Annotated in this window: 42 protein-coding genes and 1 pseudogene (2 of these 43 cut by a window edge); 22 read left to right on the forward strand and 21 right to left on the reverse strand. The window is 71.3% G+C overall.

Translation table 11 applies throughout. The annotated features are described in order from the left end of the window. On the reverse strand, positions 1-1,435 hold the 5' portion of the coding sequence (locus BLQ63_RS24450) for a carbohydrate-binding module family 20 domain-containing protein (RefSeq protein ID WP_143015072.1). 356 nt of this gene lie to the left of the window's left edge; only the first 1,435 of its 1,791 coding nucleotides appear in the window; it begins with the start codon at positions 1,433-1,435; the stop codon falls past the left edge of the window. Positions 1,436-1,664: 229 nt separating this feature from the next. Here BLQ63_RS24450 and BLQ63_RS24455 point away from each other — a divergent pair, with 229 nt between their 5' ends. Then, a complete protein-coding gene (locus tag BLQ63_RS24455; protein ID WP_177155089.1) occupies positions 1,665-2,777 on the forward strand; it encodes a zinc-dependent metalloprotease in 1,113 nt (370 codons plus the stop codon). Continuing rightward, a pseudogene (tilS, locus tag BLQ63_RS24460) lies at positions 2,770-3,750 on the forward strand (tRNA lysidine(34) synthetase TilS); the annotation flags it as partial. The gene BLQ63_RS24455 and the pseudogene tilS, both read left to right, overlap by 8 nt. 339 nt (positions 3,751-4,089) lie before the next feature. On the opposite strand, the gene hpt reads toward tilS, so the two are convergent. Beyond that, the gene (gene hpt, locus BLQ63_RS24465; protein WP_091040163.1) at positions 4,090-4,725 is read right to left on the reverse strand and encodes a hypoxanthine phosphoribosyltransferase; all 636 of its coding nucleotides are present in this window, start codon (positions 4,723-4,725) and stop codon (positions 4,090-4,092) included. A 280-nt stretch (positions 4,726-5,005) separates the two neighbouring features. Here hpt and ftsH point away from each other — a divergent pair, with 280 nt between their 5' ends. Both ftsH and folE read left to right on the forward strand, forming a co-directional pair. Beyond that, positions 5,006-6,985 (forward strand): ATP-dependent zinc metalloprotease FtsH, encoded by a 1,980-nt coding sequence (gene ftsH / locus BLQ63_RS24470; RefSeq protein ID WP_091040164.1) that lies wholly within the window; start codon positions 5,006-5,008, stop codon positions 6,983-6,985. A 113-nt stretch (positions 6,986-7,098) separates the two neighbouring features. Then, positions 7,099-7,740, forward strand: a complete 642-nt coding sequence (folE, locus tag BLQ63_RS24475; RefSeq protein ID WP_091040165.1) for a GTP cyclohydrolase I FolE — start codon at positions 7,099-7,101, stop codon at positions 7,738-7,740. 123 nt (positions 7,741-7,863) lie between these two features. On the opposite strand, the gene BLQ63_RS28930 is transcribed toward folE, so the two are convergent. Beyond that, a complete protein-coding gene (locus tag BLQ63_RS28930; RefSeq protein WP_218125481.1) occupies positions 7,864-8,532 on the reverse strand; it encodes a hypothetical protein in 669 nt (222 codons plus the stop codon). 153 nt (positions 8,533-8,685) lie between these two features. Here BLQ63_RS28930 and BLQ63_RS24485 point away from each other — a divergent pair, with 153 nt between their 5' ends. Next, complete coding sequence (locus tag BLQ63_RS24485) at positions 8,686-9,264, forward strand: hypothetical protein (RefSeq protein ID WP_091040166.1); 579 nt, start codon at positions 8,686-8,688, stop codon at positions 9,262-9,264. A gap of 165 nt (positions 9,265-9,429) precedes the next feature. Here the strand turns inward: BLQ63_RS24485 and BLQ63_RS24490 are convergent, their stop codons facing one another. From BLQ63_RS24490 to BLQ63_RS28635, 3 genes are all read right to left on the reverse strand, one after another. Continuing rightward, positions 9,430-10,587, reverse strand: a complete 1,158-nt coding sequence (locus BLQ63_RS24490; RefSeq protein ID WP_218125482.1) for a DNA polymerase III subunit delta' — start codon at positions 10,585-10,587, stop codon at positions 9,430-9,432. Continuing rightward, positions 10,584-12,719, reverse strand: a complete 2,136-nt coding sequence (tmk, locus tag BLQ63_RS24495) for a dTMP kinase (protein WP_218125483.1) — start codon at positions 12,717-12,719, stop codon at positions 10,584-10,586. Before tmk ends, BLQ63_RS24490 begins: the two co-directional genes overlap by 4 nt. A 129-nt stretch (positions 12,720-12,848) precedes the next feature. After that, complete coding sequence (locus BLQ63_RS28635) at positions 12,849-13,520, reverse strand: TetR/AcrR family transcriptional regulator (protein ID WP_177155091.1); 672 nt, start codon at positions 13,518-13,520, stop codon at positions 12,849-12,851. Between the two features lie 355 nt (positions 13,521-13,875). Here BLQ63_RS28635 and mshA point away from each other — a divergent pair, with 355 nt between their 5' ends. The 8 genes from mshA to BLQ63_RS24540 all read left to right on the forward strand — a co-directional run bounded on the left by mshA (position 13,876) and on the right by BLQ63_RS24540 (position 22,061). Beyond that, positions 13,876-15,111 (forward strand): D-inositol-3-phosphate glycosyltransferase, encoded by a 1,236-nt coding sequence (gene mshA / locus BLQ63_RS24505; RefSeq protein ID WP_091040214.1) that lies wholly within the window; start codon positions 13,876-13,878, stop codon positions 15,109-15,111. A gap of 181 nt (positions 15,112-15,292) precedes the next feature. Continuing rightward, complete coding sequence (locus tag BLQ63_RS24510) at positions 15,293-15,769, forward strand: type III secretion system chaperone family protein (protein ID WP_091040168.1); 477 nt, start codon at positions 15,293-15,295, stop codon at positions 15,767-15,769. A gap of 157 nt (positions 15,770-15,926) precedes the next feature. Beyond that, positions 15,927-16,679 carry a phosphoglyceromutase gene (locus BLQ63_RS24515; RefSeq protein WP_091040169.1) on the forward strand — a complete coding sequence of 251 codons (753 nt, stop codon included), beginning with the start codon at positions 15,927-15,929 and terminating at the stop codon, positions 16,677-16,679. A gap of 88 nt (positions 16,680-16,767) precedes the next feature. Then, complete coding sequence (locus BLQ63_RS24520; RefSeq protein WP_091040170.1) at positions 16,768-17,994, forward strand: sensor histidine kinase; 1,227 nt, start codon at positions 16,768-16,770, stop codon at positions 17,992-17,994. A 31-nt stretch (positions 17,995-18,025) separates the two neighbouring features. Continuing rightward, the gene (locus BLQ63_RS24525; RefSeq protein ID WP_030162216.1) at positions 18,026-18,712 is read left to right on the forward strand and encodes a response regulator transcription factor; all 687 of its coding nucleotides are present in this window, start codon (positions 18,026-18,028) and stop codon (positions 18,710-18,712) included. A 93-nt stretch (positions 18,713-18,805) separates the two neighbouring features. Continuing rightward, the gene (gene mgrA, locus BLQ63_RS24530; protein ID WP_091040171.1) at positions 18,806-19,798 is read left to right on the forward strand and encodes an L-glyceraldehyde 3-phosphate reductase; all 993 of its coding nucleotides are present in this window, start codon (positions 18,806-18,808) and stop codon (positions 19,796-19,798) included. A gap of 194 nt (positions 19,799-19,992) precedes the next feature. Beyond that, complete coding sequence (locus BLQ63_RS24535) at positions 19,993-20,490, forward strand: PH domain-containing protein (RefSeq protein WP_091040172.1); 498 nt, start codon at positions 19,993-19,995, stop codon at positions 20,488-20,490. After that, on the forward strand, positions 20,487-22,061 hold the full coding sequence (locus BLQ63_RS24540) for a PH domain-containing protein (RefSeq protein WP_091040173.1): 1,575 nt from the start codon (positions 20,487-20,489) through the stop codon (positions 22,059-22,061). Before BLQ63_RS24535 ends, BLQ63_RS24540 begins: the two co-directional genes overlap by 4 nt. 29 nt (positions 22,062-22,090) lie before the next feature. Here BLQ63_RS24540 and BLQ63_RS24545 read toward each other — a convergent pair whose 3' ends face one another. From BLQ63_RS24545 to BLQ63_RS24565, 5 genes are all read right to left on the reverse strand, one after another. Continuing rightward, on the reverse strand, positions 22,091-23,311 hold the full coding sequence (locus BLQ63_RS24545) for an NAD(P)/FAD-dependent oxidoreductase (protein WP_091040215.1): 1,221 nt from the start codon (positions 23,309-23,311) through the stop codon (positions 22,091-22,093). Positions 23,312-23,492: 181 nt separating this feature from the next. Continuing rightward, a complete protein-coding gene (narI, locus tag BLQ63_RS24550; protein WP_091040174.1) occupies positions 23,493-24,236 on the reverse strand; it encodes a respiratory nitrate reductase subunit gamma in 744 nt (247 codons plus the stop codon). After that, positions 24,236-24,907, reverse strand: coding sequence for a nitrate reductase molybdenum cofactor assembly chaperone (gene narJ, locus BLQ63_RS24555; protein ID WP_091040175.1), 672 nt, complete (start codon positions 24,905-24,907; stop codon positions 24,236-24,238). The genes narI and narJ overlap by 1 nt, the downstream gene beginning before the upstream one ends. After that, complete coding sequence (narH, locus tag BLQ63_RS24560; RefSeq protein ID WP_091040176.1) at positions 24,904-26,715, reverse strand: nitrate reductase subunit beta; 1,812 nt, start codon at positions 26,713-26,715, stop codon at positions 24,904-24,906. The genes narJ and narH overlap by 4 nt, the downstream gene beginning before the upstream one ends. Beyond that, positions 26,715-30,440, reverse strand: coding sequence for a nitrate reductase subunit alpha (locus BLQ63_RS24565; RefSeq protein ID WP_091040177.1), 3,726 nt, complete (start codon positions 30,438-30,440; stop codon positions 26,715-26,717). The genes narH and BLQ63_RS24565 overlap by 1 nt, the downstream gene beginning before the upstream one ends. Before the next feature lie 178 nt (positions 30,441-30,618). Between BLQ63_RS24565 and BLQ63_RS24570 the strand changes: the two genes are divergently transcribed. From BLQ63_RS24570 to BLQ63_RS24580, 3 genes are all read left to right on the forward strand, one after another. Continuing rightward, entirely contained in the window at positions 30,619-31,842 is a 1,224-nt protein-coding gene (locus BLQ63_RS24570; protein ID WP_091040178.1) for a nitrate/nitrite transporter, read from the forward strand. A 149-nt stretch (positions 31,843-31,991) separates the two neighbouring features. Next, positions 31,992-32,864 carry an ABC transporter ATP-binding protein gene (locus BLQ63_RS24575; protein WP_091040179.1) on the forward strand — a complete coding sequence of 291 codons (873 nt, stop codon included), beginning with the start codon at positions 31,992-31,994 and terminating at the stop codon, positions 32,862-32,864. Further along, entirely contained in the window at positions 32,861-34,063 is a 1,203-nt protein-coding gene (locus BLQ63_RS24580) for an ABC transporter permease (RefSeq protein ID WP_091040180.1), read from the forward strand. Before BLQ63_RS24575 ends, BLQ63_RS24580 begins: the two co-directional genes overlap by 4 nt. 58 nt (positions 34,064-34,121) lie before the next feature. Here the strand turns inward: BLQ63_RS24580 and BLQ63_RS24585 are convergent, their stop codons facing one another. From BLQ63_RS24585 to BLQ63_RS24595, 3 genes are all read right to left on the reverse strand, one after another. Continuing rightward, positions 34,122-35,423, reverse strand: coding sequence for a solute carrier family 23 protein (locus BLQ63_RS24585; protein ID WP_091040216.1), 1,302 nt, complete (start codon positions 35,421-35,423; stop codon positions 34,122-34,124). A gap of 597 nt (positions 35,424-36,020) precedes the next feature. Further along, positions 36,021-37,001, reverse strand: coding sequence for an LPXTG cell wall anchor domain-containing protein (locus BLQ63_RS24590; RefSeq protein ID WP_091040181.1), 981 nt, complete (start codon positions 36,999-37,001; stop codon positions 36,021-36,023). Positions 37,002-37,312: 311 nt separating this feature from the next. Next, positions 37,313-37,990: a hypothetical protein gene (locus BLQ63_RS24595; protein ID WP_091040182.1), complete on the reverse strand. Its 678-nt coding sequence runs from the start codon at positions 37,988-37,990 to the stop codon at positions 37,313-37,315. A 160-nt stretch (positions 37,991-38,150) separates the two neighbouring features. Here BLQ63_RS24595 and BLQ63_RS24600 point away from each other — a divergent pair, with 160 nt between their 5' ends. Beyond that, positions 38,151-40,409, forward strand: coding sequence for a glycosyl hydrolase family 95 catalytic domain-containing protein (locus BLQ63_RS24600; protein ID WP_091040183.1), 2,259 nt, complete (start codon positions 38,151-38,153; stop codon positions 40,407-40,409). Positions 40,410-40,557: 148 nt separating this feature from the next. Here BLQ63_RS24600 and BLQ63_RS24605 read toward each other — a convergent pair whose 3' ends face one another. The 5 genes from BLQ63_RS24605 to BLQ63_RS24625 form a co-directional block, all read right to left on the reverse strand. After that, on the reverse strand, positions 40,558-41,064 hold the full coding sequence (locus tag BLQ63_RS24605; RefSeq protein WP_143015073.1) for a hypothetical protein: 507 nt from the start codon (positions 41,062-41,064) through the stop codon (positions 40,558-40,560). Between the two features lie 223 nt (positions 41,065-41,287). Continuing rightward, entirely contained in the window at positions 41,288-41,842 is a 555-nt protein-coding gene (locus BLQ63_RS24610) for a hypothetical protein (RefSeq protein WP_091040185.1), read from the reverse strand. Positions 41,843-41,940: 98 nt separating this feature from the next. Further along, positions 41,941-42,318, reverse strand: a complete 378-nt coding sequence (locus tag BLQ63_RS24615; RefSeq protein ID WP_091040186.1) for a hypothetical protein — start codon at positions 42,316-42,318, stop codon at positions 41,941-41,943. Between the two features lie 136 nt (positions 42,319-42,454). Then, positions 42,455-42,823, reverse strand: coding sequence for a hypothetical protein (locus tag BLQ63_RS24620; RefSeq protein WP_091040187.1), 369 nt, complete (start codon positions 42,821-42,823; stop codon positions 42,455-42,457). Positions 42,824-43,024: 201 nt separating this feature from the next. Beyond that, entirely contained in the window at positions 43,025-44,041 is a 1,017-nt protein-coding gene (locus BLQ63_RS24625; protein WP_143015074.1) for a hypothetical protein, read from the reverse strand. 286 nt (positions 44,042-44,327) lie between these two features. Between BLQ63_RS24625 and glnII the strand changes: the two genes are divergently transcribed. Next, entirely contained in the window at positions 44,328-45,341 is a 1,014-nt protein-coding gene (gene glnII, locus BLQ63_RS24630) for a glutamine synthetase (protein ID WP_091040189.1), read from the forward strand. A 122-nt stretch (positions 45,342-45,463) separates the two neighbouring features. On the opposite strand, the gene BLQ63_RS28090 is transcribed toward glnII, so the two are convergent. After that, on the reverse strand, positions 45,464-46,774 hold the full coding sequence (locus BLQ63_RS28090) for a glycosyltransferase (protein ID WP_143015075.1): 1,311 nt from the start codon (positions 46,772-46,774) through the stop codon (positions 45,464-45,466). After that, the gene (locus tag BLQ63_RS24640) at positions 46,771-49,938 is read right to left on the reverse strand and encodes a glycosyltransferase (RefSeq protein ID WP_091040190.1); all 3,168 of its coding nucleotides are present in this window, start codon (positions 49,936-49,938) and stop codon (positions 46,771-46,773) included. The genes BLQ63_RS28090 and BLQ63_RS24640 overlap by 4 nt, the downstream gene beginning before the upstream one ends. A 405-nt stretch (positions 49,939-50,343) precedes the next feature. Here BLQ63_RS24640 and BLQ63_RS24645 point away from each other — a divergent pair, with 405 nt between their 5' ends. The 4 genes from BLQ63_RS24645 to BLQ63_RS24660 form a co-directional block, all read left to right on the forward strand. Beyond that, the gene (locus BLQ63_RS24645; RefSeq protein ID WP_091040191.1) at positions 50,344-51,843 is read left to right on the forward strand and encodes a glycosyltransferase family 2 protein; all 1,500 of its coding nucleotides are present in this window, start codon (positions 50,344-50,346) and stop codon (positions 51,841-51,843) included. A 444-nt stretch (positions 51,844-52,287) separates the two neighbouring features. Then, positions 52,288-54,369 carry an acyltransferase family protein gene (locus BLQ63_RS24650; protein ID WP_091040192.1) on the forward strand — a complete coding sequence of 694 codons (2,082 nt, stop codon included), beginning with the start codon at positions 52,288-52,290 and terminating at the stop codon, positions 54,367-54,369. 182 nt (positions 54,370-54,551) lie between these two features. Continuing rightward, positions 54,552-56,528 carry a glycosyltransferase family 2 protein gene (locus BLQ63_RS24655; protein ID WP_091040193.1) on the forward strand — a complete coding sequence of 659 codons (1,977 nt, stop codon included), beginning with the start codon at positions 54,552-54,554 and terminating at the stop codon, positions 56,526-56,528. Continuing rightward, on the forward strand, positions 56,525-57,671 hold the 5' portion of the coding sequence (locus tag BLQ63_RS24660; RefSeq protein ID WP_091040194.1) for a glycosyltransferase. 557 nt of this gene lie beyond the right edge of the window; the window shows 1,147 of its 1,704 coding nt (coding positions 1-1,147); it begins with the start codon at positions 56,525-56,527; its stop codon lies off the right edge, out of view. Before BLQ63_RS24655 ends, BLQ63_RS24660 begins: the two co-directional genes overlap by 4 nt.

Below are 57,671 nucleotides of genomic sequence, written 5' to 3' on the forward strand. Positions count from 1 at the left end.
TGGCGGCCACGGTGGCCGAGAAGGTCCCGCCGGAGACGGTCACGGCGGCGCCCGAGATGACGTCGGTGTACGAGCCGTCCGGCAGCGACGTGGTGAAGGTCTGGGTGATCGAGGCGCTGGAGGCGTTGAAGACCGCGTGGCCGGCGTCGCCGCGTCCGAAGGCGAAGGCGTCGCCCGAACCCCAGGTGTCGACGACGGGTTCGCCGGCGGTGGCGGCGCGGAATCCGGCCATGCCGCTCATGTAGGGCGAGCGGTGGATGCACGTGAACGCGTCGGCGCCGCAGTTCACGTCGGCGACGGTGCCGTCGCCGTCGAGCGGCGGGGCGTCGCTGGAGCCGGAGAAGGCGTAGCCGGTGTAGGAGGCGGGGGTGCCGAACGGGTAGGCGAGCATGAACGCCTCGCCGAGCAGGTAGTCCTGGCCGTTCTTGTAGCTCATGGTCTGCGAGCCGCGCTCGGTGTCGTGGTTGGCGGCGAAGACGCCGGCGGGCGAGGTGTAGCCCCAGGAGGTGCCCATGGTGGTCAGGTGGCGTGCCTCCGAGCCGCCGTTGATGTGGTTCTTGAGGTCGTGGGCGTAGCTGAACTCCTGGACGTCGCCGATGCCGGTGTACTCGGCTTCGGTGATGGGTTCGCCGGCGGCGCCGATGACCTCTTGGACGATGTAGGGGTCGCCGTCGACGAGGTTCATGACGGCGGCGAGGTCGGTGGCGGAGATGTGCTTGGCGGCGTCGACGCGGAAGCCGTCGACGCCGAGGCTCGTGAGGTCGTCGAGGTAGGCGGCGATGGTCTCGCGGACGTCGGTCTGGGAGGTGTCGAGGTCGTTGAGGCCGACCAGGTGGCAGTTCTGGACTTCGCCGCGGTCCTGGTAGTCGTCGATCTCGCAGTAGGAGGAGCCGGTGTTGTGGAAGTCGGAGGCGTCGTAGCCGGCGTCGGGGTAGTGGAACTGGCGGTACTCGGAGCCGTTGGAGCCGTATCGGGTCTGGGTGGCGGAGCCGGCGGCCATGTGGTTGATGACGACGTCGGCGATGACGCCGATGCCGTTGGCGTCGCAGGCGTCGACCATGGCGGCGTATTCGGCGCGGGTGCCGAGGCGGGATTCGAGTTCGTAGCTGACGGGCTGGTAGTGGATGTACCAGGCGTGGGCTTCGCCGCTGGAGGCGTCGGTGCCGAGGATGTGCTCTTGCGGGGGCGAGGTCTGGACGTGGGTGTAGCCGGAGTCGGCGAGGGGTCCGGCGCATTCGGCGGCGATGGAGTTCCAGGTCCACTCGAACATGTTGAGGATCGAGTCGCCGCCGGCGAGGGCGGCGGCCGGGGCGGCGTCGAGCGGGGCGGGCTCGGGTTCGGCGGCGGGGGCGGTCAGGCCGGCGAGCAGGGCGGCTGCCGCGAGTGCGGTCCCGCCCGCGGCGGCGAGGAGCCGCCTGGGAATGGTGTGAGGCATCATTGCTCCCTTTGCAAGTCCTGCCCGCAAACCTGCAAGATGTTGCGGGTCTGTGGAGAACCTAACATCAACCGGAGATAGATTTCAAGATGGTCGATATTTAAATCCGTTTGCCGGTTTGCGCACCCCGTCCCGGAACGCGCCGCGCACGCCGTGCCGGACCGTGATGGTGGCGAGACGACTGCGCTGTGGATAGGCTTGGACCATGGCGCCGCCCGCAGGAAACCCGATGCTGCCGTCAGTCGACTGGCAGACCGCCGCCTCCTGCTCACGGGCCTTCAGCCGCGGCGGGCCCCGCATGAGCCCCGAAGGCGCGCTCGACGTCGTCGCCGACCTCCACCGCCACGCCCGCCACGCGATCGAGCTCGTCAGCGACTACACCCTCCTCACCCCCACCGGCGACACCCCCGTGGACGTCGTCGACCGCGTCCGCTGGAGCAACGTCAACATCGCCGGCTTCCGCCGCCTCCTCATCGGGCTCGGCGCCGAGCAGGCCCACCCGGACGCCCCCGCCGGGGCCGCCGCCAGGCTCGCCGGCGTCCAGGCCGGAGCCGTCCTCGCGTTCCTCTCCTCCCGCGTGCTCGGCCAGTTCGAGACCTTCTCCGCCGACTCCGGCCGCCTCCTCTTCGTCGCCCCCAACATCGTCGAGGTCGAACGGCGCCTGCGCCTGCCCTCGCGCGAGTTCCGCCTCTGGATCGCCGTGCACGAGGCCGCCCACCTCACCCAGTTCACCGCCGTCCCCTGGATGCGGGACCACTTCCACGACCTCATCCACACCTTCTTCGACGCCGCCGAACCCGACCGGTCCTCCGCCGCCGGACTCGCCCGCGCCGTGCGCCGCGCGATGGCCGCCGCCCGCGAGGGCGAGGCCCCCGGCGCCGCGAACACCCGCCCCGTCGGCCCGCCCGGACCCGAGCCCGCCGGCCTCGACGTCATGTCCGCGGTCACCAGTCCCGAACAGCGCGAAGCGATCTCGCAGATCCAGGCGCTCATGACCCTCCTGGAGGGCCATGCCGAAGCCGTCATGGACGGCGTCGGACGCACCGCCATCAACCACGTCGCGCTCCTGCGCCGCCGCTTCGACCGCCGCCGCGCCAACCCGACCACGCTCCAGAAGTTCGTGCGCCAGCTCCTGGGCCTGGACGCCAAGATGCGCCAGTACGCGGCCGGCCGCCGCTTCGTCGACCACGTCGTCGCCGCACACGGCGTCACCGGCTTCAACCGCGTCTGGGAGGCCCCGGCGAACCTGCCGACCGAGACCGAGATCGACTACCCCGAACAGTGGATCGCCCGCGTCATCGGAAGGCCGAGCCTCGCCCCGCGAAGCCTCGGCCGTGGCTAGACTGCCGCCTTCGGTGGCGCGGCTGCGCGTCGCCGTCCGCGACGCGCTCGCCGACCTCCCCGCCGACGCGCTCGTGCTCGCCGCCTGCTCGGGCGGGCCGGACTCGCTCGCGCTGGCCGACACGCTCGCGTTCTGCGCCCCGCGCATGGGCCTGCGGGCCGGACTCGTCAGCGTCGACCACGGGCTGCAGGAAGGCTCGGCCGCGCGCGCGGCCGGCGTCGCCGCGTGGGCGCGGACCGTCGGATTCGACCCCGCCGAAGCGGTCACCGTCGAAGTCGGCGAGGCGGGCGGGCCGGAAGGCGCGGCCCGGCAGGCGCGGTACGCGGCCCTCGACGCCGCGGCACGGCGGCACGGCGCGTCCGCGATCCTGTTGGGCCACACCAGGGACGACCAGGCCGAGACCGTGCTGCTCGCGCTCGTTCGCGGGGCCGGGCCGAGGGGCATCGCCGGGATGCGGGCCGTGCGCGGGCCCTACCGCCGGCCGCTGCTGGGCATCGCGCGGTCCGACACGCACGCGGCGTGCGCCGAGCGGGGGCTGCGGCCGTGGGCCGACCCGCACAACTCAGACCCGCGGTACCTGCGGTCGGCGCTGCGCCCGGCGCTCGACGCGCTCGTGGGCGTCCTCGGCGAGGACCTGGTGCCGAACCTCGCGCGGACCGCGGCGCTGGTCGCCGCCGACACCGACCACCTCGACGCGCTCGGCGCGGCCGCGCTCGAGGAGTGCCGCACCGGGCACGGCGCGGCCGCCGATGCGACGGCGCGCCGCGAGACCGCGGGCCTGGACGCGAAGCGGCTCGGCGCCCTGCCGGACCCGGTCCGGCGGCGGGCGCTGCGCGCCTGGGTCCTGGAATCGGGCGTCAACGGCGCCGAGCTGAACCACCGGCACCTGGACGCGCTCGACGCGCTGGTCGCCGACTGGCGCGGGCAGGGCCCGACGTTCCTGCCCGGCGGCATCGCGGTGCGGCGCGCCGATGGCGAACTCACGACTGAGCGGACGATCGCCGGGCAGCCCGAAGGCCTTTCGGCGGCAGGGTTATGGATCCCCGGTTTTCCAGGATGCCCGAAGGGTCCGACAATCCGGGACCGGCGGGCCGCGTTCGGCGGCGCCGGTGGCGTCCAATGGGGCGGGCGGGCGGGCGCGGGCAGGCCAGCACGAAGCCTCAGGCGCCCGCGGGCTCGGCGCCCCCGGTTCCGAAGTGTGCCCCGGGGGTGCGACAGGTGAGCCGTGAGATTCACTTCGTTCCGCTTATAGCGAAAAATAAGGACGGCCCGCGCCGGGCGCGGGCCGTCGGGAACGGTCGGTTCGGAGCCCCTACTTCTGGTAGACCTCGGGTTTGAGGACCCCCACGAACGGGAGCTCCCGGTAGCGCTCGGCGTAGTCCAGGCCGTAGCCCACCACGAACTCGTTGGGGATGTCGAAGCCCACGTACTTCACGGGGACGTCGACGCGCTGCACCCCCGGCTTGCGGAGCATCGAGACCACCGAGACCGAGGCCGGGTGCATCCCCTGCAGGTACTTGAGCAGCCACGACAGGGTGAGCCCCGAGTCGATGATGTCCTCGACGACGATGATGTGCCGACCCGCGATGTCCGAGTCGATGTCCTTGAGGATGCGCACCGTGCCCGACGAGGTGGTCGAGCTCCCGTACGAGGACAGCGCCATGAACTCCATCTTCACCGGCACGGTCAGCGCCCTCGCGAAGTCGGCCATGAACATGACCGCCCCCTTGAACACGCCCACGAGCAGCAGCTCGTCGCCGGTATCCGATGCGCTGTCGGCGAAGTCGGCCGACACGCGGGCGCCGAGTTCGGCGACCTTCGCTCGGATCTCGTCCTCGGTGATGATGGTCCGCTCGATCTCATCGGCGTACCACGAGTCAGGGTCGAACACGGCGTCCTTCGCTGCTGCGGACGGCACCGATGCTGGGCTGGCTAGCTCCGACGTCATGTAACAAGGGTGCCACCCGTTCGCTCGCGCCGCAGGCTTGGGTGGGCGAAGTCAACCTGCCCGTGGTACTAATTACGGACTATCAGCGGGGCGGGTAAGGGCGGTAACCGGCGCGGAGTGCCATGGGCCCCTGACGCTGCGGGACGTCGAACCTCCCCACCGTGTACGTTCGAGTTCTAAGCGCCCTGAAGGCCAGGAAACCCTACAGGACCGCGGCGAAGCACACATAGCCGTGGAGAACGCTCACTCGACAACGCGACGACGCAGCAGGAGGAAACGAGTGGTCGACGCCGGGAGACCCACACCTGAGCGGAAGCGGTTCTTCCGCAGGCCGCTCGTATGGATCGTGCTCATCGCCCTCATCGCGGTCCTCATCGGCAGCTTCTGGTCCGGCGGCTCCGAATACGACGAGGCCACCACCTCCGAAGTCCTCAAGGACATCAACGACGGCAACGTCAAAGAGGCCAACCTGCTCGACAAGGAGCAGATGGTCCAGCTCACCCGCGACGACGACTCCCAGGTCGAGGCCTACGTGCCCGCCGGGATGATGGAGACCGTCGCCACCGAGCTCGAGGAGGCCGGCGTCGACTTCGACACCGAGGTCAACGAGACCTCCGTGTTCGTCTCGTTCCTGCTGAGCCTCCTGCCGATCGTCCTGATCGTGCTCCTGCTGCTGTTCTTCATGTCGCAGATGCAGGGCGGCGGCTCGCGCGTCCTCAACTTCGGCAAGTCCAAGGCCAAGATGGTGTCCAAGGACACCCCCAAGACCACGTTCGACGACGTGGCCGGCGCCGACGAGGCCGTCGAGGAGCTCCGCGAGATCAAGGACTTCCTCGAGGACCCGAAGAAGTACCAGGAGCTGGGCGCGAAGATCCCCAAGGGCGTCCTCCTGTTCGGCCCCCCCGGCACCGGCAAGACCCTCCTCGCGCGCGCCGTCGCCGGCGAGGCCGGGGTCCCGTTCTACTCCATCTCCGGCTCCGACTTCGTCGAGATGTTCGTCGGCGTCGGCGCCAGCCGCGTCCGCGACCTGTTCACCCAGGCCAAGGAGAACGCCCCCGCCATCGTGTTCGTCGACGAGATCGACGCCGTCGGCCGCCACCGCGGCGCCGGCATGGGCGGCGGCCACGACGAGCGCGAGCAGACCCTCAACCAGCTCCTGGTCGAGATGGACGGCTTCGACACCCGCGGCGGGGTCATCCTCATCGCCGCCACGAACCGCCCCGACATCCTCGACCCGGCCCTGCTGCGCCCCGGCCGCTTCGACCGCCAGATCCCCGTCGACGCCCCCGACAAGGAAGGGCGCCAGGCGATCCTGTCCGTCCACGCCAAGGGCAAGCCGTTCGTCCCGAACGTCGAGTTCGACACCATCGCGCGGCGCACCCCCGGCTTCTCCGGCGCGGACCTCGAGAACGTCATCAACGAGGCGGCGCTGCTGACCGCGCGCCACAACGAGAAGGCGATCTCCGCCGACGCCCTCGAAGAGGCCATCGACCGCGTCATCGCCGGACCCGAGCGCAAGGGCCGCGTCATGGGCGACGCCGAGAAGAAGATGACCGCCTACCACGAGGCCGGCCACGCGCTCGTCGCCCACGCGCTGCCCCACGCCGCACCCGTCCACAAGCTCACCATCCTGCCGCGCGGCCGCAGCCTCGGGCACACCCTGGTGCTGCCGGTCGAGGACAAGTACACGCAGACGCGCTCGGAGATGATCGACACGCTCGCCTACGCCCTGGGCGGGCGGGCCGCCGAGGAACTCGTCTACCACGACCCGACCACCGGCGCCTCCGACGACATCTCCAAGGCCACCAAGGTCGCCCGCGCGATGGTCACCGAGTACGGCATGTCCGCCAAACTCGGCGCCATCAAGTACGGCACCAGCGCCTCCGAGCCGTTCCTCGGCAAGGACTACGGCCACCAGAGGGACTACTCCGACGACATCGCCTCGGACATCGACGCCGAAGTGCGCCTCCTCATCGAGATCGCGCACGACGAGGCCTACGCGATCGTCACCGAGTACCGCGACGTGCTCGACCAGATGGTCACCGAACTGCTCGAGAAGGAGACGCTGAACACCGAGGACCTGGCGCGGATCGCGACCCGAGTGGTCAAGCGCCCGCCGATGGCCCCGTTCAACGGCACCGCCTCCCGCAAGCTCGGCAACCCGCCCGTCTCGACCCCGAACGGCTCCAAGCCCGCCGAGGGCCCCGACGAGGGCATCGAGATCGGCCCCGCCACCGAGGGCCAGGGCCCCCAGGCCTGAAGTCCGAACGACGACGCGCGAGCGGCCCCGCCTACCGGGTAGGCGGGGCCGCTCGTTTCCGGGCGGTGACAAACCCCACTGGAGCCCGCGGCAAAAACCCGTAAGCTTGGCCGATGGCTGAACTCGACAACCTGGCCGCCCGCCTGATCGACGGCCGCATCAACGGCAGCCCCGTCGAGGACGCGGTGGACCTGGGGCGGATCGAAGCCGCCGTCAGGGAGATCCTGGCCGCGATCGGCGAGGACCCGGACCGGCCCGGACTCAAGGAGACCCCCCGGCGCGTCGCCCGCGCCTACGCCGAACTCTTCGCCGGACTGCGCGTCGACCCCGCCGCGGTCCTCAAGACCTCGTTCGACGAGAACCACAACGAACTGGTCCTGGTGCGCGACATCGACGTCCAGTCGTTCTGCGAACACCACCTGCTGCCGTTCACCGGCGTCGCCCACGTCGGGTACATCCCCGGCGCGAACGGCCAGATCGTGGGCCTCTCCAAACTCGCGCGCCTCGTCGAGGTCTACTCGCGGCGACCGCAGGTCCAAGAGCGACTCACCAGCCAGATCGCCGACCAGCTCTACAAGTCGCTCGAAGCCAGCGGCGTCATCGTCGTGGTCGAATGCGAGCACACCTGCATGTCCATGCGCGGCATCAGGAAACAGGGCTCCAAGACCATCACCTCGGCCGTGCGCGGCTCCATGCAGTCCGACGCGCGCACCCGCGCCGAGGCCATGTCGCTGCTGCGCGGCACCGCCGGGTGAGCCGCCCGCCGCCGACGACCCGTCCCCGAGCGGGGACGCCGAAAGGCCGGATGCGCTGCGCATCCGGCCTTCGCCGTAAGGATGAATGAGGTCAGGGGTGTCCAGATCTCAAGCTTCCGGTTGTTAGAAGACCTGACCGGTCTGCGACTGGAACGAGTCGCCCTCCGGGGTGGCCTCGGTGTAGGTGGTGTCGAGGAAGCCGTCGCCGTCGTTGTCCGACACGACCGTGTCCGCGACGCCGTCGGCGTCCGAGTCGACCGAGAGCTCGTCGAGCAGGCCGTCCGCGTTGTAGTCGGTGGCCACCACGTCGGCGTAGCCGTCGGCGTTGGTGTCCGTCGCGACGGTGTCGACGTAGCCGTCGGCGTTGGTGTCGGAGGAGACCTGGTCGGTGACGCCGTCGCCGTCGGTGTCCGACTCCCAGGTGTCGATCAGGCCGTCGCCGTCGGTGTCGTAGACGAAGGAGTCCACCGTGCCGTCGCCGTCGGCGTCGACGATGACCTCGTCGGAGATGCCGTCGCCGTCGTAGTCGGTGGCAACGCCCTCGGCGTCGCCGTCGCCGTCGGCGTCGATCAGGGTCACGCCGTCGGTCGTGATGGTCTCGTCGGCGTAGCCGTCGCCGTCGACGTCGAAGGTCTCGGTGACCGTGGAGACCGAGGAGTCCTCGTAGTAGTCCTCTTCGGCGGTGTAGTCCTCGGCGGGGACCTCTTCGGTGTAGGTCGCCTCTTCCTCGGTCGCGTACTCGTCGGTGGTGACGTCTTCTTCGACCGCTGCCGGGTCTTCGTACTCGCTCATCGCTCTTCCATCCTTAGATCTTGAAGTGTTCGGTGCTTGTGAGAAGAACTTTACGACCGCGCTGAGGGCCGTGAATCCCCAGAGTGTGCCAACCCCCTATGCTTTCTCCCGTCCCTCCCGTATGCGGTTGTCCCCGAACGTCAGGAGTGTTCGTTGGGCTTTGACGACAGCGCTTTCGACGTTCCCGAGCCGCCTCCGGCGCTGGTCCCGGTGCCGGCGGTGCGGGCCTTCGACTTCCACTCCGCGCGGGTCGTGTTCGGCGCGGCGGGCTGCGGCTGGCAGTTCGACCTGCGGGCCGACGACCCGGTCACGAGGGACGGGATGCTGCTGGTGCCCTTGATATCCGAGGCGGACTACTACCGGGCGGTGGACGGCGACGGGGACGCCTACGCGAGCCTGGTCCCGGCCGAGGACGTGTACGTGCAGCGGCCCGAGCCCGGCACGGGCGCCCCGCGCCCCGGGTACCTCATCGAGCGGCTCTCCGACCCCGACCGGCCGCCGGTGCGCCGGCCCTACCCGGCCTCGGACGTGCCGAGCCTGGTCGGGCGCCGGGTCTGGTACTGGACGGACGGGGCGTTCAGGGACGACTTCCGCTGCGTCTCCGAGCCGTTCGAGGTCGACGGCGACTTCTGCGTGCGCGTGGTCGAGGAGCGGGCCTGGTACCGCTGGCAGCGCACCGGGATGCTGCCCAAGGCCCAGGACGCGTTCATCCACCACCTGTGGACGCAGTGAGCGAAGCGGGCATCAGCCTTCAAAACGGGCATTCGCTGCGCCCCCGGACTGCAAGGATGCCGCAGGGGTGCGACGTTCGGGGGCTGCCCGCCCCCGGGGTCGGGCGTGTCGGAGTTCGGCGTCCCCCGGTTCAACCATGGCGCGGGGGTGCGACAAGTGGGCCGGTCAGGCCTGCCAGAGCCTGGTCATCATGGCCTCCACCGCGATGCGCGGGCGGACGTTCGCTTCGATCATTTTGCGGCAGTCCAGGATCGCGTCGATGCGGCGCAGCAGCGATTCGGCGCTGAGCCTGCCCGCCGCGGCCCTGGTCGTGTCGGCCATGTCCGGGTGGATCGGGTCGACCCGCGCGCCGAACCCGGCCGCGAGCGCGTCGCGGTAGAACGCCGCCAGGTCCACCAGGGCCCGGTCGAGCGAGTCGCGCTGCGCCCGCGTGTCGCGGGTCTTCTGGCGCTTCTCCAGCTCCTTGAGCGCCGACGCCGAGCCGCGCGAGGCCTTCGACGCGCCCTTGCCGGTGCCGCCCTTGCCGAGCGCGGTCTCGAGCGCTTCGCGTTCGGCGAGGGACCGGTCGGTGTAGGTGCCCGAGGCTTCGGCTTCGGCGGCCTCGATGAGTTCGACCGCGGCGGTGAAGCACGCGCCCAGGCCCGTCAGGCGGCGGGGGATCTGGAGGACGTCGTGGCGTTTCGCGCGCGCCTCGGCGTCGGTGGCGAGGCGCCGGGCCCGGCCGACGTGGCCCTGCGCGGCGGCGGCGTACAGCTCGGCTTCGCGCCGGTCGAGGCCGTCGCGGGCCACGAGCAGGTCCGCGATCGCCTCGGCGGGGGGCTGGCGCAGTCCCATGACGCGGCACCGGGACCGGATCGTCACCGAGATCTCGGCGGGGTTGACCGAGGGCGCGCACAGCAGGAACACGGTCCGCTCCGGCGGTTCCTCGACCGCTTTGAGCAGGGCGTTCGCGGCGGCTTCGGTGAGGCGGTCGGCGTCTTCGACGATGAGGACCTGCCAGCGCCCCTGCGTGGGGGCGCGGCTGGCCTCGAGGATGAGCTTGCGGACCTGGTCGACGCCGAGGGTGAGTCCTTCGGGGATGACGCGGGTGACGTCGGAGTGGGTGCCGCCGAGGGTGGTCCGGCAGGCGTGGCATTCGCCGCAGCCGCCGTCGGGGCACTGCAGTGCGGCGGCGAAGGCGACGGCGGCGGTGGAGCGGCCGGATCCGGGCGGGCCGGTGAACAGCCACGCGTGGGTCATGCCGGTGCCGCGGGCGGCGTCGGCGAGGACCCGCCGGGCTTCGTCCTGGCCGACCAGTTCCGCGAAGACGCCGGGGCCGCTCACGGGCGTCCGGCCTCTTCGGCGACGGTGCTCCATCCGTAGTCGCCGGGGGTCTTCGCGTCGTGCTTGTCGCTGTCGAGGCCGGGCCAGCCGGTTTCGGTGCGGGCGGTCTGGGTGCGGATGTCGAGCCGCTGCGCGACGGCTTCGCGGACGGCGGCGGCGATCTCGTCGGGGGTGCCCGCGGCGGGGAGGACGAGGTAGCGGTCGGCGTCGGCGGCGGCGAGGTGGAGGAAGGTCTCGCGGACTCTCTCGTGGTAGTCGAGTTCTTCCTGTTCGAGGCGGTCGCCGGTGCCGCCGGCCTTGGCGCGGTGGAGGCCGGCCTGCGGTTCGACGTCGAGGAGGACGGTGAGGTCGGGTTTGAGTCCGCCGGTGGCCCAGGAGGAGACCCAGGCGACCTCGTCTTTGCCGAGGTCGCGGCCGGACCCCTGGTAGGCGATGGAGGAGTCGATGTAGCGGTCGGAGACGACGACGGCGCCGCGTTCGAGGGCGGGCCGGACGACCTTCTCGACGTGCTGGGCGCGGTCGGCGGCGAAGAGGAGCGCTTCGGCGCGGGGGCCGGGGGCGGAGTCGCCGCCGGAGTCGAGGACGAGGGTGCGGATGCGCATGCCGATGTCGGTGGCGCCGGGTTCGCGGGTGAGGACGGCCTCGTAGCCGCGGAGTTTGAGCCAGGCGGCGAGTTTCACGGACTGGGTGGACTTGCCGGCGCCTTCGCCGCCTTCGAAGACGACGAAGAAGCCGGATCCGGCGACGGGGACGGCGGCGGAGAGGGGCCGGCCGCGCAGGGAGGACCAGAGGTCGGCGAGGACGGGCACGCCGGGCTTGTCGTCCATGGATTTGAAGGCGGTGACGCCGAGCCAGGCGACGAGGGCGGCGGCGACGAACAGGAGGATGCGGCTCATGGAGAGTTCGACTTCGGTGAAGCCGAGGTCGAGCTGTCGGGCGGCCTGCCAGCCGGCGAGGGGTGCGGAGACGGTCATGGCGAGCATGAGGATGACGCGGGCGGAGACGGCGATGAACGCGAACATGCGTCCGCGGATCTCGTCTTCGGTCTCGCGCTGGAGGAGGGTGATGCCGGCGAGGAAGGCCATGCCGGCGCCGAGGCCGATGACGACGGAGCCGAGGAGGGAGACCCACAGCCAGGGGGCGACGGCGTCGAGTGCGAGGCCGACGCCGGCGAGGACGATGCTCATGCCGAACCAGCGCAGGCGTGAGAGTTCGCCGATGAGTTTGGGGCCGAAGGCGATGCCGGCGCCGAGGCCGAGGAAGAGGAAGACCGCGAGGATGTAGAAGGCGGCTTCGCCGGCGTCGAGGGTGGTGGCGTAGACGGTGCCGACGCCGATGAGGATGCCGGCGCCGCTGAAGGCGCCGAGCATGCCGAGGATGAGGCCGCGGACGCGTTCGCGGCTGCGCATGTAGGTCCAGCCTTCGACGAAGTCGTTCCAGACGCTGGAGGTCTTGGCGGCGATCTGGCCGTAGCGGCCGGAGATCTGGGGGATGAAGAAGTAGACGGTGACGGCGAGGATGCCGAACATCGCGGCGGTGAGGTACAGGGCGATGACCATGGGTTCGGCCCAGGGGCCGAGGTTGGCCCACACGTTCTGTCCGCGTTCGAGGATCGCCAGGACGGCGAAGGCCAGGGGCGGGGCGAGCCCGTAGGTGGTGGCGAGGCTGAGCTGGTTGGCGGCCTCGTACTTCTCGGGCGGGAGCAGGTTGGGGACGGCGGCTTCCTTCGCCGGGGACCAGATGAGGACCGCGCCTTCGATGCACACCTGGGCGATCGCGAGCCACGCGACGGTGACGGCGGTGTTGTTGGTGATGAGGTAGACGGTGGGGACCGAGGCGATGAGCACGAAGCGCGCGGTGTCGCAGGCGGCCATGGTCTTGCGCCGGTCGAACCGGTCGGCGAAGACGCCGGCGACGGGTCCGAGCACCAGTGACGGCAGCAGGCGGAGCACGATGGTCGCCGAGAACGCCGCGCCCTTGGCGGCGGGGTCGTCGAACAGGGACTGCGCGAAGCCCGCGGTGGCGAACAGCGCGAGCCAGTCGCCGAAGGAGGCGAGACCGAGTACGGTCCACAGCCTTCTGAACGGGCGGATACGCAGCACCGTCTGGATGTCGGCAAGGGTGTTCGCCATGCTGCTCCTCGAAAGTCAAAGACCGCACCGGGTCGACTACGAGACTAGTCGGCCCGGCGCGGCCTCATGTCCCGGCGCGGTCGGTTGAGTGGCCTGCGACAGGTCCGGCGTGGGACCTGCCGGGGCGGCTCACGTCAGGCGGCGCGCGAGGTAGTCGCAGACGACGCCGTTGGCCTCGCCGATCGAGGCGGCGCACCCGTCGGGGTCGCGGCGGAACGCCAGGCGGACCAGGGCCTGCCCGGTCTCGACGGCGACCGTGACGGTCTTGTTGAGTTCGTCGTCGCCGCCGATGCCGAAGCGGTGGGCGAGTCCGGCGAGGATCTGGTCGGCGATGACGTCGCCGCCGGTGGTGACGGCGTCGGCGCGGCCCGGGTCGATCGCGTCGGCCAGGTGGAGGACGCGGAAGCCGGGCGCGGTGCGGTACATGTGGACGTATTCGCTGATCGCGGCCTCGACTCCGCCGCGCCAGTCGGCGGGCGGTTCGGCGTCGAAGCGGGCGGCGAGGCGCTCGAAGTACAGGTCGATGTAGCGCTGGCTCAGCGCTTCGGCCAGTGAGCGCTTGTCGCCGAAGAACTGGTAGACCGATCCGATGGCGACGTCGGCCCTCTGGGCGATGGCCGTGGTCGAGAGCCGGTCGTAGCCGACCTCTTCGATCAGGTCGGCGGCGGCGTCGAGCATTCGGCGCACCCGCGCAGCCGATCGTTCCTGGACGGGCAGGCGGCGCAGCGAGTGCGTCGCCCCGAACTTGGACACCGGTGACATCGTGGGCTGCCGAGCGGCCGGCACGGTTGCTGTGCTCATGGTGTTGTCTCCCCCCTCGTGATGACAAGTCTCCCCATCATGGACGACTTGCCCGGATTTGAGGCTCATTCCCGGTCGTGTCGCGAGAGAAATTCCATGTTCCCCCGACCGAGTGTCACCATGTCGACACGAAACGGAACGAAAACTCCATGTCGCCCGGCGGCTTGACGGGATGCGTATTTGGTCACTCTGACGGTGGTGACGGTTGTGTGCGAACACCCGGGCACGGAAGGATTGCGAGTGTTTTGCGCGTTGCCTTAGGGGAGGCGACGGCGGAGAGGACATACACGTGAACACACGGCGCACCCCGGCCTTCCGGGCCCGATGCCGCAAGCAGGCCGTCCACCGCGTCGCGATGGTCTCGGTCCACACCTCCCCGCTCGCGCAGCCCGGCACCGGCGACGCCGGGGGCATGAACGTCTACGTGCTCAACACCGCCCGCGAACTCGCCCGCGCCGGCGTCGAGGTCGAGATCTTCACCCGCGCGACGAGTTCCGAAGAGCCTCCCACGGTCGAGGCCGAACCGGGCGTCCTGGTCCACCACCTCCCGGCCGGGCCCTTCGAGGGCCTGTCCAAGAACGACCTTCCCACGCAGCTGTGCGCCTTCACCGGCGGCCTGCTGCGCGCCGAGGCCCGCAACCGGCCCGGCCACTACGACCTCATCCACGCCCACTACTGGCTCTCCGGCCAGGCCGCCTGGGTGGCCGCGGACCGGTGGGGCGTCCCGCTCGTGCAGACCTTCCACACCCTCGCGAAGGTGAAGAACGCGCAGCTCGCCGACGGCGACTCGCCCGAGCCGATCGGCCGGGTCGTCGGCGAGGAGCAGATCACGACCGAGGCGGACCTCCTCATCGCGAACACCGCGGCCGAAGCCGCCGAGCTGCACCGCTACTACAACGCCGACACCCGGCGCGTCGAGGTGATCCACCCCGGCGTGGACCTGGGCGTCTTCCGCCCCGGCGACCGGTACGCCGCCCGTCAGGCCCTCGGCCTCCCCCAGGACGCCCTGGTCGTGGCGTTCGTGGGCCGCATCCAGCCCGCCAAGGCCCCGGACGTGCTCCTGCGCGGCCTCGCCCGGCTGCGCGAGACCGACCCCGAGCTGGCCCGGCGCATCGTCCCGGTCTTCGTCGGCGGCCCCTCGAACACCGACCTGTACTGGCTGCCCAAACTCGCCGGCGAGCTCGGCCTGGGCGAGACGGTCCAGTGGCGCACCCCGCGCTCGGGCGAGGCGCTCGCGCAGGTCTACCGGGCCGCCGACGCCGTCGCCGTCCCCAGCTACAACGAGTCGTTCGGCCTGGTCGCCCTGGAGGCCCAGGCCACCGGCACCCCCGTCATCGCCGCGCGCGTCGGCGGCCTGCCGACCGCCGTCGCCGAGGGCTCCTCGGGCCTGCTGGTCGACTCCCACTCCTCCGACGACTGGGCCGGCGCCATCGGCAGGCTCATGGGCGACGACGACCTCCGCCGGCGCCTGGCCGCCGGCGCCCGCACCCACGCCGCGCTCTTCTCCTGGCAGGCCACCGCCGAAGGCCTCAGCAGCGCCTACCGGAGGGCGCTCCTCATGCGCTCCCAGGCGATCACGCTCAACCGCTGACAGCGGCCCTGCCCCACGGAAAGCGAAACCCGGCCCACCGCTGACGCGGCCCTGCCGCACGGGAAGCGGGGCCCGGACCAAGGCCGACAGCGGCCCTGCCGCGCCACCGGACGAACCTGGCCTACCGTTGACTTCCGCCTCTCGACGGGAGGGGCCGGCCCGACGACGCGCAGGAGACCTCGTGATCGAGCAACTCAAGTCGGCCCTCGACGAGACCGGCGCCGACTACCGCGAGGACGGCCCCCGCTCGGTCGTCGTCTCGCTCCCGGGGCGGCGCAAGCTCAACATCGCCTGCGGCCTGGTGGTCGAGGACCACGCCCTGCGCGTGGAGGCGTTCGTGGCCCGCCGGCCCGAGGAGAACCGCGAGGCGGTCTGGGCCGAACTGCTGCGGCGCAACGGGAAGCTCTACGCGGTGTCCTTCGCGACCGACGAGTCCGAGGACGTCCACCTGGTCGGGCGCCTCCCGTTCGCCGCCGTCACCGCCGACGAGCTCGACCGGGTCCTCGGCCAGGTCCTCGAAGCGGCCGACGAGACCTTCAACGTCATCCTCGAACTGGGCTTCAGGACCTCCATCGAGGAGGAATGGCGCTGGCGACTGGCCCGCGGCGAGTCCGTCAAGAACCTCGAGGCCTTCGCGCACCTCAAGCCGAACGACTGAGCCCGCCCCCTGCCCCGGCGCTCGTCGACCGCGACCGCCGGTCCGAAGGCGCCCCGGACCGCACCCGTTCCAGCAGGCGGGACGGCGGGGGCGACGCCCGCCACACCCGTCCGGCGACCGGGCGGCCGGACGGTCGGCGAGGCGGCAGGATAGGGGCATGACCTACACACTCGTGCTGCTTCGCCACGGCGAAAGCGAATGGAACGCCAAGAACCTGTTCACCGGGTGGGTCGACGCCAAGCTGTCGGCCGCCGGCGAGGACGAGGCCCGCCGCGGCGGGCGGCTGCTCGCCGAGGCCGACCTGCTCCCCGACGTCGTGCACACCTCGCTGCTGCGCCGCGCCATCAACACCGCCGAGCTCGCCCTCAGCGAGGCCGCCCGCTCCTGGATCCCCGTCAAGCGCTCCTGGCGCCTGAACGAGCGCCACTACGGCGCGCTCCAGGGCAAGGACAAGGCCCAGACGCTCGCCGAGTTCGGCGAGGAGCAGTTCATGACCTGGCGCCGCTCCTACGACACCCCGCCGCCGCCCATCGAGCCCGGATCGGAGTTCTCCCAGGACGGCGACCCCCGCTACCGCGCCCTCGCCCCCGAGGTCAACCCCAGCGCCGAGTGCCTCAAGGACGTCCTGGAGCGGATGCTCCCCTACTGGTACGACGGGATCGTCCCCGACCTGCGGGCCGGGCGGACCGTGCTGGTCGCCGCCCACGGCAACTCGCTGCGCGCCCTGGTCAAGCACCTCGACGGCGTCGGCGACGACGCGATCGTCGGACTGAACATCCCCACCGGGATGCCGCTGCGCTACGAGCTGGACGAGCGAACCCTCAAGCCGGTCGTCGCCGGCGGGGAGTACCTCGACCCCGAGACCGCGGCCAAGGCCGCCGCCGCCGTCGCGGCCCAGGGCAAGAAATAGCCCTGCCCGCCACCCAGGGTTAACGCGAGGTGACATGTGTAACGGCCCGGCGCTCGACGCCGGGCCGTTCCGCGCTTAGTCTGGGATCGTGGCCCACAACGAACCGTCGCCCAAGAGCCTGCGCAAGGGGGTCGGGCGCGTCCTCACCGGCCTCGCCGCCGGTGCCGCCTTCGGCGCCGCCGCGACCGCCCTCCTGCGGGTGCGTCACCGCGGAAGCCCCTCCCGTCCCGAGTCCCGCACCGCCCCCGTCGCCGACTCCCGCCCGTGGGAGGCCGCGACCGACCTGCTGCGCACCGGCGTGTGCCTGGTCGACGACCACAACCGCGTCCTCTACACCAACCGCGCCGCCCGCGACCTGGGCCTGGTGGACGACCACGAGATCGTCTCGCTGACGCTGCGGGCCCTGCTCGCGCAGGCGCGCCGCTCCGGGCGCTACCGCGACGCCGAGGTCGAGGTCCCCAAGCAGGTCATGGGCGAGCCGAGCGCCGTGAGCGTCCGGATCACGCCGATGGCCGACGGGATCTCCGTCGCCGAGTTCCAGGACATCTCCGAGCTGCACCGCGTCGAGCGGGTCCGCCGCGACTTCGTCGCGAACATCAGCCACGAGCTGAAGACCCCCGTGGGCGCCATGCAGATCCTCGCCGAGGCCCTCAAGGACGCCTCGGAGGACCCGGACGCGGCCGCGCGCTTCGCCACCCGCATCCAGTCCGAGTCGGTCCGCATGAACCACCTGGTCACCGACCTGTTGGAGCTCTCAAGGCTCCAAGGCGCGGAGAAGCTGCCCGACCCCGAGCCGGTCGAGGTCGACCGGATCGTCGCCGAGGCCTTCGACCAGACGCGGATATCGGCCGAGGAGAAGCACATCGAGCTGAAGTACACCGGCGTCGGCGGCGCCGAGGTGCTCGGTTCGGAGTCGCAGCTGGTGACCGCGGTGAAGAACCTCGTCGGCAACGCCATCTCCTATTCACCCGAGAACACGAGCGTGGAGGTCTCCACCTCCGTGCGCTCCCCCACCGGCCATCTGGCCGGGGTGCAGATGGTGTGCATCGCCGTCCGCGACCAGGGCATCGGCATTCCCGCCGAGGAGCTGGACCGGATCTTCGAGCGCTTCTACCGCGTGGACGCGGCCCGTTCGCGATCGACCGGCGGCACCGGCCTCGGCCTGGCGATCGTCAAGCACGTGGCGGTCAACCACGGGGGTAGGGTTGAAGTGTCCAGTATGCCCGAAGCTGGATCAGTGTTTACCTTGATGTTGCCTGCTCGTTCCCTTCCGTCCGACGCCATGGCACCGGACTCGGATGCAATCGGAACATAATCAGCAAGACGCCCGTCAGAAAGGTTCACTCGTGACCCGCGTGCTCGTAGTTGAAGACGAGGAATCGTTCTCCGATGCCCTCTCCTACATGCTCCGCAAGGAGGGCTTCGAGGTGGCCGTGGCCGCCGACGGCGACGCCGCCATCAAGGAGTACGAGCGCGCCGGTGCCGACGTGGTCCTGCTCGACCTGATGCTGCCCGAGAAGTCGGGCACCGAGGTCTGCCGAGAACTGCGGGCGAACTCGAACGTGCCGATCATCATGGTCACCGCCCGCGACTCCGAAGTGGACAAGGTGGTGGGCCTGGAGCTGGGCGCCGACGACTACATCACCAAGCCCTACTCCTCCCGCGAGCTCGTCGCCCGCATACGGGCCGTGCTGCGCCGCTCCGCCGAGCCCGACGACCCGATCGTCACGGTCCTGGAGGCCGGGCCGGTGCGCATGGACGTGGACCGCCACACCGTCACCGTCGGCGGGCAGGACGTGCAGCTGCCGCTCAAGGAGTTCGAGCTGCTGGAGATGCTGCTGCGCAACGCCGGGCGGGTCCTCACGCGCGGCCAGCTCATCGACCGCGTCTGGGGCGCCAACTACGTCGGCGACACCAAGACCCTCGACGTGCACGTCAAGCGCCTGCGCTCCAAGATCGAGCCCGAGCCGGGCAAGCCCCGCCACCTCGTCACCGTGCGCGGCCTCGGCTACAAGTTCGACCCCCACGCCTGAACCGCCGAGACCGCGAACGCCAGGAGACCGCATGACCGGCCACCTGGCGTTCATTTTTGTGATGACGCTTTCCGGACCAGATAGGCTGCATTCGTGACTCACCTTCCCGCGGACGACCGCTACGAGAACATGCAGTACCGACGCTCCGGCCGCAGCGGCCTGAAGCTGCCCGCGATCTCCCTCGGCCTGTGGCAGAACTTCGGCCACACCCGGCCGCTGGAGACCCAGCGGGCCATCATCCGCCGCGCCTTCGACCTGGGCGTCACCCACTTCGACCTGGCCAACAACTACGGCCCTCCCGGCGGCAGCGCCGAGCAGAACTTCGGCACCGTCCTCGCCGAGGACCTCAAGGCCCACCGCGACGAGATGGTCGTCTCCTCCAAGGCCGGGTACCACATGTGGCCCGGCCCCTACGGCGACCACGGCTCGCGCAAGTACCTCGTCTCCTCGCTCGACCAGTCCCTCCAGCGCATGGGCCTGGACTACGTCGACGTGTTCTACCACCACCGGCCCGACCCCGAGACCCCGCTCGAGGAGACCATGGGCGCCCTCGACGCGATCGTGCGCTCGGGCAAGGCCCTCTACGCCGGCGTCTCGAACTACAACGCCGAGCAGGTCAGGGCCGCCGCCGCGATCCTCAAGGATCTCGGCACGCCGCTGTTGATCGACCAGCCGTCCTACTCCATGTTCAACCGCTGGACCGAGCGCGACGGCCTGCTCGACGCGCTCGAGGAGGTCGGCGCCGGCTGCATCGTCTTCAGCCCGCTCGCCCAGGGGCTCCTGACCGACCGGTACCTCAAGGGCATCCCCGAGGACTCGCGCGTGCGCACCAGCGTCTTCCTCAACGAGGACGCCCTCGAGGCGGAGAAGATGGACCGCGTACGGGCCCTCAACGACATCGCGGCCGCCCGCGGCCAGTCCCTCGCGCAGACCGCCCTCGCCTGGGCCCTGCGCGACACCAGGATGACCAGCGTCATCATCGGCGCCAGCAGCGTCGCGCAGCTCGAGGACAACATCGGCGCGCTCGCGAACCTCGACTTCACCGACGAGGAGCTCGCCGCGATCGACGTCCACGCCGTCGGCTGAAAGGCGACAACGGTACGGATCGGTGGGATCCCGGAAGGACCACCGATCCGCGCCCCGGACGAGGTGCTCGCCTTCACCACCCGAGGGACGGCCAAGGGACCGTTGCGAGGCGGTACCTGGGTATGACACCGGAGCGCTCAAGATCCGCCCCGAGTCGGAAGTCCGGTCCGCCCCCGTTCACTACGATTCGTGGCATGAGCCCATCGACGACCACCCTTCGCCCGCCCCGGAACCGGTTCGATCCTCGCGCCAAGTCCTGGTGGCGTTGGCAGGAGATCATCACCACCGCCGTCCTCGTCGTCCCACTGGCGGTCCTCGGCATCCTCATCGCGCCCGCCCGCCCGTGGCTGCTCGGCCCGGCCGCCGTGATCCTCCTGATCGGCCTGGTTTCGGCGCTGGTCTCGCCGGTGTGGAAGCACCGCGTCCACCGCTGGGAGGTCACCGACACCGCGGTCTACGCCCTCACCGGATACTTCTGGCGCACTTGGCGAATCGCGCCGATGTCGCGCATCCAGACCGTCGACACCACGCAGGGCCCGCTGCAACGCTCATTCGGTCTGTCCACCGTGGTCGTGACCACCGCGTCCTCCGCCGGGGCCGTGAAACTCGAAGGGCTCGATCACGACGAGGCGTCGGCCCTGGCCGCGCGCCTCACCGAACTCACCGACGCCACCCCCGGGGACGCGACATGACCGACGAGCAGCCCGACACCGCAGCGCTCGACGGCAGCACCGGCACCGCCGAACTCGAAGACACCGAGAACCCTTGGCTGCGACTCCACCCCGACGTCCTCAAGGTCTCGGCCATATTCATCCTCGGCGCCATGATCGCGGCCGGCGTGCCGACCGCGATCGGCATCGCCTCGGGAACCTCGTGGCCCATCGCGCTGGCCTGGGTCGTACCCGGCGCGGCGCTGGTCATCGGCGCGGTGGTCCTCTCCGAGGTGATCCGCCTGCGCACCACCCGCTACCGCGTCACCGGCCTCCGGGTCGAGATGACCTCGGGCATCTGGTTCAAACGCCGACGTTCCCTCGCGCGCGAACGCATCCGCTCGGTCGACCTGGCCGCCAACCCGATTGAGCGGATCTTCGGCCTGACGAAGGTCAAGGTCGGCACCGGCGAGACCGGCGGCGGCACCGATTCGACGACCGAGCAGACCCTCACGCTCGACTCGGTCCACAAGACCGAGGCCGACCGCCTCCGCGCCGAACTCCTGCGCCGCAACGCGGTCGGGGCCGGGACCGAGGTCGGCCCCGACGGCGGGCAGCGACTCGCCACCTGGGAGCCGGGCTGGCTCAAGTACGCACCGCTGTCGTTCCTCACCCCGATGCTCGCGGGCGTCGTGATCGGCGCCGTCTTCCAGGTCGCCGATTGGTTCGGCAGGGGCGGCCTGCCCGTCGAGATCGTCGGCGACATGATCGAGGAGTACGGGGCCTGGACGGCGCTGGTCGTCGGTCTCGTCGCGTTCCTGATCATCGGCGCGGCCGGCAGCCTGCTCCTCCAAGGCGAGGCCTGGTGGAACCACCGCCTCGACCGCGAACCCGGCGGGACGCTCCGAGTGCAGCGCGGTCTCATGACCTTGCGCTCGCTCAGCCTCGAGGAGAAGCGCATCCGCGGCATCGAACTGGTCGAGCCGCTCGGCGTGCGCGCCGCGGGCGCGGGGCGCCTCGACGTCGTCGCCATCGGCCTCAAGACCGACCAGGAGGGCAGCGACCTGAGCACGCTCGTGCCCGCCGCGCCACTCGACACCACGCGGGCGGCCGCCGAAGCGGTGATCGGCCCGATCGCGACCGACCTGGCCCCGCATCCCAAGACCGCCTTGACAAGACGCCTCCGCTGGGCCGCGATCGCCGTCGTGGTCCTGGTCGCCGCGGCCGTGACGTGCCATCTGCTGTGGTCGCTCCCGGCCCTGCTGAGCGCGGCCATCATCCTTGCGGCCGGGGGGAGCTCGGTCTTCGCGGTGTGGACGGCCTTCGACGCGTACAAGTCACTCGGCCACGCGCGCACCCGCCGCCACCTGGTCTCGCGGCGCGGCAGCACCCGCCGCGCCACGGTCCACCTGGACCGCTCCGGGATCATCGGCTGGCGCATCACGCAGTCGGTGTTCCAGAAGCGCATGGGGCTCATGACCCTCGACGCGACCACCGCCGCGGGCAAGGGCCACTACGCGGTGATCGACGCCGACGAGCACGAGATCCTCGACTTCGCCGACGACGCGGTCCCGGACCTGCTGCGGCCGTTCCTGATCCGGGAAGGCGACTGACGCCCAGACCGGAGCGGTGCAGCGGACCGTCATCGGAACGACTGCAGCGCTTCGGTCGTCGGCGCCTTCTCGGCCCTGATGATCGCCTCGACCTCGCCCATCCGGTCCCAGGTGTTCACGCCCATGCCCGCGAGCACGCGCCCGTCCTTGGCCCAGAACGCGACGAACTCCAGGGACTCGACCGATCCGGACACCACGACCTCGTCGTAGGCGTCCGGTCCGGCGACGAACCCCGTGTACTCCATGCCCAGGTCGTACTGGTCGGTGAAGAAGTACGGGAGCTTGTCGTACGCCGTGTCGTCGCCGAGCATCGCCCTGGCCGCGTGGCGCCCCGAGTCGATCGCGGTCTGCCAGTGCTCGACGCGGACCGGGCGGCCGAAGCGCGGCGACGGGACCGAGGCGATGTCGCCGGCGGCCCAGATGTCGGCGCCGCTCGTGCGCAGCCTGCCGTCGACCGCGACGCCGCCGCCGAACTCCCTGCCCCGCAGCTCGAGTCCGGCCGCGACCGCGAGGCCCGTGTTCGGGGTCGCGCCCACGGCGAGCAGCACGAGGTCGGCGTCGACGCGCTCGCCGTCCTTCGTCTCGACGCCGACGGCGCGGCCCTCCTCGCCCAGGATCTTCGCGACCTGGGTGCGCCGCCGCAGGTCCACGCCGTGGTCGGTGTGGAGCTTGCCGAAGACCAGCCCCATCTCGGGTCCGAGGACGCGTTCGAGCGGCTGCGCGCCGAGCCCGAAGACGGTGACCTCGCGCCCCATCTGGCGCGCGGAGGCGGCGACCTCCATGCCGATCCAGCCGTCGCCGACTATCGCGACGCGCTCGGCCTCCTTCAACGCGGCGGCGAGGTGCTCGGACTGCTCGACGGTGCGCAGCAGGTGGACGCCGCGCAGGTCGGCGCCGGGGAACGGGAGGACGAGCGGGCTCGAACCGGTCGCCAGCAGGAGCTTCGCGTACTCCAGGGCCGTGCCGTCGGCGAGCGCGAGCCTCCTGGCCCCGGGGTCGAGTCCGGTGGCGGGGCTGCCGGTGCGCACGTCGGCGTGCCGGTCGTACCAGTCCTCGTCGACGGTGAACAGCGCGGAGCGGTCGGCCTCGCCGCGCAGGTAGTCCTTCGACAGGGGCGGGCGCTCGTAGGGCCGGTGCGCCTCCCCGGTGACGATGACGAGGTCGCCCTCGTAGCCCTCCTCGCGGAAGGTCTGAGCGGCTTTGGAGGCGGCGAGGCCGCCTCCGACGATGACGTGCGGTGCGCTACTCATGTACTTCTCCCGAAGCATCGGCGTGGCCGCTCACGGGCGCCTCCGTGGCTCATGGGCGGCGGGTCGGCCCCATTCTCCCGCTCCGCGGGCGGATCCGGGCGGTTCGACGGACCTCGGCCCGGATTCCCCGGGCGGCGGGCCCCAATCCTCGGCGCCCGGGTCCCGGGAGTTCCGGCGGCGGTCAGCTCCAGCCGCGGCGGATCGGGCGGGTCGACGGCGTCGGCTCCTCGTCTCTGGAGCGGTAGACCACGTAGGGCCTGAACAGGTACCAGACCGGGGCGCTGAAGGCGTGGACGAGCCTGGTGAACGGGAAGAGCGCGAACAGGGTCAGGCCGATGAGGGCGTGGAGTTTGAACGCGCCCGAGGCGGCGGTCATCGCGGCGACGTCGGGTTGCAGGTAGAAGACGCTGCGGAACCACGGCGAGACGGTCTCGCGGTAGTCGGTCTCGTGCCCGCCGGTGAGGCCCGCGACCGCCGAGAGCAGGGTCGTGGCGAGTCCGGCGAGGATCGCCGCGACCAGGACCAGGTACATGACCTTGTCGTTGACGGTGGTGGCGCTGAAGACCGGCCCGTTGGTGCGCCGCCGCCAGATGAGCAGGGCGATGCCGCCGAGGGTGGTCACGCCCGCGACGGCGCCCAGGGACAGGGCGGTCACGTGGTACATGCCGTCGGTGATGCCGACCGCGTCGGTCCAGGTCTCGGGGATGAGCAGGCCGACCACGTGGCCGACGATCACCACGAGGAGTCCGAAGTGGAACACCGGGCTGGCGATGCGCAGCAGCCGCGACTCGTAGAGCTGCGAGGACCTGGTGGTCCAGCCGAACCTGTCGTAGCGGTAGCGCCAGACCGTGCCGCCGATGAGCACGGCGAGCACCACGTACGGCAGTGCGCCCCAGAGCAGGTAGTCGAGCGTCGTCGGGCTCATCACCCGCCCCCCATGGTGACCGGCATGCCGAGCGGCACCGCGCCGTTCCCGGGACCGCCGTTCGGAGTCCTGCCGTACGGGTCGAGGCCTACGTCCTCGACGGGCGGTCCGGCGGCGGCGATGCGGGCGGCCTCGCGGCGGGCTTGGTCGGGGGGCGGGAGGGTTGCGGCCACGGCGTCGAGGACAGCGGCGTAAGGGCTGGCGCAGTCGTGGAGCGCGGCCCGGAGCAGTTCGATCCCGGGCTGGAACTCCTCGAGCAGTCGCCGCCCCTGCTCGCGGTCGCCTCGCGCGGCGAATTCGAGGACGACGCCGAGGTGGTCGGGCAGTTCGCCGTCGCCTCGGCGTCCGCCGATGCGCCATCCGCAGGCGGCGTAGACCGCTTTGACGCGGGCGAGCGCGTGGCCGCGTCGCCTGGTGTCCCCGTCGGTGTAGTAGGTGAGGTGGAGTGCCCTGCGGCGCTTGAGGTCGAAGGTGCGGACGTAGTGGGCTCCTTGGTCGAGTTCGGATGTCGCCGCCGCGTAGTCGCAGAACGCGGCGAGCGCGGTGCGGGCCGGGCCCGCGGGCAGCTCTTCGACGGCCGCGCGCACCAGCGGGACGCGCTCGCGTGCGGGGCGGTCGGGGTAGCACAGCAGGACGGCGGCGGCCTGGCGGATGACGGCGTGGTCGTTCACTTCGACTCCCCGTGCCCTCGGAGGTGCCCGCCGTCCCGGGTGTTCCGGCGCGCCTCCGGTTCCGGGCCGTCCTGCCGGTCCGGGCTGTTCTTCTGGTCCGGTCCCGGGCTGTTCTTCTGGTCCCGTCCCGGGCTGTTCTTCTGGTCCCGTTCCGGGAACAACCCGGGCGGGCGGCCGTTGCCATCCCAGTTGAGGAGGTTGAACCGGCGCGCCGGGCCCGAACGGCCGTCGCTGGTCTGGCGGTCGCGCAGGGCGTGGAAGGTCTCGACGCTGGCGGGCTGCGGCCGTCCCGAGGCCTCGCCGAACGGCGCCTCGCCGCCCATGCCGCCCATGCCCGGTCCGCCCTCGAAGTCGAGCGAGCAGCCGATCTCGTCGATGACGCCGCGGTCGGCCTCGTCGACCCCGTACGCCGTCGGGATCACGTACCGGTCGTCGTACTTCGCGAGCGCCAGCAGCCGGTACATCCGCTCGATGTCGGCCCCGGTCATGCCGGCCGCCGTCGCGATCGACTCGTCCGGCTCCTCGCCGAGATTGATGCGCCGCATGTAGGAGCGCATCGCCGCGAGCTTCCCGAGCACGTCCTTCACCGGCCCGGGGTCGCCGGCGGTGAACAGCTCGGCGAGGTACTCGACCGGGATGCGCAGCGTGTCGATCGCGGCGAACAGGTTCCCGGCGTCCTCGCCGTCGTGGCCGGACTCGCTCAGCGCGTCGACCACCGGCGACAGCGGCGGGATGTACCAGACCATCGGCATGGTCCGGTACTCCGGATGCAGCGGCAGCGCCACGCGGAACCGCTTGGCCAGCAGATGGATCGGGGACCGGCGCGCCGACGCCACCCAGCGCTCGGGGATGCCGTCGCGGATCGCGGCGGCCTGGACCTCGGGGTCGTCGGGGTCGAGGAAGACGTCGAGCTGCGCCTCGTAGAGGTCCTTCTCGTCCTTGACGGCGGCCGCCCTGCCGACCCGTTCGACGTCGTAGAGGATCACGCCGAGGTACCGCAGGCGCCCCACGCAGGTCTCGGAGCACACGGTGGGCATGCCGACCTCGACGCGCGGGTAGCAGAGCGTGCACTTCTCGGCCTTGCCGGTCTTGTGGTTGAAGTAGACCTTCTTGTAGGGGCAGCCGGTGACGCACATGCGCCAGCCCCGGCACTTGTCCTGGTCGACCAGGACGATGCCGTCCTCGGCGCGCTTGTACATCGCGCCGGAGGGGCACGCGGCGACGCAGGAGGGGTTGAGGCAGTGCTCGCAGATGCGCGGCAGGTAGAACATGAACGCCTGCTCGTAGTCGAACCTGACCTTGTCGCCGATCTTCTGCACGATCGGGTCGTTCGCGGCCAGCTCCTCGCCGCCGGCGAGGTCGTCGTCCCAGTTGGCGCTCCACTTGATCTGCATCGGTTCGCCGGAGATGAGCGAGCGCGGCCGGGCCCCGGGTATGTCGTCGCCGAGCGGCGCGGACACCAGGTGCTCGTAGTCGTACGTCCAGGGCTCGTAGTAGTCCTGGATGGACGGCATCTTGGGGTTGGCGAAGATCGTGGCGAGCTTCTTGAGGCGTCCGCCCGCGCGGGGCTTGAGCCTCCCTGTGGCCGTGCGCTTCCAGCCGCCCTGCCAGCGCTCCTGGTCCTCGTGCCGCCTCGGGTAGCCCTGTCCGGGCCGGGTCTCGACGTTGTTGAACCACACGTACTCGACGCCGGAGCGGTTGGTCCACGCCTGTTTGCAGGTGACCGAGCAGGTGTGGCATCCGATGCACTTGTCGAGGTTCATGACCATCGCGACCTGCGCCATGACCTTGCCGATGCGCTGCGCCATCAGTACCGGACCTCCGTGGTTCGCTTGCGCACGACGGTGACCTCGTCGCGCTGGTTGCCGGTGGGCCCGATGTAGTTGAAGGCGTATGAGAACTGGGCGTATCCGCCGATGAGGTGGGTGGGTTTGACGAGCAGGCGCGTGAGGGAGTTGTGGATGCCGCCCCGCTTGCCGGTGGTCTCGGTCTTCGGGACGTCGACCACGCGTTCCTGCGCGTGGTACATGTAGACGGTCCCTTGCGGCATCCGGTGGGAGACGACGAGTCGGGCGGCGACGACGCCGTTGCGGTTCACGGCCTCGACCCAGTCGTTGTCCTTGGCGCCGATGGCCTCGGCGTCCTGGGGGCTCATCCAGATGTTGGGGCCGCCGCGCGAGAGCGTGAGCATGAGCAGGTTGTCCTGGTACTCGGAGTGGATGGACCACTTGGAGTGCGGCGTGAGGTACCGGACGGCGACGGCCTTCTCCCCGCTGGGCCCGATCTCGGGTTCGCCGAACAGGGCGTGCATGTTGAGCGGCGGCCGGTAGATCGGCAGGGCCTCGCCGAATTCGTGCATCCAGTCGTGGTCGACGTAGCAGTGCATGCGCCCGGTGAGGGTGTGCCAGGGCTTGTCGTGCTCGACGTTGATGGTGAAGGGCGAGTAGCGCCGGTCGTGCGCCTCCTTGCCGGACCATTCGGGGCTGGCGCCGACGGGGGTGGGCGCGTGCTGGGTGTCGGAGAAGACGACGCGGCGTTCGGCGGTGCCGTGGATCAGTTCGGAGAAGTCGGTGCCGACGCGTTCGGCCAGGCGCGTGAAGCCCTGCGAGGCGAGGCGGCCGTTGCTGGTGCCGGAGAGCGCGAGGATCATCTCGCAGGCTTTGACGTCGGTGTCGAGGAGGGGCCGGCCGGCGGCGGGGCCGTCGTTCGCGATGCCGTTGCGCTGGGCGAGCCAGCCGATCTCGACGTCGGGTGTGAACGAGACGCCTTTGACGGGCAGGCCTTTGGTCTCGGCGAGCGGGCCGAGGGCGGCCATTTTGGCGGCGACGGCGGGGTAGTCGCGTTCGACGCTGATGATCGCGGGCATGGTCTTGCCCGGGATCGGTTGCACGCCTTCGGCTTTCCAGTCGGGTGCGATGCCGCCCGGTTGGGCGAGTTCGCCGGGGGTGTCGTGCTGGTGCGGTGCGGCGACGAGGTCGGTGGCGACGCCGAGGTGGTCTTCGGCGAGTGCGGAGAACCGCTGCGCGAGCAGGTGGAAGGCCTCGAAGTCGGTGCGGGCCTGCCAGGGCGGGTCGATCGCGGGCGAGAAGGCGTGGACGAACGGGTGCATGTCGGTGGTGGAGAGGTCGTGCTTCTCGTACCAGGTGGCGGCCGGGAGCACGATGTCGGACAGCAGCGTGGTGCTGGTCATGCGGAAGTCGAGCGAGAGCAGCAGATCGAGTTTCCCCTGGGGCGCCCGGCCGTGCCAGGTGACGTCCTCGGGGCGGTCGTCGGGCCCGGCCTCACCGCCCTGCACGGAGTTCTGGGTGCCGAGGAGATGTTTGAGGAAGTACTCGTCGCCTTTGGCGGAGGAGCCGAAGAGGTTCGCGCGCCAGACGGTGAGGACGCGGGGCCAGTTCTCGGGCGCGTCGGGGTCTTCGGCGGCGAAGCGCAGTTCTCCGGAGGCGAGTTCGTCCACGATGTACCGGCCGGGTTCCTTCCCGGCCTCCTTCGCCTCCTGCGCCAGGAGGAGCGGGTTGCGGTCGAAGGTCGGGTAGGACGGCATCCAGCCCATGCGGGCGGAGGCCGCGACGAGGTCGGCGGTGTGCACGGAGGCGAGCCGGCCGGGCCCGGTGGCGGAGGTGAGCGCGTCGGACTTGTAGGTGTCGTAGCGCCACTGGTCGGTGTGGAGGTACCAGTACGGGGTGGCGGCCATGAAGCGGGCGGGCCGGGTCCAGTCCATCGCCGAGGCGTATGCGGCCCAGCCGGTCTGGGTGCGGCACTTCTCCTGGCCGACGTAGTGGGCCCAGCCGCCGCCGTTCTTGCCCTGGCATCCGGTGAGCAGCAGCAGGGTGAGGAACGCGCGGTACATGGTGTCGCCGTGAAACCACTGGTTGGTGCCCGCGCCGAGCACGATCATGGCCCGGCCGCCGGAGTCGCGCGCGGTGGCGGCGAACTCGCGGGCGATGCGGACGGTCCGCTCGGCCTTCACGGAGGTGACGGCCTCGGCCCATGCGGGCGTGCACGGCTGGGAGGCGTCGTCGTATCCGGTGGGCCACTGCCCGGGCAGGCCCGGGCGGGCGACCCCGTACTGGGCGAGCAGCAGGTCGAAGACGGTGGTGACGGTGCGGCCCTCGACGGTGCGGACGGGCACGCCGCGCAGGATCGAGTCGCCGCTGCGCCCTCCGGTGCCGGCACCGCCGTCGGGACCGCCGCCGCCGTCGAAGCCGGCGCTGTCGAAGCGCGGCAGGTCGATCGCGACCGCGTCGCAGCCCTCCCCGTACAGGCTCAGCTGCGGGACCGCGCCGCGCAGGTCGAGGTTCCAGCGGCCCGGGTTGTCCTCGTCCCAGCGGTGCCCGAGGGTCCCGTGCGGGGCGACGGCCTCGCCGGTGCGCTCGTCGAGGAACACCGGCTTCCACTCCGCGAACGGCTCGTCCCCCGCGAGCGCGTCGCGGCGCAGGAACTTGCCGGGCACGAGCCGCCCGTCCCGCGCCTCGATCTCGACCAGGAACGGCAGGTCGGTGTACTTGCGCACGTAGGCGTCGAAGGGCTCGGTGCGGTGCTTCACGAAGTGCTCGCGGAGGATCACGTGGCCCATCGCCATGGCGAGCGCGCCGTCGGTGCCCGGGTGCGGGGCGAGCCATTCGTCGGCGAACTTGGCGGCGTCGTTGTAGTCGGGGGCGACGGTGACGACCTTCTGGCCCCGGTAGCGGGCCTCGGCCATCCAGTGCGCGTCGGGCGTGCGCGTGACCGGCACGTTCGAGCCCCACAGCATCAGGTACGCGGCGTCCCACCAGTCCCCCGACTCGGGGACGTCGGTCTGGTCGCCGAAGACCTGCGGGCTGGCGACCGGCAGGTCCGCGTACCAGTCGTAGAACGACAGCATGGAGCCGCCGAGGAGGTTCACGAACCGCGCGCCGACGCCGTGCGAGACCTGCGACATCGCCGGGATCGGGCTGAACCCCGCGATCCGGTCGGGCCCGTAGGCGCCGATGGTGTGGACGTGGGCGGCGGCGGCGATCTCGACCGCCTCGTCCCAGCCGATGCGCACGAGCCCGCCCTTGCCGCGCGCGGACTGGTAGCGGCGGCGCTTGTCGGGGTCGGTGGTGATCTCGGCCCAGGCCGCGACCGGGTCGCCCAGCCGGGCCTTGGCCTCGCGGAACATCTCGATGAGGACGCCGCGCCCGTACGGGTAGCGCACGCGCGTGGGCGAGTAGGTGTACCAGGAGAACGCCGCGCCCCTCGGGCAGCCGCGCGGCTCGTACTCGGGCCGGTCGGGCCCCACGGACGGGTAGTCGGTCGCCTGGGTCTCCCAGGTGATGATGCCGTCCTTGACGTAGACGTTCCACGAGCACGACCCGGTGCAGTTGACGCCGTGCGTGGAGCGGACGACCTTGTCGTGGCTCCAGCGGTCGCGGTAGAACACGTCCCCTTCGCGCCCGCCGTCCTTGAAGACGGCCCGCAGGTCGCCGGTGGCCTCGGTGCGGGTGAGGAAGACGCCGGTGCGCAGCAGCACGTCGGCCGCCCCGGAGGAGGTCCGGTCCGTGTCCGTCATGGTGCCCGTTCCCTTCGCGTGGCGGCCCGTGCATGGGGGGAGTCCGCTGCTCAGATTAGGTCTTTGGACCCGGCAAAGAGGACTAATCGGCATACTGTCCGCGGACCCTGCACCTGTGCCGGGCCGATGCGGCCCGGGCCGGGCCGGGGACGTTCCGCCGTCGCGAGGGGACCTGAGCATGAGCACCGCCGACCAGTCCGCCGCCGTGCAGCGCGGGGCCGGGGCCAACCTGGTCCGCGCCACTGCCGCGTTCGCGATCACCTTCTGGGCGTGGAACCTCATCGGCCCGCTGTCGAAGACCTACTCCGAGCGGCTGGACCTCGACCCCACGCAGACCTCGATCCTCGTGGCGTTCCCGGTGCTGGTGGGCGCGGTCGGGCGCATCCCGGCGGGCATCCTCACCGACCGGTTCGGCGGGCGCGTCATGCTGACGGCCTCCTGCTTCATCGCGACCGTGCCGGTGCTCCTCGTCGGACTCTCGGGCAACTCCTTCGCCGCCCTTCTGGCCTCGGGCTTCCTGCTGGGCTTGGCCGGGACCTCGTTCGCGGTCGGCATCCCGTTCGTCAACGCCTGGTACCCGCCCGCCAAGCGCGGCTTCGCCACCGGGGTCTTCGGCGCGGGCATGGGCGGCACGGCCCTCTCGGCGTTCTTCACCCCGCGCCTGGTCGACGGGATCGGGCTGCTGCCCGCCCACCTGGTCATGTGCGCGGCCCTCGCGGTCATGGGCCTGATCTGCTGGGCCTTCGCCCGCAACGCGCCGCAGTGGTCGCCGAACGCCGATCCGGCCCTGCCGCGCCTGAAGTCGGTCGCGAAGCTGAAGGTCACCTGGCAGATGTCGCTGCTGTACGCCGTGGCCTTCGGCGGCTTCGTGGCGTTCTCGACCTACCTGCCGACGATGCTCGTGTCCGCCTACGACCTGGCCCAGACCGACGCGGGCCTGCGCACGGCCGGGTTCAGCCTCGCCGCGGTCGTCGCCCGCCCGGCCGGCGGCATCCTCTCCGACCTGTTCGGGCCGCTGAGGATCTGCCTGGCCTCGTTCTTCGGCGCCGCGGCCCTGGCGGTCCTGCTCGCCTTCGAACCGCCCCTGGAGATCCCGGCCGGCACCGAGTTCGTCCTCATGGCCCTGTTCCTGGGCCTGGGCACCGGCGGCGTGTTCGCGCTGGTGGCCGAACTGGTCGAGCCCGCCCGCGTCGGCGGGGTCACCGGGATCGTCGGCGCCGCGGGCGGCCTCGGCGGCTACTTCCCGCCGCTCGTGATGGGCGCGGTCTACCAGGCCACCGGCGCCTACACGATCGGCCTGCTGCTGCTGGCGCTCACCGCGCTCCTGGTCGGCCTCTTCACGTTGAAGGCGTTCCGCGCCTCCCCGTCCGCGAAGCCCGGGGCCTCGGCGAAGACGGTGTGACCGGGCCGCACCTCCCGTGACCGGAGGCGCCGACGCGCCGATCCTCCGCGAGAAGCCCACGTGATTGGTACTCGCGAACGAGGCCGTGACGGTGCGGAATCACCCGCAAGGCGGAGGATCCGGCCCGCCGCCGCACCTAAGGTGAACCCATGCTCGAAATCAAGGACCTGCACAAGCGGTTCGGCGACACCCTGGCCCTCGACGGCGTGTCGCTCTCGGCCGCCCCCGGCGAGGTGGTCGGCTTCGTCGGCGCCAACGGCGCCGGGAAGACCACCACCATGCGCATCGCGATGGGCGTCCTCGCCGCCGACTCCGGCCAGATCGTCTACGACGGCGCCCCGCTGGGCGTCGAACAGCGCCGCCGGTTCGGCTACATGCCGTCCGAACGCGGCCTCTACCCCAAGATGAAGACCGGTGAGCAGGTCGCCTACTTCGGCGAGCTGCACGGCATGAGCAAGACCGAGGCGCGCCGGTCCGCCGGCGAACTCCTCGAGCAGCTCAACCTCACCGACCGGGCCGGGGACTTCGTGCAGGACCTGTCGCTGGGCAACCAGCAGCGCGTCCAGCTCGCGGTCTCGCTCGTCCACGACCCCGAGGTGCTCATCCTCGACGAGCCCTTCTCCGGGCTCGACCCGATCGCGGTCGACGTCATGGGCGCCGCCCTCCGGGACCGCGCCGCCGCCGGCGCGCCGGTCATCTTCTCCAGCCACCAGCTCGACCTCATCGAGCGCCTCTGCGACTCCGTGTCGATCATCGGCAACGGGAAGATCATCGCCGCCGGGGGCGTCGAGGAGCTGAAGGCCAAGGAGGTCAAGCAGCTGCGCGTCAGCGTCGAGACCGACGAGGACCTGACCGGGCGCCTGCCCGGCACCGTCACCCGCGACGGCGACGACTACCTCGTCGAGGACTCCCCCGACGACCAGGAGGTGCTGCGCATCGCGGCCGCCGCCGGGCGCATCACCCGCTTCGCCTACGACCAGCCCACCATCGCCGAGATCTTCCGAGAGGCCGTGACCCGATGACCGCTCAGCGCAACCAGGCGCGGCACGACGAGACCTCCCGGATGCGGGGGCTCATGCTCGTGGCCGGACGCGAGATCCGCGTCCGCGGCCTGTCGAAGTCCAACGTCATCAGCCTCATCGTCACCGTCCTCATCGTCGGCGTCCTGGCCGCGCTCCCCAGTCTCTTCGGCGGGGACGACGGCGACGAGAAGATCGGCCTCGCCGGGCCCACCGCCGCCGCGATGCAGACCCAGCTCGACGCCATGGGCGGCTTCGACGTCACCGTGTTCGACTCCGCCGGCGAAGCGGAGCAGGCCGTCGAGGACGAGACCGTCGAGGCGGCCGTCGCCGACGGGTCCCTCTACAGCCGCGACGGCGTCGGCAACGAGACCGAGGCCAAGATCGACGCCGCCTGGCAGGCTGCGAGCGTCCAGACGAACCTCGCGAGCGCCGGGCTCAGCGACCAGGAGATCGCCGGCGCGCTCACCGTGCAGCCGCTGGAGTGGGTGACCCTGGAGTCGGAGGGCGGCGTCACCGGCCCGCTCGACTACTTCACCGGCCTCATCATCTCCGTCATCATGTTCATGATGCTCATGACCCCGGTGCAGTACATCGCCATGGGCGTCGTCGAGGAGAAGTCCAGCCGGATCGTCGAGATCCTCCTGACGAGCCTCAAGCCCTGGCAGCTTCTGGGCGGCAAGGTCATCGGCCTCGGCGTGATCTCCCTGGTCAACCTGATCGCCATGGTCGCCGTCGGCCTGGGCGTCTCGGCCGCCACCGGGATGCTCTCCGACCTGCCGCCGGGCACCGCCTCCGCGGCGGTCTCCACCATCGGCTGGTGGCTCATCGCGTTCGCGCTCTTCGGCACCCTCGCCGGCGGCGTCGGCTCGCTGGTGTCGCGCCAGGAGGAGTCCGGGTCGGTCCTGACCCCGCTCATCATGTCGCTGACGCTCAGCTACCTCGGCGCGATCTTCCTGCTGAACGCGCCCACGAGCACGTTCGCGGAGGTCCTGTCGATCGTGCCGCCGTTCTCCGGCATCGCGATGCCCACCCGCATGGCGATCGCCGACGTCCCGGCCTGGCAGATCGGCCTCTCCGGAGTGCTCTTGGCGCTCGCGGCGGCCGGGGCCCTGGCGCTCGGCTCCCAGCTGTACAAGCGCAGCGTCCTGTACACGGGCTCGCGGATGAAGATCAGCGAGGCGCTCCGCCGCTCCGCCTAGCCGCGCGACGTGAGAGGGCCCGGGAGGAGATCCTCCCGGGCCCTGTCGCGTGCGGCGGCTACTCCGTCAGGAACAGGAAGTAGCCGATCGAGGCGGCCATGAGCACCCAGGCGATCGGGTGGACCTCCCGCCAGCGGCCCTTCGCGGCCATCATGACCGGGAAGAACACCAGGCCCAGCGCGATGCCGTTCGAGATCGAGTAGGTCAGCGGCATGGCGACCACGATCAGGAACGCCGGGATCGCGTACTCGAGCTTCTCCCATTCGATCTCGCCGAGCGCCTTCGCCATGAGCACGCCCACGACGATGAGCGCGGGCGCGGTGACCGCCGGGTTGTTCGCGACCAGGCCGAACACCGGGAACGCCACGAGCGACACGAGGAACCAGAAGCCGGTCGTGACGGCCGTGAGGCCGGTGCGGCCGCCGACCGAGACGCCCGCGGTCGACTCGATGTAGGCCGTGGTGGTCGAGGTGCCCAGCACAGCGCCCGCCGAGGTCGCGATCGAGTCGGTGGCGAGGGCGCGTCCGGCGCGCGGGAGCTTGCCGTCCTTGACGAGTCCGGCCTGGCCGGCCACGGCGAACAGCGTCCCGGCGGTGTCGAAGAAGTCCACGAACAGCATGGTCAGGATGACCGCGATCATGTGGACGGTGAACGCGTCCTCGAAACCGGTGAAGGCCGCGCCGAACGAGTCGAGGTTCGGAGTGAAGCCCTCGGCCAGCTCGAAGTCGATGACGCCGGTCAGCACGCCGAGGACCAGCGTGGCGAGCATCCCGTAGAAGACGCCGCCCTTCCAGCCCAGGACCATGAACACGGCGGTGGCGACGAGGCCGAACACGGTGAGCAGGACCGTGCCGGAGGTGAAGTCGCCGATGGTCACCAGCGTCGCCTCGGAGCCGACGACGATGCCGCCGCCCTTGAGGCCGATGAACGCGATGAACAGGCCGATGCCCGCGCCGACCGCGAGTTTCAGCTGCGCCGGGATGGCGTTGATGATCGCCTCGCGCGCACCGGTGACGGCGAGGATGAAGAACAGCACGCCCGAGACGAGGGTGCCGGTGAGCGCCGTCTGCCACGGGATGCCGAGGGTGAGGACCACGGTGAAGGCGAAGAACGCGTTCAGGCCCATCCCGGGCGCGGTGGCGATCGGGTAGCGGGCCCACAGGCCCATGACGAGGCAGCCGAGCGCGGAGGCCAGCGCGGTCGCGGTGAAGACGGCGCCCGGGTTCGGGGCGTCGACCCCGGCCGCGGTGAGGCCGAAGCTGAGGATGCCGGGGTTGACCGCGAGGATGTAGGCCATCGCGAGGAACGTCGTGGTCCCCGCGAGGATCTCGCGCTTCCAGTTGGTCTTGTTCGCGGTCATCCCGAAGTACTGGTCGAGGCGCCCGGTCGGGGTCGCGGGGTGCTTCTCGGGGTGTTCGTCGGAGACGCCGGGTTCGGCGGCGTCCTTCTCCGTGACATCGGGCTTCGCGGTGTCGTCAGTGGCCATGGGCGGGCACTCCTGTGCAGGTGCGGGTGCGATGCCGGGCAGCTGGCACCTCGGGGACCAGGGTAAATGGGTAGGCGCTGAACCTGCGGGTAATGTACCGGGTCCGCCACGGAAAACAAAGCACGCGGGCCTCGCGAATGTGAGTTTTACACGCGCGGTATGAGCTGGAAAACAGCGGAGCCGCGGTGCCGACGGCCGTCGCGGAAAATGGCGACGCCCCGGAGCCAAGGGGGGGACGGCTCCGGGGCGTCGATTTAGGGTCGGGCCCCCGGTGGCAGGATTCCAGGGGCCCGACAAGGACCGCACCGTCAAGCAGCGGGCGGTAGTCCGTGTCTCGGTCTCGGTGCTTTCGCACCGGGTTGCCTGCCTTGAGACAACTGCTAAACGCGGGGACACCACCGGCGGTTGCATAACGTTTCGATAACGAGAATCCGGGATGCGGCGACGGCTCGGCCGCCGCATCCCGGAGGGCTAGCCCTCCTCGGGCTCGCGGCGGCGGCGCATGAACGCGAGGATCACGCCGCCCGCGATCACGAGGGCGCCCGCGGCGACGAGGACGAACGTGAGCGATGAGCCGGTGGTCGGCAGGAACGAGCCCGCCGGCGAGGTCGACGCCTCGCCCGGCGCGGAGTTCGAAGCGGCCGGTTCCGAACTGGACTCGGCCGGGCTCGACGATTCCTCGACCTCGGTGGAGGTCTCCTCGCCGGGCGTCGTCGGCTCCTCGGTCGCCGACGTGGGCGCTTCGCTCTCGGTGGTCGGCTCCTCCGTGGGGCTGGAGGGCTCCTCGCTCGTCGTGGACTCCTCGGTGGGCGAAGGCGTCTCGTCCGTCGGCGAGGTGGGTTCCTCGGTGGGGCTCGACGGCTCTTCCGTCGGCGAGGAGGGCTCTTCCGTCGGGCTCGACGGCTCCTCGCTCGGGGAGGTCGGCTCCTCCGAGGGCGTCTCCTCTCCCGGCTCGTCCTCGGTCGCCGGGCAGGTGTGCGTCAGGTTGAACCGCGGCTCCTTGCCGCCGCCGTTCCCGTTCCCGCCGCCGTCGTCCTCGAGGTCGACGGTCGCCTCGGCGTCGATGAGGGTCAGTCCGGCCGGAGTGATGATGTAGGCCTTGTTGTCGCCGCTGCCGTCGACGATCCCGCCGTCGTCCGCGGTGTTGTAGCGCAGGACGTTGCCGTCCTCGTCCTGGAAGACCGCCTCGATGTAGTGGAAGTTGCCTTCGGCCGGAACCGAATTCGGCAGGACGAACACCCAGCCGTCGAGCCAGTCGGCGGTGCCTTCGGGGATTTGGTCGCAGCTGCGGTCGCCGAAGCCCGCGGCGGTCGCGGGCACGTTGCCCGGGTTGATGCCGATGGTGGCGTCGTCGTCCGCGAGCGCGGGGACGGCGAAGGCGAGCGCGACGGCTCCCGCGATGCCCGCGGCGGCGCCTATGCCGATGGTCTTGTGGCGGCGTGTCAGTTTCAAGTCGGTCGTCTCCGTGATGGGTGGTCGGAGAGGTCGAACGAGCCGGGTTCGACGGCTCCGGATACGGCGTTGCCGTATGCGGGGATGGGCGATCCATTCACGTCGCCGGGACCTGAGGCGTTGCGTCTCTTTCGGATGAAAGCGAACTCCCCCGAACGGCTGACCTGCCACTTCACCATAAAGAACCGCGAAAGCGACTCCCCGGACCGCCATCCGTGAAGGCGATGCCCCGTAGGCCGACCGCGGCCGAGAACCGCCGCGAAAAAAGCGGCGCCCCCGAGGTCCGACCTCGGGGGCGCCGCTGCGATCGGCTACCAGTCCTGGGCCTCGCGGCGGCGGCGCTGCACCGCGAACAGGACGGCGCCGGCCGCGGCGAGGGCCGCGGCCGAGACGAGCGCGACCGTCAGCGGGGTGCCGGTGGTCGGCAGCGTGGAGCCGCCCGGGGTGGTCGACTCCTCGCCGGGGGCCGAGGACTCCTCACCCGGGGTCGTGGGCTCTTCGCCAGGGCTGGAAGGGTTCTCACCGGGCGTACCGGGGCACGCGTGGGTGAGGTTGAACTGCGCGCCCTCGTCGGGGTCGGTCACCTGGGCGTCGGCGTCCAGGAGGGTCCATCCGGCGGGCGTGATGATGTACGCCTTGTTGTCGCCGCTGCCTTCGACGATGCCGCCGTGGTCGCCGGTGGTGCGGGTCTGCTCGGAGCCGCCCTCGTCCGCGAAGGTCGCGGTGACGGAGATGAAGTTGCCTTCGGCCCCGGCCGCGGCGGGCAGTACGAAGACCCAGCCGTCGAGGTCGCCGGCGAGGTCGCCGGGCAGGTTGTCGCAGGAGTTGTCCTCGAAGTCCGCGGCGGTCGTGGGCACGTTGCCGGGGTTGATCTGGATGATGACCGTCTCGGCCTGGGCGGGCGAGGCGAAGGCCAGGGCTCCGCAGAGGCCTGCGGCGGCCGCGAGGCCGAGCGCGCCGCGGGCCGAGGGGGTTCGCTTGAATTCCATTGTCGCTGCTCTCGGTATTCGTGTGATGGGAACGAATGTGCCGGATTCGGGATGGGCACTCTTCTCACGTTCGAGATGTACGTGAGGTTGCGACACGTTCTAGTGACGGACGGGGACCGCCCGTCGCAAGCGGTCACCGCCGAGATGGAATGCTGATCGCATGTCGCTGAAACTCACCTATGACGCCGCCCCCGGCGCCTGGCATGAAGGCCTGCCCCTGGGCAACGGCCGCGTCGGCGCGATGCTGGTGGGCGATCGGATCGAGCTCAACGAGGACGGATTCTGGTCGGGGGACGGCTCCCGGCGTATCCCCGACGGCGTCGAGGGCGTCGCCGCCGAGGCCGCCGCGCTGGTGCGCCGCGGCGAGTACTTCGCCGCCGATCAGCTCATCACCCGGCTCCAGGGCCCGGGCACCGAGGCCTACCAGCCCGCAGGGGCGCTCGTCGTCTCCCATGTGGACGATGCCGGGGACGAGCGCCGCGAACTGGACCTGCGCGACGGCGTCGCCGCCGTGGTGCGCGGCCGCGTCCGCCAGGAGGCCTTCGCCTCAGCGCGGTTCGGCGTGATCGCCCTCCGCTGGAGCGCCGAGGAGCCCTTCGACCTGGACCTCAGGTTCGAGTGGCCGCACGAGGGCGGCTCCACCGTCGCCGACTACGACGAGCTGGCGTTCACGGGGAACGCGCCGGTGAGCGTCGCGGGCGGCGTGCCCGACTACTCGACCGCGAACGGCGTGCGCCGCCTCGGCCTCAGCGCGCAGCTGCGCTGCGACGGCGACGCGACCCCGCACAGCAAGGGCCACCGGTTCACCGGCTGCCGCAGCGTCGAGGTCTTCCTCGCGCTGCACTCCGACTTCGACGGGCCCGCCGCGCTGGAGGCCTCGCGCGACGAGGCCCGCCGCGCCGCCGCCAACGGCTGGGCGACGCTGCGCGAGCAGCACGTCGAGTCCCACCGCGAGATCATGGACCGCGTCGGCCTCGACCTGCGCGCGCCGGCCCGTCCACAGGCCGTGGACGACCGGACCATCGACGAGCGCCTGCGCCGCAGGGCCTCGGGCGAGTCCGACGAGGACCTCGCCGTGCTCGTCTTCCAGTACGGGCGCTACCTCCTGGCCGCGTCCTCGCGGCCCGGCACGCAGGCCGCGAACCTCCAGGGCATCTGGAACGCCCAGGTCACCCCGCCGTGGAACTGCGACTACACCACGAACATCAACGTCGAGATGAACTACTGGCCCGCCGAGACCTGCGGCCTGCCCGAGTTCCACGAGCCGATGTTCGACCTCGTCGAAGGCCTGTCGCGCAGCGGCGAGGAGACCGCCCGCAAGCTCTACGGCGCGAGCGGCTGGTGCTGCCACCACAACACCGACTACTGGCGGCTGACCACCCCGGTCGACGGCAGGGCCTGCTGGCTGGCCTGGCCCATGGGCGGCCTGTGGCTGTCGATGCACCTCGCCGAGCACTGGCGGTTCGGCCGCGACGAGGAGTTCCTCGCCGAGAAGCTCCCGATCGCCTTGGGGGCGGCCAGGTTCGCGTTCGACCGGCTCTCCGAGGGCAAGGACGGGACCCTGGTGACCAGCCCGGCCTCCAGCCCCGAGAACGAGTTCGTCACGCCCGAGGGCAACTCCGCGATCGACGAGTCCACCGGCATGGACGCCACGCTCGTGCGCGAGCTGTTCGCGTTCATCCTCGAAGCGGCCGACGCGGTCGCCGAGACCCTGCACGGCGACGACCTCCAGCTCGTCAAGAACATCGAAGAGGCCATGCCGCGCTTGGCGAAGCCGAAGATCGGCGCCGACGGGCGCCTGCTCGAATGGGCCTCAGAGCGCCAGGAGGCCGAACCGCACCACCGGCACGTCTCGCACCTGTACGGGGTCTACCCCGGCGACTCGTTCGCCGACGAGCCCGCACTGCTCGACGCCGCCCGCAAGAGCCTCGAAGCGCGCGGCGACGCCGGAACCGGCTGGTCCCTGGCCTGGAAGACCGCGCTGTGGGCGCGCCTGGGCGACGGCGACCGCGCCCACGCGCTGCTCGGGGAGTTCCTGACCCCGGTCGGGTTCCGCGGCGAGGGCGCCGAGTACGCCGACGGCGGCGTCTACGCCTCGCTGCTGTGCGCGCACCCGCCGTTCCAGATCGACGGGAACTTCGGGACCACCGCGGCGATCGCGGAGATGCTCGTCCAGTCGCACCGCACCGAGGACGGGATGCCGGTGATCGAGCTGCTGCCGGCGCTGCCGGCCGCCTGGCCCGACGGCGAGGTGCGGGGCCTGCGCGCCCGCGGGGCCGTCACCGTCGACCGGCTCGCCTGGAGCGGCGGGAAGGTCGTCGAGGTCGCGCTGACCTCGGCCGAGAACACGAAGGTCAAGATCCTCGACGAGTGGGTGGTCCTGCCCGCCGGCGAACCGTGGCAGCGGCGGATCGGTTGACGGCGAAAGGCCCCGACCGCGAAAGCAATTGGGGCCCATGAGCACAAGGGAGCGGCCGGAGTCTGCGTTCCCGATATTCGGCCCATGAAGACAAGGGAGCGGCCGGAGTCCATCGGACTCCGGCCGCTTGGGTATGAAAGTGATTCGATCAGCAGGCGGACGCCAACGCCGCCTGGCCGACCGAGATCCCGCACACGGACCATTTGAATGCTCCGGTGACATCCGCATTCGCCAGCGAGACCCCGCTCCCGGGACTCATCGGGTCCTGCGCGCCCTCGATCGAGTTGTCGCAGACGGCGCCCTGGGTCGTGGCGCCGACGGCGACCCCGCAGACATTCCAGTTCGCGAAGTTCCGCAGGTCGGCGTTCGCTCCCGACGGCATCCCCCCGTAGCCCGCAGGGGCTTCGGGCAGCTGCCCGCCGATCGCTTCGATCTCGTCCTCCGAAGGTGATCCGAGGACCGTGTCGCAGACCGTGTCGGCGAGCTCGCCGGTCTGGTCCGACTCGCACACGCTCGGCAGGACCGAGTCGTACTCGGATTCCACGGTGACGAGCGTCAGCCAGTCGGGCGTCGAGGCCTGTGCGGCCCCTCCCGAGAGCGCCGCCGCCACTGCGGCGGCAGCGGCCGAGGCCGCGACCATGGTGGTGTTTCGCATGTACCTCTACCTCTTCTCGACCAAACCGGTGAAGGTAGACCGATCTCGTGGCCGCTTTCGGGTTTTCGACCAGACCGGGAAAGGCCGACCGATCTCGTGGCCGCTTCAGGTTTTCGACCGAACCGGCGAGGGCCGACCGATCTCGTGGTCGTTTCGGGCCGAACCGGAGGTGGCCGCCCTTTCGAGCGGCCGCCCCCGACCGGGCCGGGGAACGTTGACCGGCTTAGTAGTCGCCCTGGTCGTCGCCCTTGTCGGGGTTGTCGCCGTCGTCGCTGATGTGGTCGGCGTTCAGGCACTGCTGGTAGAGCGACGGCGCGACGCCGACGTTCTGCCCGCAGATCTGCCAGTGCGCCGCGTCCGACACGTCCAGGTTGGCGGCGGAGACGTCGCCCGCGGTGACGCCCGAACCGGCGTTGTCGCCGATGTGGTCGCGGTTGTCGCAGGTCTGCTCGAACGACTGGGTCAGCACGTTCTGGCCGCAGATCTGCCAGTGCGCCGCGTCCGAGGCGTCGACGTTGGCCAGCGACACGTCGCCGGCGTTGACGCCGGAGCCCTGGTCGTCACCGAAGTGGTCGCGGTTGTCGCAGTCCTGGTCGTAGGACGTGGTCAGCACGTTCTGGCCGCAGATCTGCCAGTGGGCGGCGCTCGAGGCGTCGATGTTCACCAGGGAGACGGCGCCCGGGACGGGACCCGAAGCGGCGGCCATGACGGGCGCGGCAGCGCCGAGAGCGGCGATCGCGCCTGCGGCGGCGGCAGTCGCGGTGAGAACCTTGCGCATGTGTTGCGTTCCTTACCGTTTAGTAGGAATTTGGCTCGGCCGCAGCGCTGCTGCGGCCGATGGGTGGGGCGGGCCCAGCGGGCCCGCCCCGGGTCGAATTACTCGGCCGCGTGCGTGATGTGGTCGTAGTTCAGGCACTGCTGGTCGAGCGACGGCGCGACGCCGACGTTCTGGCCGCAGATCTGCCAGTGGGCGGCGTCCGAGATGTCCAGGTTGCCGAGCGAAGCGTCGCCCGCCGTGACGCCGGACTGCGGGCCCTGGCCGATGTGGTCGCGGTTGTCGCAGACCTGGCCGAACGACTGGGTCAGCACGTTCTGGCCGCAGATCTGCCAGTGCGCCGCGCTCGAGGCGTCGATGTTGACCAGGCTGACCGGGCCAGCCGCGACGCCCGAGCTCTGAGCCATGGCGGTTCCGGCGGAGCCGAGGGCGGCGACGGCGCCGGCAGCGGCGCCAGCAACGATGAGAGCCTTGCGCATGTTGAGTTTCCCCGTTCTCTGTGGATCGATTTCGAATTTCCGTGGCGCCGCCGGCCCGTTTGAGGCCGGCGACTTTCGGAAGCCTTGTCCTCCATGGGATCGTCAGCCCGCTGGGGGCTGACGGCCCCGGGAAGTCCTAGTGGTTCATGTGGTCGGTGTTGAGGCACTGCTGGTCGAGCGACGGCGCGGTGAGGACGTTCTGGCCGCAGATCTGCCAGTGCGCGGCGTCCGAGATGTCCAGGTTGGCGGCGGAGACGTCGCCGGCCGTGACGCCGGACTGCGGGCCCTGGCCGATGTGGTCGCGGTTGTCGCAGACCTGGCCGAACGACTGGGTCAGCACGTTCTGGCCGCAGATCTGCCAGTGCGCCGCGCTCGAGGCGTCGATGTTGACCAGGCTGACCGGCCCGGCATCGACGCCGGAGCTGTAGCCGGCCATGGCGGGGGAGGCGATACCCGCGGCGGCGGCGGCAGCAGCGGCGGCGGCGACGTAGAGAACCTTGCGCATGAGTTGCGGTTTCCTTCTGAGTTGTGCGCCCGTTCGTTCGGGCGGCTTTCTTTGGTTCCCCGCCTCTGTGGAGGCGGCGGTAACGACCTGACCGCGCGTCGGCGCGCCGGAGAGCGCTGGCGAGCGAGATGCTCTAGCGCATGTACCGGTGGGAGTTTCGAAGGCGGACTTCAAGCTCCCCGCGCACCGACGCGCGGAGGCCTAGTCTGGGGCGACGGACAGCTCGGCGGCGCGGTCCAACGGCCGCCCCAATTCCCCGATCACCGTGCGGGAGAGTGACACCTCTGCCCCCCCGGCGGACGGGGAGACGCAGACAGCGTTATGGCCGCTGTCGACGCTGATACCGGCGGTCGAGCCAGTGGCTCCACCGGGGATGATCTTCAGGTCCGGAAGGCCGGGGCCGTCGAATACCCACGACCTGGCAGCGGTGCGCGGCTCGCCGTGCACCGCTTCGACTTCGGATCGGTCCGTCCCCCGCTCGCCAGGTTCGGCGGCGGAGCACTCGGTGGCGGCGGCCGGCCGGCCTTGCTGCACTCCGTGGAGTGCCGCCGCCACCTCGCTGGAGTCGTGCGCTGCCGTAAGCGCGGTGAAGCTCGGCTGTCCTGCGGCATCGGCGAGGACGCTCCCGGGCGTCGTCTCGTCGCCGAGGTGCAGGCCATCGGTCACCAGTCGCGCCAGTACGTCGACCTGATCGGTCGGGGGCGCGACAGTCTCGTAGACACCGGACACCGCGGGGGCTGAGCCGTCCGCAATGGAGGCCGTTCCCTTCACCAGGGTTCCCACCAGCGGTGCCACTACTTCGGCAGTGCCGTCTCCGACGGACTCGTCTTCCAAGTCGAGCAATCCAGGTCCGGCGCCGCCCGGCAGCATCGTGCGCACGGAGCCGTCCGTCTCGTCCATCAGCGTTTCAACCGGTTCGGAAAGGCCCGACACCAGCCCGGTGACCTCCCCCTGCCCCGCCGGCGGCCGATGTCCCTGCTGGTTTTGCGGGACCAGTCGCGCGGCCAGGCGCGACATGTCGGATACCTCTGCGGAGAGCGGGTCTGTCATCGAGGCAAGGCCCTGCGATGCGGTGGAATCGTCTGATGCCCAAGCGGACGCCGCCATGGCGAAGGCCCCCAGAAGAAGGGAGCCGAATGCGGTGAGCGCGGCGCCGAGGAGGAATCGGAGCACGCTGGCGCGGCGAGTGTCCTCGCTGCCTCCGGCGATGCGTCCCATCGTCTCCCCCGTCGTCCTGAACCTGATCGCGAGCGGCCCTGCCGCTCGCATCTAGAAGAACGAAACCGGCCCGAGGAGGGATACGGGGTGAACTATGTTTTCTTGCCGAAAATAGGGCGAGTCGGACTCACGGCAGCCGTTTCCTCACGCACTGCACCGGTTAACAGACTGTTTACATGTCATCAATGAACGGGAAATTGCTTCTTGGGAGCGTGGCAGCACAGCTCCACGGCTCGAGGTCGAGCCCCGGCTGGACCGCGTCCCCCGCAAGAAGGGCTCCTACCTGATGGCCATCAAAGCCGAGTACATCTGGATCGACGGCACCGAGCCGACGGCGAAACTGCGTTCCAAGACCAAGATCCTGGGCGCCGGCGAAGAGCCGCCGATCTGGGGCTTCGACGGCTCGAGCACCAACCAGGCCGAGGGCCACTCCTCCGACTGCGTGCTGCGCCCGGTCAAGGTCGTGCCGGACCCGATCCGCGGCGGCGACTCCATCCTGGTCCTGTGCGAGGTCCTCGACACCGACTTCACCCCCCACCCGTCCAACACCCGCGCCAAGACCGCGGAACTGGCCGAGAAGTACGCGGGGCAGGAGTCCTGGTTCGGCATCGAGCAGGAGTACACCTTCATGGTGGGCTCGCGCCCGCTCGGCTTCCCCGAGAACGGCTTCCCGGCCCCCCAGGGCGGCTACTACTGCGGCGTCGGCGCGGACGAGATCTTCGGCCGCGAGATCGTCGAGAAGCACATGGACAACTGCCTCGCCGCCGGTCTGCCCCTGTCGGGCATCAACGCCGAGGTCATGCCCGGCCAGTGGGAGTTCCAGGTCGGCCCGGCCGGCGCCCTCGAGGTCTCCGACTCGCTGTGGCTGGCCCGCTGGCTGCTGTACCGCACCGCCGAGGAGTTCGACGTCTCCGCGACGATCGAGCCCAAGCCCGCCAAGGGCGACTGGAACGGCGCGGGCTGCCACACCAACTTCTCCACCAAGGCGATGCGCGAGGACTACGAGCCCATCATCGCCGCGTGCGAGGCCCTGGGCGAGAAGGCCGAAGAGCACGTCAAGAACTACGGCGACGGCATCGCGGACCGCCTCACCGGCGCCCACGAGACCGCCCACTACACCCAGTTCTCCTACGGCGTCTCGAACCGCGGCGCCTCGATCCGCATCCCGTGGCAGGTCGAGAAGGACAAGAAGGGCTACCTCGAGGACCGCCGCCCGAACGCGAACATGGACCCCTACGTCGTCACCGGCCTCATCGTCGGCACCGTCTGCTCTGCTCTCGAGAAGAAGGGCCTGGTCTAGCACTCAGGCGCAGTACCGGGGAAGCTCCGCTCTCGAGAAGAACGGCCCGGTCTCGAACGTTCAGAGGGGCGGGAAGCCGATCGGCTTCCCGCCCCTCCTCTGTGCGCAGGTCGGATAAACGCTCAGCGGCCCGGGACCGTGACGCCCAATGCGGCCACCCGCCGCAGCAGTGCCGCGTGCGAGAACCGCTCCTCGACCACCGCGAAGGCCCTATCCCGTTGGGCCGCATAGGCCTCCTGGTCGCGCGCCAGCGCCCGCACCACGTCGGCGACCTCGCCGGGCCCGCAGTAGACCGCCGCCGGGCCGAACAGCGGCTTGAACCGGCGGTCCATCACCACCGGCACCCCTGTCGCCATCGCCTCCAGCGGTGCAATGCCGAAGGCCTCGCGGCCCTCGTCCGCGATGAAGTACACGAAGACGTCGAGGCCGTGCAGGAACTCACGCGCGTCCATGGCGCCGAACGGGAGCACCGACCAGTTCGCCGGGAGCCCGCCGAGGCGCTCGGCGACGGTGTCGGCGCCGCCGAGCACCCGCACCTCGAAGTCCTCATGAGACGGATAGCAGTCCAGCAGGCGCCCGCTCGACTCGGGCCATTTGAGCGGGTGGTCGCGGGAATGGCGCCCGATGCGGATCGGCCCGCCTCCGGCCGGTCGGCCGCCGCGCCGCCACAGCGTCGGATCCAGGCACTCGTACCAGTCCTCGTCGGACAGCTCGACCCCGCCGAGCTCATCGGCGTGGTGTTCCAGGAGCGCCCCGCGGACCATGGGCCCCACCGGATGCCAGGTGTGCTCGCCGACCCATTCGGCCAGGCTCTCCCGCACCCTGCGCACGTCCCAGGCCTCTTCGACCCCGCCGTCCTCGCCGTAGAACTTGAACGGCGTCTGGTTGACGATCAGCACGGTCTTCGCGGCCTCGATCGCGGGCATGTCGTCGCGGCGGCGCAGCACCACCGTCGGCAGCCGCACGATCATCAGGTCGCACGAGACCCGGTCCCACGAGCCGATCCAGCGCACCCGCTCGCCGTCCACGAGGGAGGCGATCTTCGGGTTGACCTCCCTGGACACGTCCCAGTGGAACACCGGATGGTGCACCAGGCCCACGCGCAGGCCGGCCTCCGTGTACGCCCGGATCTCCTCGGCGCTCGCGGTGGCGTTGCCGCCGGGCAGCGCGAAGTGGGAGACGAGCACGATGTCGCACTCGAGGCGGACCGGCTCGGCCTTGGCGCGGCGGCGCAACTCCTGCCAGTCCAGCAGCGCCGCACCGGCGGCGAGCCGGGTCGCCGGGGTCTCGTCGCCGTCGTCGATGAGGCGGCGCAGCTCGGGGACGGCCTCGGTGGAGAAACCGTGCTCGAGTCGCGCCGTGAGCTTGCGCAGGAGCTTGCGGCGGCTGGTCGTGACCTGTCCGAGCTCGAACCCGTCCGGGGAGCCGCTCACCGCTGCGCGCCCGTCGGGATCGCGACGCCGAGTCCGGCGGCGCGCCGCAGCAGCGCCCGGTGCGAGAAGTCGCGCTCGACCTTCTCGATCGCGCGGGCCGACTGCGCCGCATAGAGGTCGGGGTCGTCCATGAGTTCGCGGACGCGCGCTTCGACCTCCTCGGGCTCGCAGTAGACCGCCCCGTCGCCGAACAGCGGCTCGAAGCTGCGCGGCAGCAGGCACGGCAGGCCGACCGCCATGGCCTCCAGCGGGGTCCGGCCGAAGGCCTCGTCCCCGGCCTCGGCGATGAAGAACACGACGACGTCCATTCGGTGCAGGAACTCCTTGGGCTGCATGGACCCGAACGGCAGGATCGTCCAGTTCTCGGGCAGGCGGCGCAGCATTCCCCTGACGGCCTTCGCGCCGCCGAGCACGTGGATCTCGAAGTCGTCGGAGGTCGGATAGGCGGCGAGGATCCGCTCGGGGGTCTCGGGCCATTTGCGGACGTGGTCGCGCGCGTGGCGTCCGATCCGGATCGGGCCCGAACCCGGGCGGCGGCCCTCGCGGCGCCACTCGTCGACGTCGAGCACCCCGTACCAGTAGTCGGCGGCGATGTCCACGCCCTCGGTCTCGGCGGCGTGCTCGTTCTCCAGCACCTGGCGCACGACCGGGCCCTGCGGATACCAGGTGTGGTCGCCGAGCCAGGCGGCGAGGTTGCGGTGGACGGTGCGGACGTCCCAGGTGAGGCGTCGCCCGGCCCCCGGCCCGTAGTACTCGTACGGCGGCTGGTTGACCACCAGGATGGTGCGGCGGGCGTTCAAGGACGGCAGATCGTCCATGGGGCGCATCATGATCCGCGGAAAGCGCACGATCGCCAGGTCGCACTCGACCCGGTCTCGGGCGGTGATCCACACGACGCCCTCGTCGTCGAGGAGCTCGCGGATCTTGTCGTTGAGCGGCCGGTCGAGGGGCCAGTCGTAGACCGGGTGGTGCACCAGCCCGACGCGCATTCCGGCCCGGCGCAGGGCCCGGACCTCCTCGGCGCTGGACGAGGAGCTGCCGCCCGGCAGCATGAAGTTCGAGACCACGACGACGTCGAGTTCCAGTTCCCGGCGCACGACCTTGTCGTCCAGCTCGTACCAGTCGGCGAGGATCGCGGCGGCGCCGAGCCGGTGCTCGGGCGACTCCCGCTCGTCGGCGGTGAGGCCGCGCAGGTACGCGGTCGCCTCGGTCGACCATCCTTCATGGAGTCTGGTGCGCCACAGCTGGAGCGACCGCCCCTGCGCCTCGGTGAGCGCGTGCGGCCCGGGGCGGCCGAGGAGCCGCTTGGCGAAGCGGCGGGCCCGCCCGGCCATCCGTCGCAGCGCGGAGCGCTTGCCGCGCAGGATCTTCCGGGCGACGCGCTTGGGCAGCTGCACCGTCTTCCCCGCGAGCGGCCGAAGCCGCTCGACCGCACCGAGGTTCGGCGCGGGCGCTTCGGGTTCGTCCGCGGGCCGCGGCAGGACGCGGATCGGCCCGATCGCGGCGTCCGCGAAGTCCACGGCGATCGCTTCGGCCACCGACTCGTCGGCGGCGACGGTGCCCTCGGCCTCGATCTCGGCCAGGTCGACCCACTCGACCCCGAGCGCGGCGGCCTTCGCGAGCGGCGCCTGCGCCATCGGCAGATACTTGTCCTCTATGGAGTCCCAGCTCTGATAGTGGGCCACCGCCACGGCGGCACCGGACGCGACGTCGCGGGCGAGCTCGGCCAGCGCGGCGCGCTGCACGGGCGTGTCGTAGCGCCAGTCCGCGACGTGGACCCGTGCCACCCGCCTCGGCCGGGTCGCCTCGCCGAGGATCGACTTCGGGGCCGGGAACGGCCGGGCGCGGGAGGCGGGGTCCAGACGCGGCTTGGCCAGCTTCTGCTGGATCGCCTTGTGCCAGTGGTGGAATCCGGCCTCGTAGGCGGCGCGGGCCGGGTGCATCCAGCCGTCGCCGACCTCGCCCAGGGAGAGCGAGCCGCTGCGGCGGCGCACGACGGTGTGGTTGGCCTCCATGCGGACCCAGCGCCGGGAGCCGAAGGCCTTCTGGATGCGCAGCCGGAACTCCGAGTCGCCGCCCTTGCGGGCGGTGTCGTAGCCGCCGAGCCTTGAGCGGACCGGTTCGGTGCGGAACATGATCGAGGTGGAGCGCGCCTCGGTGAGGCCGCGGCCGGGCGCGCCGAACAGGCGCAGGTCGGCGTCGGCGCGGATGCCGCGGCTCATGGCCATGACCGTCTCGTCGGCGGCCAGCAGCGGCGCGGCCTGCGCCTCGAGCCAGCGCGGATGGGCCCAGTCGTCGGAGTCGAGGCCGGTGGTGAAGGTCCCCGCGGCCGCCGCCAGGGCGAGGTTGCGGGCGCGGTAGGTGCCGCCGTTGGCGGGCAGGGCGCGCACGTCCACGCGCGGGTCGAGTTCGGCGGCGGCGCGCAGGACCTTCTCGAAGTCCGGTCCGGAGGCGTCGTCGACGAGCAGCAGTTCCCAGTCGCGCCAGGTCTGCTCGACGACCGAGCGGACGGCGGTGAGCAGTTCGGGCCCCGGCCGGTGGCAGGTCATGATGATCGAGACGAGCGGGCCGTTCACGCTGCCCGCGGGGGCGGTGGAGCGGAGCCGGTCGAGCATCGGCAGCGCGGGGTCGTGGTGGTGGTCGAGGGCGATGTCGGTCCAGTCCGCGTACCGGGCGAACGCGTCGAGGAACGCGGCCTCGCCGCCGCCATGCGCGGGGTGGGCGAGTTCGGCGTCGACGGCGGCCGCGAAGCGGTCGGGGAGCCGGTCGGCGTGCGCGCGCAGCCGCGCGATGCGCCCGGGTTCGCCGTCCCACACGGCCAGGCTCAGATGGAGCGCCCGGTGGGACCCGGGCAGGGCGGTGCCCTCGCTCGCGCGGTCGTAGAGGGCGAGGGCCAGCTCCCGGTCGCCGGGTTCGGCGGGCCGGACGGCGAGGACGCGGGCGAGTTCGCACAGTGCCTCGGCGTCGAGGTGGCCGGTCGCCGAGAGGAGCTCCGCGGGATCGATCACTCCGGCCAGGGCGCGCGCGGCCAGTGCGCCGCGGCCGATCGGCGAGTTGCCGCGTACGGCGGCGGCGGCGATCGAGGACGGCGGCGCCTGGTCCAGGACCGCGCGGTGGCGGTCGAGGAAGACTTGGAGCTGTTGGGATCGTGAGTGGGCGGTCATGGGTCCTAATACATGGCGGGATTCTCCGCGACTGCGGCTTGCGGCGCACCGGGCGGGGCGGCCAAGGGGCCGGCCGCGGTCGTGTCGGGTGCTGCACCATTGTCCCAGACCATTGCACGCCCGGCACGTGCTCGGGTGGTCGGCTCCATGTCGGGCCACACTCCCGCCGCAGGGGGTTGAACGCCCAGCCTGCGGCTGTCTTGCGCCTCGGGCCGGCGCACTTCGGAGTCGCGCCCGGGCGCGTCCTCAACGGGGGCGCACTGGGATGCAGGACACATTTCGGACCGCGCTCGGGCCCGCCCGAACCGCGGCGCGCCGGCACCGGCGGCAGACCCCCGGGCCGTCCGGTCGCAAAGGGCCGGTCCCGCCCGCTCCGGGGCCGCCGCGAAGTAGGCTCGGGACCCGATGGAACCCTCGATCCCCACCGCGGCCTCGGGCCTGCGCGTGCCCCGCAACGACTCCGGCTCGGTCGAGCCCCCGCCCCTGGGCGGCTGGACGCCGCGCGCCCGCGTGTCGGTGGTCGTGCCCGCCTTCGGCGGCCAGGACAAGCTCGACCTGACCCTCGCCGCCCTGGCCGCGCAGACCTACCCGTCCGAGCTGCTCGAGGTCGTCGTGGTCGACGACGGCAGCGAGCCGCCGCTGCGGCTGCCGCAGCTCGCGCCCGAAGGCACCCGCCTGGTGCCGAACACCGAGGGCGCCTGGGGCATCGCCGCGGCCGTCGACGCCGGGATCAGCGCGTCCACCGGCGAGGTCGTGCTGCGTCTGGACTCCGACGTGATCCCCGCCGCCGGCCATGTCGAGGCGCATGCGCGCTGGCACCGCCTCGCGGACTACTTCACGGTGGTCGGGAAGCTCGCGTTCGCCGACATCGAGGCGTCGGCGCTCGACCCCGAGGGCGTGCGGTCGGCCGTCGCCCGGGGCGAGGCGCCGTCGCTGTTCGCCGGCCGCGAGGTGAGCGCCGACTGGGAGATCGCGCTCGTGCGCGAATCGGGCGGGACCGTGGAGGACCCGGTGCGGGCGTTCACGATCGCGAACGGCGCGACGATCTCGTTCACGCGGGCGATGTACGAGGCGAGCGGCGGCATGGACACCGGGATGCGCCTGGGCAGCGACACCGAGCTGGGGTACCGGCTCGCGCAGCACGGGGCGCTGTTCATCGCCGACGCCGAGGCCGAGGTGTGGCACCTGGGCTATTCGCAGATGAAGTCCCGCCGCAACGACGGCAAGCGGTACCGCCACGCGTACATGGCCAACCGGGTGCCGCCGCTGCGGCACCTGCGGACCCGGCCGGGCGCCCAGTGGGAGGTCCCCTACGCGCAGGTCGTGATCGACGCGGAGGCCGCACGGCTGGAGCCGGTCCGCGCGGCCGCGGCCGCGGTGCTCGGCGGGACGATCGCCGATGTCGAAGTGGTCCTGACCGGCCCGTGGCCGGACCTGACGGACGACCGGGTCGCGCCCCTCGAAGACCCGCTGCTGGATCTGCGGCTCATCCGCGAGACGTTCCGCGGCGACGCGCGCGTGCGCTTCGCCGAGCGCGCCCCCGAGGGCACCGGCCCGGTGCCGTTCCGGCTCTTCCTCGCGCCCGGCGCGGTGCTGCGGCCGGACGGCCTCGCGAACCTCGCCGCGCTCGCGGACGGGCGCCGCCTCGGCAGGGTCGAGACGGCCGTGCCCAGCAGGGTCGGCCCGCTCGCGGTCCGCTTGGACCGCACGGCGGCCCTGGCCCGGGCCGAGCGGCTGCGCCGCGACGGCGAATCGCTCGACGCGGCCCTGGAGGCCCTGTGGGGCACGGCCGCGGTCGAACCGGACGCCTATTTCGGCGAATCCCCGAAGCCGGCGGGCGCGGCCCCGCGCCGCTCCCTCCTCCGACGCGGCCTCGGACGCGTCAAGCGCGTCCTGAAGCGCTGAGAACGCCGGTTCGGACCATTTCACGAAGCATTGACCCGCACGTATCCACACGTCTCTTTCGGACTCCCGAATTGAGCCGAAATGCCGGTGCGCACCCCCACTGAAGAAACCGGACTTACAGGGAAGCGGGGACGACCGTCGCGGTGAATCTGCCGCTGCTTCGCAATGCCCTTTTCGCGGTCGCACCACGCCCGATCCATTGTCCAGAGCCCGGGCCGAATCCATTCCCGGCGCAGGCCCCGCAGCCCCGTGCGATCATGAGCGGCTCACACGACGGCACCGGTCACACTGATATCCTCTCCGAGGCGTTGTGCCTACCCCTCATTCAGCGCATGCCGTCGACACCACTCGCCAACCGTTCGCGATGACGCCTCGCCCCATGCAGAAGGTCTCACTCTCCTCATGACCCAATACAGCCCTCGAACCGGCGCCGTCGATTCGACGATGCAGCTGCCACGAGTCCGCGACGCCGCGGCACGCCCGGACGGCGGGGGCGCGAACGACCGGCCGCGACCGCCCCGGGCCGTGCACCGGGCCTTCCGGCCCGAACTCCAGGGGCTGCGCGCGATCGCCGTCCTCCTCGTGGCCGTCTACCACATCTGGTTCGGCCGCGTCTCCGGCGGCGTCGACGTGTTCCTCCTGTTCACCGGCTTCCTCATCACCGGTTCGCTGCTGCGGTCGATCGAGCGGAAGGGACGGATCGAGCCGATCCGCTTCCTCGCCCGCCTGGCCCAGCGCCTGCTCCCCACCATCGCCGTCGTCCTCGTGGGCGTCCTCATCGCCACGTACCTGTGGATGCCGCCCTCGCGCTGGGCGGAGATCCTCCGGGAGACCCTCGCCTCGGCCCTGTACTACGAGAACTGGCTGCTGGCCGAGAAGTCCGTCGACTACCTCACCCGCGACCAGGGAACGAGCCCGCTCCAGCACTTCTGGTCGCTGGCGATCCAGGGCCAGTTCTACCTCGTGTGGCTGGCGCTCATGGCGCTCGTGCTGCTCGTGGTGCGCCGGTTCGGCGCCGACCCGAAGTGGCTGGTGTTCACCGCCTGCTCCATGGTGTTCGCGGCCTCGCTGACCTACTCGGTCCTCCAGACCGGCATCAACCAGCCCTGGGCGTACTTCGACACCGGCGCGCGCCTGTGGGAGTTCGGCTTCGGCGGGATGCTCGCCGTGGCGCTGCCGTACCTCAACCCGCCCCGAGCGGCGCGGATCGCGCTCGGCTGGATCGGCCTGGTCGCACTGTTCGCCTGCGGCGCCCTGTTCGACGTCTCGGCCATGTTCCCCGGGTACATCGCCTTCTGGCCCCTGCTCGCCGCCACCTGCATCATGATCGCCGGTGAGACCGGCTCCCCGGTCGCGGCCGACCGCCTCCTCACGTCGAAGCCCCTGGTCCGGGTCGGCGACTGGTCCTACGCGCTGTACCTGTGGCACTGGCCCGTACTGCTCATGTACCTCCAGGTCGCCGGCCGCGACCACGCCTCCTGGCGCGGCGGCGCCTACGTCCTGATCGCCTCCCTCGCCCTGGCCGCCGCCACCACGTGGATCGTGCAGCAGCGGATCGCGAACCTCCCCAGGTTCCGGTCGAGCCCCGGCTGGTCCTTCGGCATAGCGGTGCTGTTCATAGCCCCCGTGGTCATGGGCGCCTCCTTCGCGCAGAACCGCGTCCTGGAACGGGACGCCGAACTCGCCGAGGCCGCGGAAGCGGCCGCGCAGGACACCGAGGTCTACCCCGGCGCCGCGGTCCTGGCCGACGAGGAACTGGCCGCGGCCCTCCCCGAGGCCGAATTCATCCCGCCGCTGACCGACGAGCTCGACCTGCCCGAGCTCTACGACCAGGGCTGCGACGCGGAGATGGACGGCCCCGACGCGATCGTCTGCGAATTCGGCGACCCCGAAGGCGAGCACACGGTGCTGCTGGTCGGCGCCTCGCGCATCGGCCACTGGGTCCCCGCGTTCGAGGCCGCCGCCCAAGAGCAGGGCTGGCGCCTGGTGTCGATCACCAAGGACGGCTGCCAGTTCACCACCGAAACCCCCTACGACGACGACGGCAACGTCAACGAGTCCTGCATCTCCTGGAACGAGGACGTCGCCGCCGAGATCGAGGAGATCGCTCCCGACCTCGTCGTCACCCTGTCCTCGCGGGCGTTCGCCGAGAGCGAGAGCGTCTACGACGGCTTCGCCGAACGCTGGGAGCAGCTCGACGAGCAGGGCATCCAGGTCCTCGCGCTGCGCGACATCCCGCGCCTGGAGGAGAACCTCCCCGAGTGCATGGAACTGCACGGCGAGAAAGGCTGCGTCACCGCCGTCGACTTCAGCCAGGACGAGACGCCGCCCGAGGAGCGCTACGAGGACGCGCCCGCCAACGTGACGTTCGACGACCTCACCGCCTACGTCTGCCCCGACGGCGAGTGCCCCGCGGTGATCGGCAACGTCCGCACCTACCGCGACCACTCCCACCTCACCGCCACCTACTCGGCCACGCTCGGCCCGTTCGCCGCCGCCGCTGTCCTGGACGCCACTGGATGGTGACGGGTCCAGTGCGCATTGGCACGAGCCGATAACATGGCCCCATATCGACGGTCGTCCGGCGCCCTTTCCGACGGGAAGGGCGCCGGGCGGCCGCGGGACGCCCCCGCACGAGCCGATCGGGGCACCGCGCAGCGGCCCCGCAGTCGTGCCAGCCCGGCACCCGACCTTCCGAAAGCGACCATGTGATCAGCGATCCTCCGTTCAGCCCCCGCCTGCGCGCGCTGCTACAGGACGACCCCTCATTCGTCGGCGTCATCGGCTTCGAGGACGGTGCGGCGGCGTTCGCACCGCTCCTGCCCGACGACGTGGCGGCCGTCGAACTGCAGCGCCTTCCGGAGCGGGCCTCGGCGGCGGTCACGCAGTCGCCGTTCACGCACCTCGGCGCGGCGATCATCGTGGCCCGGACGCTGACCGACCTCGCCGAGGCCGCGATCTACGGCGAGTTCCTGCCCACCGGCAGGCACCTCTACATCGAAGTCGTGCACATGGCCGAGCCGAGCCGGCCCACCTCGATCGCCCTGCCGCAGACCCGGCCGTGGCGAACCCTGACCGAGCAGCGGATCAGGCGCAGCAAGACCGGCCAGTGGTCGGTCGAGGTCGTCCTCGACCAGGCCGTCGACCTGGCGTCGCTCCTGCGCGGCAGCATCGCCCACCGCTCGCCCCGGTCCCGCCCGCGCGCCCCGCGGATCGGCCTGGCCGGCCGCGCGGCCGTGGCCTGGGGCGCAGGCACCGCCGCCTACGCGATCGCCCCGACGGCCGCCGACGGCACGGCGCCCGCCGACGCCTATCCCGAGGCCGACCTGGTCCTCCACTCGCTGCCCGCCGAAACGGTGCCCACCTGGGACGGGCACGCCCGCCTCGTCGACCGGCGCCCCGCGGCGCCCGCGCGGACCGGCGGCCTCTTCCCCGACTGGCGCGAACCCGTCCACGGCGCTCCCGGCCCCCAGCACCTGCCGCCGGTGAACGAATACCTCGTCAACCCCATCGGCTTCCGCTGGGACACACCGCCCGACGACCCGGTGATGTCCTACGACAACCGGAGCTGGCGGCTCTACCCGACCGACGCCGACGCGTTCTCCATGCCCGCCTCGGGAACGGTCACCGACCTCGAGGTCGAGCGGTGCCGCGCGTTCCGCTCCGTCGCGATCGACTGGGACTCCCACCCCGGCACCACCGCCGGAGCCGCCGCGATCGCTGGCCTGGCCGCCGCCGGCGTTCCCCTCGTCTCGCACGGCAGGTCCCCGGGCTGGGCGCGCGCGCTCGGCGACGACCTGCTCGCCCACATCGACCGCTACCGGCCCCGCGACCTCCACGACCCGCTCCTGCGGGAACTGCACAGCGTCCGGCTGCGGCGGACCGCGATGTCCCTGCACGGCTCCGCGCGGCGCCGGCGCGACGGCGGCCTCGCGGCCGACCCGGACGACACCGTCTCCGTCATCCTCTGCACCCGGCGGCCCACCTTCCTGTCCGCCGTGTTCGCCCAGATCGCCGCCCAGCGCCACGACCGCCTGGAACTGGTCCTGGTGCTGCACGGCATCGCCGCCGAGCACCCACAGGTGAAGGCCGCGGTCACCGAGGCGTCCCTGCCGATGCGCATCGTCGAGGTCCCCGCCGAGGCCGCGTTCGGCACCGCGCTGAACGCGGGGGTCCGGGCGGCGTCCGGCAAGTACGTCACGAAGTTCGACGACGACGACTGGTACGGACCCCACCACGTCCCCGACCTGCTGCTGGCCGCGCACTACTCCGGCGCCGACCTCGTCGGCACGCAGCCCGAGTTCGTGCACCTGGAGCAGCTGGACACCACGATCCACAAGCGCCCCGGCCGCAGCGAGCGGTTCTCCGTCCACGTCTCGGGGGCCACCATGCTCATCAGGCGCGAGGACCTGCTCGAACTCGGCGGCTACCGGCCGCTGCGCACCAGCGAGGACCGGGGCCTGCTCCAAGACGTCCAGCGCGGCGGCGGCGCGGTGTACTGCACGCACGGCCTCAACTTCCTGGTGTCGCGGCGCGTGCAGGGCCACACCTGGAACGCCGCCCCCACTTCGTTCCTGCGCAACAACGACCGGCAGTGGCACCGGGTCGACCTCGGCCCCGCCATCGCCGCCGACACCCTCGAAGACCACCTCCGAGCCCGGAAAGGCACGGTCGCCCAGCGATGAATCAACCGGTCAGCACCACCGGCCCCCAGCTCCGCGTCAAGCGGAACCGCTACGACGGCCTGGGGGTCCCCGAACTCGGACGCTGGAGCCCCGACCGGGTCGTGTCCGTCGTGATCCCCGCCTACGGGGCGCAGGACAAACTGGACGTGACCCTCGCGGCGCTCGCGGCGCAGACCTATCCGGCGCACCTGCTCGACGTCGTCGTGGTCGACGACGGCAGCGCGCCGCCGCTGCGGCTGCCGCAGGTGCGGCCCGAGCGCACGAGGCTCATCGCCAACTCCCCCGGGTCGTGGGGCATCGCCAGCGCGGTCGACGCCGGCGTCGAGGCGGCCGAGGGCGAGGTCGTCCTCCGGCTCGACTCCGACGTCATCGCCGAGGACCGGCACGTCGAGGCGCACGCCCGCTGGCATCAGGACGTGGACTACTGCGTGGTGATCGGCAACCTCGCGTTCGTCGAGATCGAGGGGATCGCACTCGACCCGGTGAAGGTGCGGGCCGCGGTCGAGGCGCGGGACCCCGAGTCCTTCTTCGGCCCCCAGGAGACCGGTGAGAGCTGGGAGGCGGCCCTGTTGGAGCGGTCCGACCGGCTGCTCGACGACGAGCTGCACGCGTACTCGGTGACCAACGGCGCCACCGTCTCCTTCACCAAGGCCCTGTACCGGCGCTCGGGGGGCCTGGACACGGCGCTGCGGCTCGGCAGCGACACCGAGCTGGGCTACCGGCAGGCGCAGGCCGGGGCGGTGTTCGTCCCCGACGCCGCCGCACGCGCCTGGCACCTGGGGCGCTCGCAGCTCCAGTCCCGGAACGAGGAGGGCAAGCGGTACCGGCAGCCGTTCGTGGCCAACCGGGTCCCGACCCTGCGCTATCTGCGGGCGCACCCGGGGATCGCGTGGGGCGTCCCGTACGTGGAGGTGGTGGTCGAGGCGGGCGGCGCCGCGTTCGAGGCGGTGACCGCTTCGGTGGCCTCGGCGCTGTCGGGGACCCTGTCGGACGTGCGGGTCTCGCTGGTCGGCCCGTGGTCGTCGCTGAAGGACGACCGGGTCCGTCCGCTCGACGACCCGCAGCTGGACCTGCGGCTCATCCGCGAGGTGTTCGCGGGGGACTCGCGCGTCTCGTACGTGGAGGAGGCGGCGGTGACCGCCG

Source organism: Glycomyces harbinensis (assembly GCF_900101745.1).
GTDB lineage: Bacteria > Actinomycetota > Actinomycetes > Mycobacteriales > Micromonosporaceae > Glycomyces > Glycomyces harbinensis.

Excerpts from the sequence above, each read along its gene's own strand:
- BLQ63_RS24515 (WP_091040169.1), top strand. The coding sequence starts at position 15,927 with ATGACCTACACACTCGTGCTGCTTCGCCACGGCGAAAGCGAATGGAAC.
- BLQ63_RS24585 (WP_091040216.1), bottom strand. The coding sequence starts at position 35,423 with ATGACCGCGAACAAGACCAACTGGAAGCGCGAGATCCTCGCGGGGACC.
- BLQ63_RS24650 (WP_091040192.1), top strand. The coding sequence starts at position 52,288 with ATGCAGCTGCCACGAGTCCGCGACGCCGCGGCACGCCCGGACGGCGGG.
- BLQ63_RS24580 (WP_091040180.1), top strand. The coding sequence starts at position 32,861 with ATGACCGCTCAGCGCAACCAGGCGCGGCACGACGAGACCTCCCGGATG.
- mshA (WP_091040214.1), top strand. The coding sequence starts at position 13,876 with ATGGTCTCGGTCCACACCTCCCCGCTCGCGCAGCCCGGCACCGGCGAC.
- BLQ63_RS24640 (WP_091040190.1), bottom strand. The coding sequence starts at position 49,938 with ATGACCGCCCACTCACGATCCCAACAGCTCCAAGTCTTCCTCGACCGC.
- BLQ63_RS24575 (WP_091040179.1), top strand. The coding sequence starts at position 31,992 with ATGCTCGAAATCAAGGACCTGCACAAGCGGTTCGGCGACACCCTGGCC.
- BLQ63_RS24625 (WP_143015074.1), bottom strand. The coding sequence starts at position 44,041 with ATGGGACGCATCGCCGGAGGCAGCGAGGACACTCGCCGCGCCAGCGTG.
- BLQ63_RS24620 (WP_091040187.1), bottom strand. The coding sequence starts at position 42,823 with ATGCGCAAGGTTCTCTACGTCGCCGCCGCCGCTGCTGCCGCCGCCGCC.
- BLQ63_RS28635 (WP_177155091.1), bottom strand. The coding sequence starts at position 13,520 with ATGAGCACAGCAACCGTGCCGGCCGCTCGGCAGCCCACGATGTCACCG.
- BLQ63_RS24595 (WP_091040182.1), bottom strand. The coding sequence starts at position 37,990 with ATGGAATTCAAGCGAACCCCCTCGGCCCGCGGCGCGCTCGGCCTCGCG.
- hpt (WP_091040163.1), bottom strand. The coding sequence starts at position 4,725 with ATGACGTCGGAGCTAGCCAGCCCAGCATCGGTGCCGTCCGCAGCAGCG.
- BLQ63_RS24545 (WP_091040215.1), bottom strand. The coding sequence starts at position 23,311 with ATGAGTAGCGCACCGCACGTCATCGTCGGAGGCGGCCTCGCCGCCTCC.
- BLQ63_RS24565 (WP_091040177.1), bottom strand. The coding sequence starts at position 30,440 with ATGACGGACACGGACCGGACCTCCTCCGGGGCGGCCGACGTGCTGCTG.
- glnII (WP_091040189.1), top strand. The coding sequence starts at position 44,328 with ATGGCCATCAAAGCCGAGTACATCTGGATCGACGGCACCGAGCCGACG.
- BLQ63_RS24615 (WP_091040186.1), bottom strand. The coding sequence starts at position 42,318 with ATGCGCAAGGCTCTCATCGTTGCTGGCGCCGCTGCCGGCGCCGTCGCC.
- BLQ63_RS24570 (WP_091040178.1), top strand. The coding sequence starts at position 30,619 with ATGAGCACCGCCGACCAGTCCGCCGCCGTGCAGCGCGGGGCCGGGGCC.
- BLQ63_RS24600 (WP_091040183.1), top strand. The coding sequence starts at position 38,151 with ATGTCGCTGAAACTCACCTATGACGCCGCCCCCGGCGCCTGGCATGAA.
- BLQ63_RS24610 (WP_091040185.1), bottom strand. The coding sequence starts at position 41,842 with ATGCGCAAGGTTCTCACCGCGACTGCCGCCGCCGCAGGCGCGATCGCC.
- BLQ63_RS24535 (WP_091040172.1), top strand. The coding sequence starts at position 19,993 with ATGAGCCCATCGACGACCACCCTTCGCCCGCCCCGGAACCGGTTCGAT.
- narI (WP_091040174.1), bottom strand. The coding sequence starts at position 24,236 with ATGAGCCCGACGACGCTCGACTACCTGCTCTGGGGCGCACTGCCGTAC.
- BLQ63_RS24645 (WP_091040191.1), top strand. The coding sequence starts at position 50,344 with ATGGAACCCTCGATCCCCACCGCGGCCTCGGGCCTGCGCGTGCCCCGC.
- folE (WP_091040165.1), top strand. The coding sequence starts at position 7,099 with ATGGCTGAACTCGACAACCTGGCCGCCCGCCTGATCGACGGCCGCATC.
- tmk (WP_218125483.1), bottom strand. The coding sequence starts at position 12,719 with ATGGCGAACACCCTTGCCGACATCCAGACGGTGCTGCGTATCCGCCCG.
- narH (WP_091040176.1), bottom strand. The coding sequence starts at position 26,715 with ATGGCGCAGCGCATCGGCAAGGTCATGGCGCAGGTCGCGATGGTCATG.
- BLQ63_RS24605 (WP_143015073.1), bottom strand. The coding sequence starts at position 41,064 with ATGCGAAACACCACCATGGTCGCGGCCTCGGCCGCTGCCGCCGCAGTG.
- BLQ63_RS28930 (WP_218125481.1), bottom strand. The coding sequence starts at position 8,532 with ATGAGCGAGTACGAAGACCCGGCAGCGGTCGAAGAAGACGTCACCACC.
- BLQ63_RS24455 (WP_177155089.1), top strand. The coding sequence starts at position 1,665 with ATGCTGCCGTCAGTCGACTGGCAGACCGCCGCCTCCTGCTCACGGGCC.
- BLQ63_RS24540 (WP_091040173.1), top strand. The coding sequence starts at position 20,487 with ATGACCGACGAGCAGCCCGACACCGCAGCGCTCGACGGCAGCACCGGC.